Source organism: Mycolicibacterium gilvum, from assembly GCF_900454025.1.
Lineage (GTDB): Bacteria > Actinomycetota > Actinomycetes > Mycobacteriales > Mycobacteriaceae > Mycobacterium > Mycobacterium gilvum.
Window position 1 is genome coordinate 3,327,907 of record NZ_UGQM01000001.1, and the last position, 57,671, is coordinate 3,385,577.

Annotated in this window: 48 protein-coding genes and 4 pseudogenes (2 of these 52 only partly in view); 36 read left to right on the plus strand and 16 right to left on the minus strand. The window is 65.1% G+C overall.

Going from position 1 to position 57,671, the window contains the following annotated elements:
- The 3 genes from DYE23_RS15570 to DYE23_RS15580 form a co-directional block, all read right to left on the minus strand.
- A protein-coding gene (locus DYE23_RS15570) for an LLM class flavin-dependent oxidoreductase (RefSeq protein ID WP_147292288.1) crosses the window boundary here: on the minus strand, positions 1–324 show its start. Its footprint begins 579 nt before the window's first position; 324 of the gene's 903 nt are visible here — the first part of the coding sequence; it begins with the start codon at positions 322–324; its stop codon lies beyond the left edge, outside the window.
- Between the two features lie 185 nt (positions 325–509).
- Complete coding sequence (locus DYE23_RS15575) at positions 510–1,061, minus strand: YaeQ family protein (RefSeq protein ID WP_115327583.1); 552 nt, start codon at positions 1,059–1,061, stop codon at positions 510–512.
- 119 nt (positions 1,062–1,180) lie between these two features.
- Positions 1,181–2,188: an NAD(P)H-dependent amine dehydrogenase family protein gene (locus DYE23_RS15580; protein WP_172527925.1), complete on the minus strand. Its 1,008-nt coding sequence runs from the start codon at positions 2,186–2,188 to the stop codon at positions 1,181–1,183.
- A gap of 123 nt (positions 2,189–2,311) precedes the next feature.
- Here DYE23_RS15580 and DYE23_RS15585 point away from each other — a divergent pair, with 123 nt between their 5' ends.
- Positions 2,312–2,911 (plus strand): TetR/AcrR family transcriptional regulator, encoded by a 600-nt coding sequence (locus tag DYE23_RS15585; RefSeq protein ID WP_235660415.1) that lies wholly within the window; start codon positions 2,312–2,314, stop codon positions 2,909–2,911.
- Between the two features lie 470 nt (positions 2,912–3,381).
- Positions 3,382–3,507 (plus strand): type II toxin-antitoxin system Phd/YefM family antitoxin, encoded by a 126-nt coding sequence (locus DYE23_RS15595; RefSeq protein ID WP_115327585.1) that lies wholly within the window; start codon positions 3,382–3,384, stop codon positions 3,505–3,507.
- Positions 3,508–3,525: 18 nt separating this feature from the next.
- On the opposite strand, the gene DYE23_RS31410 is transcribed toward DYE23_RS15595, so the two are convergent.
- From DYE23_RS31410 to DYE23_RS31420, 3 genes and pseudogenes are all read right to left on the minus strand, one after another.
- The gene (locus DYE23_RS31410) at positions 3,526–4,128 is read right to left on the minus strand and encodes an IS3 family transposase (RefSeq protein ID WP_272940061.1); all 603 of its coding nucleotides are present in this window, start codon (positions 4,126–4,128) and stop codon (positions 3,526–3,528) included.
- Positions 4,129–4,171: 43 nt separating this feature from the next.
- A pseudogene (locus DYE23_RS31415) lies at positions 4,172–4,426 on the minus strand (IS3 family transposase); the annotation flags it as partial.
- Positions 4,423–4,755, minus strand: a complete 333-nt coding sequence (locus DYE23_RS31420; RefSeq protein WP_011559034.1) for a transposase — start codon at positions 4,753–4,755, stop codon at positions 4,423–4,425. The gene DYE23_RS31420 and the pseudogene DYE23_RS31415, both read right to left, overlap by 4 nt.
- Positions 4,756–4,964: 209 nt before the next feature.
- Here DYE23_RS31420 and DYE23_RS15610 point away from each other — a divergent pair, with 209 nt between their 5' ends.
- The 5 genes from DYE23_RS15610 to DYE23_RS31425 all read left to right on the plus strand — a co-directional run bounded on the left by DYE23_RS15610 (position 4,965) and on the right by DYE23_RS31425 (position 10,604).
- Positions 4,965–5,513, plus strand: a complete 549-nt coding sequence (locus DYE23_RS15610; RefSeq protein ID WP_115327586.1) for a type II toxin-antitoxin system VapC family toxin — start codon at positions 4,965–4,967, stop codon at positions 5,511–5,513.
- 402 nt (positions 5,514–5,915) lie between these two features.
- Positions 5,916–6,656 carry a TnsA-like heteromeric transposase endonuclease subunit gene (locus tag DYE23_RS15615; protein WP_011894084.1) on the plus strand — a complete coding sequence of 247 codons (741 nt, stop codon included), beginning with the start codon at positions 5,916–5,918 and terminating at the stop codon, positions 6,654–6,656.
- Between the two features lie 123 nt (positions 6,657–6,779).
- On the plus strand, positions 6,780–8,744 hold the full coding sequence (locus tag DYE23_RS15620) for a TnsB C-terminal domain-containing protein (protein WP_005148662.1): 1,965 nt from the start codon (positions 6,780–6,782) through the stop codon (positions 8,742–8,744).
- Entirely contained in the window at positions 8,732–9,760 is a 1,029-nt protein-coding gene (locus DYE23_RS15625; RefSeq protein ID WP_115327587.1) for a TniB family NTP-binding protein, read from the plus strand. Before DYE23_RS15620 ends, DYE23_RS15625 begins: the two co-directional genes overlap by 13 nt.
- A 298-nt stretch (positions 9,761–10,058) precedes the next feature.
- Positions 10,059–10,604, plus strand: a complete 546-nt coding sequence (locus DYE23_RS31425) for a hypothetical protein (RefSeq protein ID WP_235660416.1) — start codon at positions 10,059–10,061, stop codon at positions 10,602–10,604.
- 157 nt (positions 10,605–10,761) lie between these two features.
- On the opposite strand, the gene DYE23_RS15635 is transcribed toward DYE23_RS31425, so the two are convergent.
- From DYE23_RS15635 to merA, 6 genes are all read right to left on the minus strand, one after another.
- Entirely contained in the window at positions 10,762–12,156 is a 1,395-nt protein-coding gene (locus DYE23_RS15635) for an IS1380 family transposase (protein WP_115326321.1), read from the minus strand.
- Positions 12,157–12,416: 260 nt separating this feature from the next.
- Positions 12,417–13,265, minus strand: coding sequence for a cytochrome c biogenesis CcdA family protein (locus tag DYE23_RS15640; protein ID WP_115327589.1), 849 nt, complete (start codon positions 13,263–13,265; stop codon positions 12,417–12,419).
- Positions 13,262–13,762: a TlpA family protein disulfide reductase gene (locus DYE23_RS15645; RefSeq protein ID WP_225433764.1), complete on the minus strand. Its 501-nt coding sequence runs from the start codon at positions 13,760–13,762 to the stop codon at positions 13,262–13,264. The genes DYE23_RS15640 and DYE23_RS15645 overlap by 4 nt, the downstream gene beginning before the upstream one ends.
- Positions 13,763–13,808: 46 nt before the next feature.
- Positions 13,809–14,099: a mercuric ion transporter MerT gene (gene merT, locus DYE23_RS15650; protein WP_005148657.1), complete on the minus strand. Its 291-nt coding sequence runs from the start codon at positions 14,097–14,099 to the stop codon at positions 13,809–13,811.
- A 32-nt stretch (positions 14,100–14,131) separates the two neighbouring features.
- Positions 14,132–14,773 (minus strand): organomercurial lyase MerB, encoded by a 642-nt coding sequence (gene merB / locus DYE23_RS15655; RefSeq protein ID WP_005148656.1) that lies wholly within the window; start codon positions 14,771–14,773, stop codon positions 14,132–14,134.
- Between the two features lie 26 nt (positions 14,774–14,799).
- On the minus strand, positions 14,800–16,203 hold the full coding sequence (gene merA / locus DYE23_RS15660; protein ID WP_005148655.1) for a mercury(II) reductase: 1,404 nt from the start codon (positions 16,201–16,203) through the stop codon (positions 14,800–14,802).
- Positions 16,204–16,259: 56 nt separating this feature from the next.
- Between merA and DYE23_RS15665 the strand changes: the two genes are divergently transcribed.
- The 8 genes and pseudogenes from DYE23_RS15665 to DYE23_RS31435 all read left to right on the plus strand — a co-directional run bounded on the left by DYE23_RS15665 (position 16,260) and on the right by DYE23_RS31435 (position 23,366).
- Complete coding sequence (locus DYE23_RS15665) at positions 16,260–16,649, plus strand: heavy metal-responsive transcriptional regulator (protein WP_005148625.1); 390 nt, start codon at positions 16,260–16,262, stop codon at positions 16,647–16,649.
- Positions 16,650–16,787: 138 nt separating this feature from the next.
- Positions 16,788–17,429, plus strand: coding sequence for a cadmium resistance transporter (locus tag DYE23_RS15670; protein ID WP_079481877.1), 642 nt, complete (start codon positions 16,788–16,790; stop codon positions 17,427–17,429).
- Positions 17,430–17,829: 400 nt separating this feature from the next.
- Positions 17,830–19,008 (plus strand): tyrosine-type recombinase/integrase, encoded by a 1,179-nt coding sequence (locus DYE23_RS15675; protein ID WP_235660421.1) that lies wholly within the window; start codon positions 17,830–17,832, stop codon positions 19,006–19,008.
- A gap of 120 nt (positions 19,009–19,128) precedes the next feature.
- A protein-coding gene (locus DYE23_RS15680; protein ID WP_109536170.1) for an IS3 family transposase occupies positions 19,129–20,357 on the plus strand; the annotation gives its coding sequence in 2 pieces (ribosomal slippage) (positions 19,129–19,441 and positions 19,441–20,357; 1,230 coding nt in all).
- A gap of 49 nt (positions 20,358–20,406) precedes the next feature.
- A protein-coding gene (locus tag DYE23_RS15685; RefSeq protein WP_115327591.1) for an IS3 family transposase occupies positions 20,407–21,677 on the plus strand; the annotation gives its coding sequence in 2 pieces (ribosomal slippage) (positions 20,407–20,680 and positions 20,680–21,677; 1,272 coding nt in all).
- Positions 21,678–21,708: 31 nt separating this feature from the next.
- A pseudogene (locus tag DYE23_RS15690) lies at positions 21,709–22,500 on the plus strand (TniB family NTP-binding protein); the annotation flags it as partial.
- Between the two features lie 2 nt (positions 22,501–22,502).
- Positions 22,503–22,859, plus strand: a pseudogene (locus DYE23_RS31430) (TniQ family protein); the annotation flags it as partial.
- Between the two features lie 51 nt (positions 22,860–22,910).
- Positions 22,911–23,366, plus strand: coding sequence for a hypothetical protein (locus DYE23_RS31435; RefSeq protein ID WP_232491329.1), 456 nt, complete (start codon positions 22,911–22,913; stop codon positions 23,364–23,366).
- Positions 23,367–23,455: 89 nt separating this feature from the next.
- Here DYE23_RS31435 and DYE23_RS15700 read toward each other — a convergent pair whose 3' ends face one another.
- The 3 genes from DYE23_RS15700 to DYE23_RS15710 are packed head-to-tail and all read right to left on the minus strand — an operon-like array spanning position 23,456 to position 26,428.
- On the minus strand, positions 23,456–24,049 hold the full coding sequence (locus DYE23_RS15700) for a cadmium resistance transporter (RefSeq protein WP_011894055.1): 594 nt from the start codon (positions 24,047–24,049) through the stop codon (positions 23,456–23,458).
- 19 nt (positions 24,050–24,068) lie between these two features.
- A complete protein-coding gene (locus DYE23_RS15705) occupies positions 24,069–26,036 on the minus strand; it encodes a heavy metal translocating P-type ATPase (RefSeq protein ID WP_011891568.1) in 1,968 nt (655 codons plus the stop codon).
- On the minus strand, positions 26,033–26,428 hold the full coding sequence (locus tag DYE23_RS15710) for an ArsR/SmtB family transcription factor (protein WP_063840634.1): 396 nt from the start codon (positions 26,426–26,428) through the stop codon (positions 26,033–26,035). Before DYE23_RS15710 ends, DYE23_RS15705 begins: the two co-directional genes overlap by 4 nt.
- A 347-nt stretch (positions 26,429–26,775) precedes the next feature.
- Here DYE23_RS15710 and DYE23_RS15715 point away from each other — a divergent pair, with 347 nt between their 5' ends.
- From DYE23_RS15715 to DYE23_RS30635, 19 genes are all read left to right on the plus strand, one after another.
- Positions 26,776–27,030, plus strand: coding sequence for a type II toxin-antitoxin system Phd/YefM family antitoxin (locus tag DYE23_RS15715; RefSeq protein ID WP_041800110.1), 255 nt, complete (start codon positions 26,776–26,778; stop codon positions 27,028–27,030).
- Entirely contained in the window at positions 27,027–27,473 is a 447-nt protein-coding gene (locus DYE23_RS15720) for a type II toxin-antitoxin system VapC family toxin (RefSeq protein ID WP_081437668.1), read from the plus strand. Before DYE23_RS15715 ends, DYE23_RS15720 begins: the two co-directional genes overlap by 4 nt.
- Positions 27,470–27,661, plus strand: a complete 192-nt coding sequence (locus DYE23_RS15725) for a type II toxin-antitoxin system RelE family toxin (protein WP_011894078.1) — start codon at positions 27,470–27,472, stop codon at positions 27,659–27,661. Before DYE23_RS15720 ends, DYE23_RS15725 begins: the two co-directional genes overlap by 4 nt.
- Before the next feature lie 301 nt (positions 27,662–27,962).
- Complete coding sequence (locus tag DYE23_RS15730; RefSeq protein WP_172527787.1) at positions 27,963–28,496, plus strand: hypothetical protein; 534 nt, start codon at positions 27,963–27,965, stop codon at positions 28,494–28,496.
- The gene (locus tag DYE23_RS15735) at positions 28,480–28,893 is read left to right on the plus strand and encodes a type II toxin-antitoxin system RelB family anti-toxin (RefSeq protein WP_011894076.1); all 414 of its coding nucleotides are present in this window, start codon (positions 28,480–28,482) and stop codon (positions 28,891–28,893) included. The genes DYE23_RS15730 and DYE23_RS15735 overlap by 17 nt, the downstream gene beginning before the upstream one ends.
- Positions 28,886–29,887 carry a hypothetical protein gene (locus DYE23_RS15740; RefSeq protein WP_011894075.1) on the plus strand — a complete coding sequence of 334 codons (1,002 nt, stop codon included), beginning with the start codon at positions 28,886–28,888 and terminating at the stop codon, positions 29,885–29,887. Before DYE23_RS15735 ends, DYE23_RS15740 begins: the two co-directional genes overlap by 8 nt.
- A gap of 161 nt (positions 29,888–30,048) precedes the next feature.
- On the plus strand, positions 30,049–30,471 hold the full coding sequence (locus tag DYE23_RS15745; protein ID WP_011894074.1) for a hypothetical protein: 423 nt from the start codon (positions 30,049–30,051) through the stop codon (positions 30,469–30,471).
- A gap of 184 nt (positions 30,472–30,655) precedes the next feature.
- Positions 30,656–34,870, plus strand: a complete 4,215-nt coding sequence (gene pglW / locus DYE23_RS15750; protein ID WP_115327593.1) for a BREX system serine/threonine kinase PglW — start codon at positions 30,656–30,658, stop codon at positions 34,868–34,870.
- The gene (gene pglX / locus DYE23_RS15755) at positions 34,870–38,406 is read left to right on the plus strand and encodes a BREX-2 system adenine-specific DNA-methyltransferase PglX (protein ID WP_115327594.1); all 3,537 of its coding nucleotides are present in this window, start codon (positions 34,870–34,872) and stop codon (positions 38,404–38,406) included. The genes pglW and pglX overlap by 1 nt, the downstream gene beginning before the upstream one ends.
- Positions 38,403–42,092: a DUF6079 family protein gene (locus DYE23_RS15760; protein ID WP_115328993.1), complete on the plus strand. Its 3,690-nt coding sequence runs from the start codon at positions 38,403–38,405 to the stop codon at positions 42,090–42,092. The genes pglX and DYE23_RS15760 overlap by 4 nt, the downstream gene beginning before the upstream one ends.
- The gene (pglZ, locus tag DYE23_RS15765) at positions 42,089–44,740 is read left to right on the plus strand and encodes a BREX-2 system phosphatase PglZ (RefSeq protein ID WP_115327595.1); all 2,652 of its coding nucleotides are present in this window, start codon (positions 42,089–42,091) and stop codon (positions 44,738–44,740) included. The genes DYE23_RS15760 and pglZ overlap by 4 nt, the downstream gene beginning before the upstream one ends.
- Complete coding sequence (gene brxD / locus DYE23_RS15770) at positions 44,737–46,011, plus strand: BREX system ATP-binding protein BrxD (protein WP_115327596.1); 1,275 nt, start codon at positions 44,737–44,739, stop codon at positions 46,009–46,011. Before pglZ ends, brxD begins: the two co-directional genes overlap by 4 nt.
- Complete coding sequence (locus DYE23_RS15775) at positions 46,011–48,098, plus strand: DEAD/DEAH box helicase (protein ID WP_115327597.1); 2,088 nt, start codon at positions 46,011–46,013, stop codon at positions 48,096–48,098. The genes brxD and DYE23_RS15775 overlap by 1 nt, the downstream gene beginning before the upstream one ends.
- A 17-nt stretch (positions 48,099–48,115) precedes the next feature.
- Entirely contained in the window at positions 48,116–49,903 is a 1,788-nt protein-coding gene (locus DYE23_RS15780) for a DUF262 domain-containing protein (protein WP_115327598.1), read from the plus strand.
- A gap of 331 nt (positions 49,904–50,234) precedes the next feature.
- Positions 50,235–51,161: a hypothetical protein gene (locus DYE23_RS15785; RefSeq protein ID WP_235660423.1), complete on the plus strand. Its 927-nt coding sequence runs from the start codon at positions 50,235–50,237 to the stop codon at positions 51,159–51,161.
- Between the two features lie 275 nt (positions 51,162–51,436).
- A complete protein-coding gene (locus DYE23_RS15790) occupies positions 51,437–52,543 on the plus strand; it encodes a hypothetical protein (protein WP_115327599.1) in 1,107 nt (368 codons plus the stop codon).
- Complete coding sequence (locus DYE23_RS15795) at positions 52,544–53,446, plus strand: hypothetical protein (protein WP_115327600.1); 903 nt, start codon at positions 52,544–52,546, stop codon at positions 53,444–53,446. It begins immediately after the preceding gene.
- Positions 53,447–53,525: 79 nt separating this feature from the next.
- Positions 53,526–53,945 (plus strand): hypothetical protein, encoded by a 420-nt coding sequence (locus DYE23_RS15800; protein WP_218566984.1) that lies wholly within the window; start codon positions 53,526–53,528, stop codon positions 53,943–53,945.
- Positions 53,942–54,331 (plus strand): DUF6308 family protein, encoded by a 390-nt coding sequence (locus DYE23_RS30635; RefSeq protein ID WP_147292289.1) that lies wholly within the window; start codon positions 53,942–53,944, stop codon positions 54,329–54,331. The genes DYE23_RS15800 and DYE23_RS30635 overlap by 4 nt, the downstream gene beginning before the upstream one ends.
- 638 nt (positions 54,332–54,969) lie before the next feature.
- Here the strand turns inward: DYE23_RS30635 and DYE23_RS15805 are convergent.
- Complete coding sequence (locus tag DYE23_RS15805) at positions 54,970–55,950, minus strand: hypothetical protein (RefSeq protein WP_115327601.1); 981 nt, start codon at positions 55,948–55,950, stop codon at positions 54,970–54,972.
- 96 nt (positions 55,951–56,046) lie between these two features.
- Between DYE23_RS15805 and DYE23_RS31440 the strand changes: the two are divergent.
- Positions 56,047–56,573, plus strand: a pseudogene (locus tag DYE23_RS31440) (transposase); the annotation flags it as partial.
- 54 nt (positions 56,574–56,627) lie between these two features.
- Positions 56,628–57,671 (plus strand): IS3 family transposase gene (locus tag DYE23_RS15820; protein ID WP_115326498.1). Its coding sequence is split into 2 segments (ribosomal slippage): positions 56,628–56,901 and positions 56,901–57,671, totalling 1,272 coding nucleotides; it runs 227 nt beyond the window's last position; the frame shifts between segments, so codons are not numbered across the junction.

Here is a 57,671-nt window from a genome sequence, read left to right on the forward strand (position 1 = left end):
CGCGACGTAGTCCTCATCCCAGGCGCCGATGCCCACTCCGAGCGTCAGGCGCCCTCCGGACAGCACGTCGATGGTTGCCATGTCTTTGGCGAACATGACCGGGTTCCGCATCGGGAGTGTGACGACATCGGTCCACAGGCGCACGCGCTCGGTCACCGCTGCCGCGGCGGCGAGTTGCGGGACCACTGACCAACTGTGTGGATAGAGCAGTCGTTCGTAGGTGACGAGTCCGTCCCACGGCCCTTCGTCGATCTTCCGGTACCAGGCAAGTTCCGTCTCGCGCCCGTGCGGAAAGAGGGTCGGCAGTCCCATACTGATGTGCACCAGGTTCACATCCCTTTCTCGGGTGAACGTAACCCCGCCCTTGATCCCAAGTTCATCAGACGTATTCGCCGAGCCGTGACCGACGGACCACCCAGTGGGAAACGGTGACTCGCGCGGGGGGTAGACGCTGCGGGGCACCTGCTCGTCTGCTGCGGATGCGGCGCTGACGGGCGGTGCTCCGGCGTTCACTCCAGAGTCTCAGGCGTGAACGTGGCGTCACTACCACCCACGGTCATCGTCACCTGACCTTCCATCACCATCACCTGAGCCGACACCCGTCGATCGACGGCCTGGGCCAGTTGCTGCATCGGTGCGTGGGGTATCTGCAGCACAGACAGATTCGGCAGCTTGGCCACTTTGGGCCCCACGGTGCGCCACCATGTGGCCACGCCGGCGGCGAAGGGGAACAGCAGTACCTGGTCGGCCTGGCCGGCCGCTTTGCCCAATGCCCGTTCATCGGGCTGGCCGACGCTGATCCACTCCAGGATCCGGCCCGTGTAGTCCGCGAGCCGCAAGTCCGGTACGCCCGGGGTGGACAGGCCCGCCCCGAACGCCAACTCACCGTCGACTTCGTCGAGCCGGTGGGCGCGCAATCCAAATGCCAGCAATCGCACCACCATCCGCTCGTCGGTCTCGCTCGGATGACGGGCCACGGTCAGCGCGTGGTCGGAGTAGTAACCGTGATCGACATCGGAGATGCCGAGTTCGACTTTGAACACCGTCGCAGAAAGGGCCACGTCGAACCTCTCTGATTCGCCTGATGAACTCCGCGTAGCTTACTGGCAACGTGGCGTTCGATCCGTCAGCGGCCGGCGCAGTCGTCGATGGTTCGCGGAGGCACCGCGTGCTCCACAGCTCAGCCAATCGGTGCGTTGCGGCGCTCACTTTCCCAGGGTTCTGCGGGGGCGCACGGTAGCCCTACGTCCTGCAGCGTCAGGATGCCTGCGGGTGCCGCAGCTACGTTGTGGGCTGCGTTGACCGCCGGCATCGCGGTCATGGTGTCCCATTCGTGGTTGCCCCAGTGTTCCGGGGGAACGAACCGAATACGGGTCTGCACCTCCGGCTCGCCGGCAATGACGACGTGGTAGTGGTCGTCGTCGAACACCCAGCCGCCGTTGAGTTTGTCGGTCAGGTACCACGCCACGCGCGACTCGATGACCGTCTTGCCCTTGACTTTTGCGTTCCATCCGCCACGGATTGCCGCGATGGTGTCCTTCTCCATGCAGAACCACCCGAGATCGACTCTCTCCGAGGCCGTCTGATGCTCGACGACGAACTCCATCTCATCCACGTCGAACCCGAGAGCTAACGCCATACGCTGGACCGACTCGGCGAAAGTGGTGAATCCGAACTCGGCCAGACCGGCGACTTCAGGCGTCACCTCGGGCTGTCCCATCCCCAGCGCCTGCCACGTTTCCGCCGACTCGTAGACGGAGACATCTGCCGATTCGACTATCGACACCTTCTGCACATCTCGGCACACGGCGGTCATCGCCGTCACCATGGTGTTGATCCAGCCGGGGTTGACGCCGGTGATGTACAGCGAGCTGTTCCCTCGTTCACATGCCGCGGCGAGCTTATCTCTTGTCTCGCCTTGGATTCCGCCGACGTTGAGGAACAGGTTCGTGCTGATGACGTCAAGGCCGCTCTCCAGCAACCGAACCGCGTGGTCCAGGTCGGCCATGAACGGCGTGTAGAGGACGGTGTCGGCGTTCAACGCGATGAGCGCGTCGATGTCCGTCGTGGCACGCACACCGGTTTCCGGCCTGCCGCACAGCGGTCCGGCGTCGGCGCCCGCTTTCTCGGCCGAGTAGGCGTAGACCCCGACCAGTTCGAGCCGGGGGTCATCCAGGATCCCTCGCATGCTCAGCTTGCCGACCTTGCCTGTGGTCCATTGGATGACGCGCAGCTTTTTCACCGGAATCCTCACTCGATGTTTCGGCACAGCTTGTGCCGTTAATGGGAATGTACCGCTTAAGCTGACGGGATGGAAGAAGTGAATCGCCGCGGAAGGCCTCGCAGTCAGGCCACCCATGACGCGATCCTCGACGCGGTGTGCGACATCCTGGTTACCGGCGGCTATTCCGAGGTGTCGATGGACCGCGTTGCCACTGCCGCCGGAGTCGGGAAGCACAGCCTGTATCGCCGCTGGGCCTCGAAGGCACCTCTGGTCGCCGAAGCGGTGATGAATGCTTACGGGCAGCAGAGTCCGCTGTTATTGCCAGATACCGGTGACGTCGAAGCCGATCTGAGGGAGTGGCTGCTCGGACAAGCACGATACTTCGGTGTGGAACGTAACGCCGCCCTCAGCCGAGCGCTGGCGGTCGCTTCAGCAGATGACGCCGGCGATAGAGAGGCACTCGACCTTCAACTTGCCGGACCGCACCGTGACGCCCTGCTGCGCAGACTTCACGCGGCCGCAGCGGGCGGCGAAATCAGAGCAGACACCGACGTCGAAGCGGTCACGGAAGCGCTCATCGGCGCCATGTTGTACCGAATTTTCAATCGCGCCAAGACAGTTGATGAAACCATCAAGGTCTTCAACGGCATCCTCGACGCCCTGATGCGCGGTGTGCGGAAAACGTAGAGTCCAGGGGAGCGCATCGACCTGGGGGAGATGACCGATGCTGATCAACGTGGTGACCTATGGCGTTGCCCGCCCGGCACCTCATCGACACCAGCGCGGCGGCACGTGTGCTGCGCGATATGGAGAACGCTGCGTGCGTGGTGAGGTCTTTCGGCCGCATGCGCCGCGGGGGGGCGGCGGCCACGAGCAGTCCAGATCCCGCTACGTCGTAGTCGTCCAGTCAGATCAACCGCCTCTGTCGACCTGGCTGGTTGCGCCAATGTCCGCGTCAAATGATTGGTCCAGAAGATGCAGGCCATCGACCAAGCGCTGCGTAGATCGCTGTCGCCGGATGAAAACAGTTGGGGAGCAGCGTAATAGGGCGCAACTTACCGGTAACGCTGCATATTCTCGCGTGCGCAACGGTGAACGATTGGTTCGCTGCTTTGACGTCTCACCGGCGATACACTGCGTACGTGGATGCCGTCACGGTGCGCGAATTGAGCAACAGTGGAGGAGACGTTCTGCGCCGTGTCGAGCATGGCGAGCGCATCGTCATTACTCGGGACGGGACCCCTGTTGCTGAGCTACGGCCGTTGGGCCTTGCCCCCATGTAGTGGACACGGGATTTGTGGTTATGCGGCTTCGGGCAGCGTAGCCGGTGTCAGGTTCCTTTCGTAGGTCGCGGGGCTGGAATGACGGCAGTAGGAGTGCCGTCGTGTGGTGTTGTAGCGGGCCAGCCACCGAAAGACCTCACGGCGGCAGATCGCCGCGTCCGGCCAGCAGTTACGGTCTTGCAGAATCTCGCGCTTGAGGGCGGCGTTGAACGATTCGGCCAACGCGTTATCGGCACTTGACCCCACCGCACCCATCGACTGGACGACCCCCAGATCGCGGCAGAGATTCGCGAAATCCCGTGAGGTGTACTGACTTCCATGATCTGCATGGAATATTGCACCAGCCAGTGAACCCCGCAGTGCAGCAGCGGCTTTGAGCGCATCGATGACCAGTTCGGTGCGCATGTGATCGGCGATCGCCCACCCGGCGACCCGCCGTGAACAGCAGTCGATCACGGTGGCCAGGTACAGGTTGGCGCCGGTCGCCAATGGCAAGTAGGTGATGTCGCCGACGTAACCGGGTGTTGACCTGCGCGGCGGTGAAATCCCGTTTGAGCAGGTCGGGGACCTTCTGGTTCGCCGGGTCCGCCACGGTCGTCTTGACCCGACGTCGGCGTCGATAACCGGCGATCCCGGCGCCGCGCATCACCCGAGCCACCCGCTTGTGGTTGACCCGCTGCCCCTCGGGCGCACCGTCGTTGAGCTCGGCGGTGATCCGCGGCGCCCCGTAGGTGTTGTCCTCGTCGTGGACGGCGCGGATACGCTCGGCCAGCGCCTCGTCAGCAGCCCGACGGGCCGCTCGTCCGTCAGCACCGGCCAACCACGCGTAGAACGACGAACGCGCAACCTCGACGACTGCGCAGAGCCACTTCACCTCGAAGGCGTGCAGGTGGTCGGCGACAAACTGAAAGCGGCTCACCAGTTCGTCTCCCCGGCGAAATATTTGGCCGCCGACCGCAAGATGTCACGCTCGGTGGACAACCGCGCCTCGGTGGCGCGTAACGCCTTGACCTCACTGCGGAGGCGGGCCAGCTCCTGCTCAGGGCTCTCGGCCCCTGGCACAGGCTCGGCCACTACGACACCGCGGCGGTGCCGAATCGGCACCCCGGCCGACTTGCACCACGCCGAGAGCGTGGCCTCGCTGACACCGAGCTCGGCAGCGATCTGGGCGATCGTCGCGCCCTCGGTGTCCCGGTAGAGCGCGACCGCGTCACGCTTGAACTCATCGGGGTAATTTTTCCTTGCCATCGGGTTGGATCATCTCGCTTCCCCCAGCACATTCCTGGGATTGAGCGTGTCCAACACACGGGGTCAAGTCCCGTTGCCTCGTTCGAGCGCAGGACCTGCGGAACTGATCCGTCGCCGCAAGAATCTTCCGCCGGTAAACCCGGATGCCCTCCGGCGCGATATAGACAATCTCATAGACCCGTCGCTGTGACGCAAACCCAGAGCCGGGGATGCTGGATACCTCGACGGTGATCCTCTTGGGTCAGCTGTCTGACCCAGCCGAGCTTCCCGATCAATCGGTGATCAACGCGATCACGTTGGCTGAGCTGTCCGTAGGTTCGCACGTCGCCAACGACGATGCTGAGCGCGGTGCACGGCAGCAGCACCTGCAGCAGACCGTGGCGAATTTCGACGTCCTACCGTTCGATGGAGATTGCGCCCGGGCATTTGGAGCCGTAGCGGCGGCGCTGCGCACGTCGGGTCGCAAGCCGGCTGCGCGCGCCTACGACGCGCTCATCGCGGCCACCGCAATCGCACATGGAGTGCCGCTGTACACGTGCAACCCTGCCGACTTCACGGGAATCCCGCGACTGGAACTACGGTCAGTTACTCACCCGCATCACCGAAAGGGGCAACGCTCGAAAGCGTTGAGTAGCACCGCATTATGCCGTACACGAGTTGACATAATGTGGCTTATCGGTAAAACGGTGAGCTGCGGAGACGCGGCTCGTGTCATGTCGACCGCCTCACTTGTCCGATCCGGAACTAGTTGGGAGTAATCCGGGAAAACCTGGTAGCTGTCCGATTTCTCGCCCCCCGTTCCAGAACTATCTGACAGCGACACCCGCCCAGGTCCCTGCCCATGCACCTGCGGTTCTTCGGCCGGTGTAACGATGGCGTTGACTCTGTATCCATGACTATCTGACAGCATCGGACCGCACGATCGACAGTCCAGAACTACCTGACAGCGGCGGACACTCCGCGCCTTCGACGTCCCGCGTGAGCCGTCCAATTCGTCACTGTGACGTTATGTAGGTGGTGCAGCGCTCCCTGTTCGCGCAGGCTGGAGCCCCGTGACACCCAATTGTCCGTTCTCATTGATTCTGGGGCATTCTCATTGAATCTGGGGTAAGTGCGTGTCTTTCTCATTGAATCTGGGGCACGAGGCTTAGCGTTTATGTGTGCTGACGTCGGCTGTTTCGGCTGGGCCAGGTGTAGCGAGTGCAGTGGACTTGGAGTTCAACACCCGCGAGGGATGCACGCGGCAATCGCTGGACCGATGTGCTGCAACCCGGTTTGAGTTGGACTGTTCACCAGTGCGGAATTTCCCCTCGTTTCGAGGTCAGCGTAACTTTCCCGGGCTGTGGTGGTTCGCCACAACCGGCGCACATGTAGGTCACGAGTCCTGGGTAGAACGTGACCAGTTGATGGCGTTGGATGCCGATCCGGATGTTGTTGGTGTTCTGTCGCAACCATTTTGGATTCATTGGCGTGACGGCACGCGGCATGCTCCTGACTACTTCGTGCGGCGCCGCGATGGATCTGTCGTCGTAGTCGACGTTCGTGAGGACGACCGGATCTCTGACGCTGATCGGGACGTGTTCGATCGGTCTGCCGCCACGTGCGCGATGGTCGGTTGGGATTACCTGCGTGTCGGTTCCCTCGATCCAGTGCTGCGGGCGAATCTACGTTGGTTGTCGGGTTATCGGCATCCGCGAGTATTGAAGATCGGTTTGGCTGATCAACTGGCGGAGGTCTTCGCTCGGGTCCGTCCGTTGATGGCTGGTGTGCACGCGGTCGGGACTCCTTTGGTGGTGCTGCCCGTACTGTTTCATCTGCTCTGGCACGGCCGTTTAGTTGCCGATCTGCAAGGAGCGGCACTTGGCGACGACACGGCGATTGGCCTCGGGACCGGGTGGTGACCTGACGTGCGAACGGGTGTCGTCCGAGAGGGAGACGAAATCCGTTTATCAGCAGGTGTTTTCACCGTCGTAACCCTGTCGGGCAGATCAGCTCGACTGGTTGACGCTGTCGGCGAGCAGATTGTGGTGCCGCTCTCGCAGCTGATGGTTGATCCGGCATTGGAATTGGTGTCGGGGTCGCGACCGCCACTGTGTTCTGAGGAAATGCTGGCTGGCATTCCCGAGGCAGCCGTCGAGCAAGCACGGTGGTGGGAGCGCCACATCGTGGAGATCCTCAGCGGCCGCCCGCCTGGGACGGCCGCGGGCATTCGTCCCCGCCCAGAGTTCGACACGGCGAAACGATCTCTGCGGCAGCGTGAGCTGGCCAAGTTGGACGAGCTGCGTGCCGCCGGCCACGACGTGAGTCGGAATGCGTTGCAGCGTCGCCGATTTGCCTACGAACGGGACGGGCTCCTGGGAGTGGTTGACGGGCGCCATAATCGGCGGCGCGCGGTATTCGGCCGTGTGGACGACCGTGTCGTCGCCGCGGTGCGGGATGCGATCGAGGGCGAGACCGACCTGTCAACGGGAACGGTGCAGCGTCTGCAACGGCGGGTCGCCAAGACGCTGGTGGCCACCTATGGTGCCGACGACGCGCCCGCGATGCCGTCGCAGCCCACCTTCTACCGGCTGGTCAAGCGCCTCGCGGAAGGACGGCACACGTTCGGGTCAGCACGGACGCGGCGATCGCTGTCCAAGCAGCCCGATGGCCCATTCGGGTCGATCACCGTGGTGCGCCCCGGCGAGATGGTGGAAATCGATTCAACCCTTCTGGATGTACGGGTAGTGCTCGATGACGGCATGGTAGACCGAGTCGAGCTGACTGCGATGGTCGACAACGCTACGCGGTCCATCCCGGCCGCGGTGCTGCGACCGACGACCAAAGCAGTGGACGCGTCACTGCTCTTGGCGCGGGCATTGACGCCCGAACCGATGCGCCCGGGATGGGCCGATGCGCTGCGGATGTCCCGGTCGGTACTTCCGCACCACAGCCTGACCAGTGTCGATCAGCGCCTGGCCGATGCTGCGGCCAGGCCGGTGATCGCTCCCGAGACGATCGTCTGCGATCACGGGAAAGCGTATCTGTCCCAAACATTTCGGCAAGCGTGCTGCACATTGGGGATCAATCTGCAGCCGGCTCATCCCGACTGCCCGACCGATAAGCCGAAGATCGAGCGGACATTGCAGTCGGTGGGCACCCTGTTCGCACAGTACGTGGCCGGTTACGTCGGTTCATCGGTGGAGCGGCGTGGGAAAAACGCCGAGGACGACGCGGTGTGGTCGATGATTGAGCTGCAGGCGCTGCTGGACGAGTGGATCATCGCGGTGTGGCAGAACCGCCCCCACGATGGCCTGCGGGATCCGGTGACGCCGGGGAAAGCGTTGTCTCCCAACGAGAAATACACTGCCCTCGTTGAGGTGGCTGGCTATGTACCGGTCCCACTGGACGCCGACGACTATATCGAATTGCTTCCCGTGCAGTGGCGCACAATCAACAGTTACGGGGTCCGGATCAACCATCGCACCTATGACGCCAAGGCGCTCAACCCATACCGGCGCCAGCATTCCGGGGTCGATGCCCGTAACGGACAGTGGGAAGTGCACTACGACCCGTATGACGTGTCGAGGATTTGGGTGCGCAATCACCACGAAGACGGATGGCTGGCCGCGACGTGGACGCACCTTCGGTCCTCGCCGGTGCCGTTCGGCGAGACACTGTGGCGCCACGCCCGCTCCGTAGCCGACCGCAGAGGGGCCCAGAAGACCCAGGAAGCGGAGATTGCGGCCATCGCGGAGGACTTGCTGGACCGCGCCGCCGCTGGGCCGCAGCAGCAGACGAAAGCCGAGCGCCGAGTGACTGGACGGACCAGCGCCGCGAGCGCCGGCCGGGACTGGCCGGACCCGACGGAATCATCCGAACATCATGGCCCGTCACCGTCGGAACGGGCCGCCGACAACGAGACTTTCGACGATGACGGCGAGATGGCGGAGGTCATACCCCTGCCGGTGTTTGATGCACGCAAGGAGGCCCAAACGTGGCGACTGTGACCGAGATTGCGGCGGTGGGTCAGTTAGAGGATCGCCGCCAGCCGACCACGACGCTGGAGGGCTGGCGGCGTTTTGTTGATGCCGATCCGCCGGAGTTCACGTTGCTCGCCGACGACGAGTGGGCCAGCCTCGGTGAGGACGAGCGGACGGCCTACAACGAGGCCCGGGTTGCGCATCATTCGGAGCTGGTGGTGGTCACCACGTCGGCGATCGAAGCGATCACCCATCAGGGCCGGCTGTTGACATTGCTCAACCAGCGCGAGATCGGGGCCCGGCGCGGGCTGATCATCTCCGGCGGGGCAGCGACGGGGAAAACTACGGCGATCAAGCAACTGGGTCGGTTTCACGAATTGCGCACCCGTGCACGGTTTCCCGGCGATGAGAGCCGGATTCCGGTGGTGTATGTGACGGCCCCGCCGAAAGGGTCGCCCCGCAAGTTGGCGATGGAGTTCGCACGGTTTCTGGGGCTTCCCACGCTCAATCAGCGGATGAACGTGACCGATATTTCCGATGCCGTGTGCCAGGTGCTCATCGATGCCCGTACCGACATCGTGGTGGTCGATGAAATCCACAACCTCAACCTCGACACCCGCGCCGGCGAAGAACTGTCCGACCACCTCAAATACTTCACCGAGCATCTGCCTGCGACATTCGTTTACGCCGGGATCGAAGTGGAACGCTCGGGGCTGTTCACCGGCACGCGGGGACGGCAGTTGGCCGGCCGTTGCGGGGTGATCCACACCAGCGCATTCCCCGACGCCAAGGAGTGGCGACAACTCGTCGCCGCCATGGAAGGTACCTTGCGTCTGCATCGACACGAACCGGGAAGCCTTGTCGCCCAGGCCCGTTACCTGCACCGCCGCACCGGCGGGATGATCGGCAGCCTGGCCCACTTGATCCGGGCTTCAGCAATCCAAGCGATGCTCGACGGCACCGAGCACATCACCCGCGAGGCCATGGACGATATTTTGAGCGACTACGCCGCCCACACGGCCGCGGCCCGCACGGCCAGCTGACGTGGCAACTGTCAGGCCGTGGCCGCGCGGACCACGCCAGCGGCTCCCGCGAACGATCGCACCGTTCCGTTGGGAAGCCGTATCGTCCTACATCGACAGGCTGGCCCGCGCCAACCATATCGGCGTCTCCACACTGCGCGGCCATGTCGCCGAATCATGCGCAGCCCGGCCGCGACCGGACTGGTTGGCCGTCGTCAGCGGCCAACCTGAGCAGGTAATCCGGTCCCGTCTCTGCGGGCTTGCTGGCGACCCCACCGCGCTCAAGCAATATCTCCGCCGCCCTTTGTGTCAAAGATGTATGGCACGCAAGGGAATACACGAACCCGTCTACTGCTACCTGCCTGCACATGTCTCCGTATGCCACCGTCACCGACGCTGGATCGGTTCACCAACGCGCGTTCTTGACGACCAGGTGGATCTTCGTGACCGGCCCACGGTGCTCAGTGCCGGGCGCACGCATCGGCGCTTGGCCCGTCAGTATTCAGAGGTCGACCTTCATGACGCCTTGGGCGACGCCCGCCACATCCTGGTCTTCTGGACTCACGCAGAGCGTCACGTGGCGGCGGGGATTCTGCAGAATGGCCTAGAAGCGCACGTGGTGGCCTACCCCGATGTGATCGCCGTAGCCGCAACATTGCTCACAGCTCGCCCTCGGGTTGAACAGCCCAGGACGCCAACGGAACCCGCCTGGCCGACGCTACTGCTCGACCGCATCAACGAACGCACCGGCGCCCACCATGCCGACGCCACCCCCGTCGAGCAATGGGCGCAGTACCGACGCCTATTCGCCACTGCCGTATTGACGACACGCTCAGACGGCGCAGAACTGGCGTGTCGCGCTTAGCCTCGATCCACCGGTGAGCTGTCGGTGTGAAGTCGATTTCGATTGTGTGCGTTGGGCCCGGGGTGTGCCGTGAGGTGGGTGTGTGTGATGGCCCGATCTCGGTATCGGCTTGTTCCTGTGGGTCTTTCGTCTCGTGCGGGCGGTTGGGGTTGCTCTGTTAGGCCAGCAGTGGCCGGTTTCGGCCAAACAGACTGTGGAACAGGGTGTTCCACGCGGTTTCCCAGGGCCAGTTGCGTGGCAGGTGCAGGGTCAGGCGTCGGGCCGAGGAGGCGATGCGTGCCGGCACGCTGATCAGGGTGCGGCGGATGGTGCCGGTGCGGGCTTTGGCCAGCGCTGGTCCGGTCAGGGTGGCCGCGGCGCGGGTGAGGTTGAACGCCATCGCTGCGCACACCAGCCAGGCGGCGTTGGCGCCGAATCGCCCCGAGGGCAGATGGGCCAGAGCAGAGTCTTTGAGGTCGGCGTGGACCTGCTCGATGAGCGCGTGGCCGCGGTGGGTCTTGTCGGCGGTGACGGTATCGAGGTCGGTGGTGGTGAAGAAGGCATGGAAGCGCCAGGTGTCGAACAGGGTGGTCTGCCCCTCGCCGCTGGCGGGGTTGAGGTCGGGGATGCGCCGCACCACCAGCCTGCCGGGGATCTGCTCGCTGGTTTTGCGGGAGCTGAACGCGGTGAAGTCGATCTCGGCGACCTCGGCGCGCGAGATCCAGCGCTGGGTGTTCTCGTCGTAGATCGCGTCGGTGTACTGGATCGGGATCCAGGCGTCCTCGGGTATGGCGGCGATGGCGGCTTTGACTTTTGGGTCCAGGCGCACGGTGATCGACACGTCGGCACCACCGCGCAGAGCAGCCGCCACGGTTGGGTAGCCGTAGAACGCCGAGTCGGCTCGCAGCAGCGGCCGGGTGGCTGCCGCCGAAGAGCGCAGTCGTGTCACGGTGGCCAGCGTGTCGCCGACGATGCGGGCAGCTCCACGTGCTGATCCGCAGGCGCCTTTGCGTAGGCGTTGGCCGCAGATGATCGGTGCACCATGCTCAGTGGTGAGCGTGGCGATCAGCGCATTTAACCCACGGACCCCGGAGTATCCGTAACCAGATCCCTGTTTGGTGTAGCCGTGCACTTCGATGATGGTGTCATCGAGATCAACACACACCGGACCGTCAACACCGGCCAGCACCGGAGTGCGTTCGTGCAGACCGGCCAGCAACCGCGCCGCCACGGCGTCGAGTTGGCGGACATGACCGAAGCTGAATTCGCGCAGGAACGATCCCAGCGTCGACGGGGCGTACGGGCGGTCGAACACGGTGCCCATCGCGCCGTGGCGCAGCAAGGCCATGTCATCGATGCTGTCAGCACCAGCTACCATGCCCGCGACCAGCGACAAGACTTTCGCCCCGGCGTTGGCGCCCTTGTCGGTCGGCACCGTGATGTGCTCATCAGCCAGGCTGCTCAACCCGCACTGATGAGCCAGAGCGGCCATCGGGACCAGCCCGGCACACGACACCAGATTGGGGTCATCAAAGCGGGCTGACGCCACAGGACGAGTGTGAGATAGTTGCATCTACGAGATGCCCTTCGTTCTGACCGAATGTGATCCTAGACAAATCCCATTCTTTCACCGCGACAGGGCATTTCGTTTTTACAACCCGCCCCAACTCCTATTCGATCGGTGGATCAAGGCTTAGGGGTCGGCAGTCTTGAATGTGCCTTATCAGTAAGGCACTTGTGGTGTGCATCTGACTGTGTCCGACGGTTGTATCTATCGGCTTTCTAATCGTTAGGGACAGTGGTATCTGGCTGGGTGTATCGGCCGGTGAATCATCACCGGCGGCGCTGCTTGCCGGTGATTGGCCGGCGGTGGGTGGTCCAGTACGCGGCCACCGCGCTGACCACCACAGCGAAGGCGGCAATGACGCTGGCCGGGAGGGCGTGGTCCTGCAGCCATCCGGTCGCGGTGGCCGACCAGCCGGTGAGCAGGTTGCCGCCGCTGGCGGTGTGCCCGGTGGCCGCGGGCAGCCAGTACCACGCGAGGTAGGCGCCGGTGGCGATGAGGACAACGGCGGTGACGCGGGTCCCGTGGCGGGCGAGGATACCCAGATGCCGGGTCAGGGCCGTGCTGGCGATGGCGGTGCCGACGCTGACCAGCATCAAGATGGTGGCGGCACCGGCTGTGTATGCGGTGAACACTGCCAGCAGACCGCCCCATCCGCTGGTGGCCTGGGCCTGGGCGATCACCGCGAGCAGTACCCCGAAGGTGCAGGACAGTGACGCCAGGGCGTAGCCGATTCCGGCCGCGAGCACACCACCGGCTGTTGGGGAGTCCGGCCGATGACGCGTCCGGGCAGGCATACGCAGACCGATGGTGCGGCCGGTGAGCATGAAGCCGCCCAAGATGGCCAGGGTGAGCCCGATCGTGATCCCGAGCCAGGGAGCAGCCGTCACCAGGGTCCGGGCACCGGCACTGATCGCGATACCGGCGAGGGTGAGGGTGCCGGTGAACCCGATGGTCAGGACGGCCCCGGTGCGCAGTGCCCGGGCCAGCCGCACGAGCACCGCATCGGTGCCGCCGGTGGCGATGGTGCCGGTGATCCACGCCGGTAGCAGCGCGAACCCGCAGGGGTTGACCGGGGCGAGCATGCCAGCGGTAAACGCGAGCGCGAGCAGGTTCACCGTGCGGCGCTGCTGCCGAGGGCGGCCAGGATCTGATCCTGGGACGGGGCGTGGCCGCGGTAGCTGATCTGCCCGGACGGGTCGATGACGAGGGCGGTGGTCGGCGCGGTCACCTGGTAGCGGCTGGTCAGGGCCCCGTTAGTATCGACGACCGCGGGCAGGCTGGTGCCGCCGATCTGGTCCAGGAAGTGGCGAACATCGGCGGGTTTCTCGGTGGGGACGATGTCGACGGCTAGGAACTTGGCGCTGCCTCCGGCTTTCTCCACGGCCGCCCGAGCAGCGGCCAGGGATTTACCGCCGCCGACGCATTCGCCGCACCCGTAGGAGAAGAACAGGATCGCGGTCGGGGCGGCAGCGGGCAGTTCGACGGTTTTGCCGTCCACCGTGGTCAGTGTCGCCGCCGTCGCCTGGGTTGTGGCGTTGGCGTGTGGCGGTGAGGTCGGATTGCTGGTTGTGGCCGATTGGCCGCACGCGGTCAGCGCGCCCGCTGCCAGCATCACAGCCGTAACGCCCGCCCACCTGTGGGGTGTAAACGAACGCGTTTCAGACATTGTCGATGCTTCCTTTCGTCAGGTCGTCGAGCGTGTGCGTCGCGGGTGAATGGCTGTCGGCGGGACAGCAGTGATCGCCGCGTTGACCGCGGCGGGCGAAGGCGACCACAGCCGCCAGCAGCAGCGCGACGGCTGCCCCGATGACCCATGGATTCTCGAGCAGTCCACACACGGCGGCGAGCGCGCCGCCGGCGATCAGGACTGGCGCGGCGCAACACAGGGCCGTCACCAGCACCGCTGCCGCACCCAGCAGCACGGGATTTCTTCGTGGACGTTGATTCATTGATTTCTCCTCATCAGGTTGGGTGCGGCTGGTCAGCTGCAGCAGCCGGGGTGGGCAGTTGGCGGGGTATGGAGCTGGGTAAGGATTTGTGTGGTCAGGGCTGCGCCGAGTTGGTGGGCCTCAGCGACGCTGACGATCTGACCTTCGGGGTGCTCGGCGAGCCACGGCGCGGCGTCCTGCGCGCAGGTGAAGTAGTGCACCTGGTTGCAGAATGAGGACCGGATCGAGGTGAGGTCGTCGGGGTTGACCAGCGAGACCACCGCGGTCTCGGGCTGCACGCTGGTGACACCGTTTTCGCCGACCGAGACCCTGATCGGGTGCCCGCTGACGGGTGATTCGGATTCGATGCTGGCGGGCCGGTCCAGGATGGTGGGAAAGATGAGGGTGTCCAGGGCGCACCAGGTGTAGAGCTCTTGGCCGGCCACGGTGAATCGGTGGCGGGTCGGGCGCAGGGTCAGGCCCTGGCCGACGATGCGGCCCTGCTCGTCGTATTCGGTGTCGGGTACCGCGGCCAGACGCCGGGTCACCTCGTCAACCGGGAGGCCGACGGCCGCGGCGAGCGCCTCCACGGTGACCGGCTCGCCGGCGGCGAGCAGCCGCAGCAACGGCACCAGCATCGTCGGGTCGAGCCCGGACTCTTCCGGAATGGTCAGGCGGTCAAGGAAATTGGGCATCAGGAACCTTTCGAGTGAGCCATGCGTCAGGATGCGCAGCAGGACAGTCGGGACATATCGGCGCTGAAGGACTGGGCGGCGATTTTGATGCCTTCGGCCATGGTCAGATACGGGGCCCAGGACCCGGCGACCTGGTCGACGGTCATCGCGGCGTCGAGGATGTAGACCGCGGCGGCGGCGATCTCGCCAGCATCCTTGGCGACGGCGGTGATGCCGTGGATGCGGCCGGTGCCGGCGTCGGCGACGAGTTTGATGAAACCGCGGGTGTCTCGGTTGACCACCGCACGCGGCACATGTTTTAGCGGCAGCACCCGGCAGTCGCACCGTGTCCCGGCGGCGAGGAGCTCGGCCTCGGTCGTCCCGGCCGCACCGACCGCGGGGCTGGTGAACGTCACGCGGGGCAGATGGCGGTAGTCGACCCTGCGGCCGGCGTCGGTGAAGATGTTGTCGGCGACCATCGCGCCGTGATGGGCGGCGACGTAGACGAACTCGCGGTGCCCGGTCACGTCGCCGGCCGCCCAGATCCGTGGGTTCGACGACTGCAGCCCGTCGCTCACCACGACCTCGTTGTTCTCGCCGGTTTTGACCTGCACCGCTTCGAGATTCAGGCCGTCGGTGTTCGGACGGCGGCCGGTGGCGACGAGGACTTTCGCGGCACGGAACTGCTGCGTTCCGCCGGTGATGGTCGCGGTGACCGTGACCTGATCGTCGGCCTGCTCGACCTCGCTCACCGTGGCGCGGCGCACCACCCGGATGCCGTCGTCGGCGAACACCTCCAGCAGCGCCATGCCGACTTCCGGCTCTTCCTTCGATGCCAGCGTGGAGCGGACCAGCACCGTCACCGTTGACCCGAGCCGGGCGAACAGTTGCGCCTGCTCCAACGCGACGTAGCCGCCGCCGATCACCAGCAGCGACTCCGGGACCTCGGTGACTTCCATCGCGGTGGTCGAGGTCAGGTAGGCGACGCCCTCGAATGCGGGCGGGATGACTGGGTTCGCGCCGGTGGCGATCAGGTAGTGCTCGGCCTCGATGGTGGCATCGCCGACCTCGATGACGGGCGCGTCCGGGGTTCCGGCGAACCGCGCTTGGCCCTGAATGCGCTGCCAGCCATACGATTCGGCCACGTTGAGGTACTTCTCTGAGCGCAGCGACTCCACCAGATCGTGCGTGCCGGCGATCAGGGCCGCCATGTCCACCGGGCCGGCCGTGGTGGCGATCCCCGGGAACCGGGCAGTGTCGGCTGCGGTATGCCGGGCCTCGGCCGCTGCGATCAGGGCCTTTGACGGCACGCAGCCGGTGTTGACACACGTGCCACCGAAGATGCCGCGCTCGATCATGACGACGGACTTGCCGAGCGCGGTAGCGCGGATCGCCGCGGCCATCGCCGCGCCGCCGGAACCGATGACCGCGAGGTCCAATCCCTGACTCATGCACCCATCCTTGACCTTCAAGTAGGCTTGAAGGTCAAGTGTTCTGAGGAGACATCGTGAGAATCGGGAAGCTCGCCGAGGCGACCGGGGCCACCACCGCGACGCTGCGCTACTACGAAGACGAAGGCCTGCTCCCGCCCGCCGAACGTTCCCCGGCGGGGTATCGCGACTATGCCGCCGACACGATCGCCCGGGTCGGCTTCATCCGACGGGGACAGGCCGCCGGGTTCAGCCTCGCCCAGATTCGGCAGATCCTCGACATCCGTGACAGCGGCCACGCGCCGTGCACGCACGTGCGCGACCTGCTCGACATCCGACTGACCGACCTCGACGAGCAGATCAGCGCACTGGTGGCACTGCGCGAGACCATCGCCCGGCTGCGGCAGGGCGCCGAAAGCGTCGACCCGGAATCATGCAGCGCCGATGACGTATGTCGATACCTCTAGGAGCCACCTCCGTGGCACCGGAGGCATGTATTTCGTCAAGTCCGTTGACCCCGGCAGTCGTCATGAATTTCCGCCCCACTGGAGGTCGTTGGTGCGCGGGAGCGCGGGGCCTGCTGAGCAGTAGGCTCACCCGATGCGGTGGGATTTCACTCGAAGCTGGTCGCATTGGCCGTGCTGAGCCCAGCCACACTCGTTCAGGCGATCGCCACCTTCGCCATCACCAATATCGACGACATCGTGGTCCTCGCGGTGATGTTCGGCCAGGCGCCCGGTCATCGTGGCGCAGCCATCCGAGTGACCGCCGGTCAGTACCTCGGCTTCACCGCCATCTTGGCAGTTTCGGTCGGCGGCGCACTCCTGGGTGCCACGCTGCTTCCTCCAGCCGCACTGCCGTACTTCGGGCTGCTGCCCATCGTGTTGGGGCTGCGGGCGGCATGGCTGGCCTGGCGGGATCGCCGCACCCAACCGGCGCCGACCGATGATCCCGCAACACTGTTGACGCCTGGCACCTGGCAGGTCGCAGTCATCACCTTCGCCAACGGCGGCGACAACATCGGCGTGTACGTTCCGATCTTCGCCGTCTCAACGATCGCCACCATCGGTGTTTACATCATCGTGTTCCTCATCGGTGTGGCCATCTGGTGCGCGGCCGGCCGATATTTCGCCTCCCACCCGATCATCGCCAAAGCACTCTCACGCTGGGGCCACATCGTTCTGCCCGTTGCACTGATCACAATCGGGGCCCTCATCCTCATCAAAGGCGGAGCGTTCGCCCTCTAGCTCGGAGCAACTTCACCACTCAGGGCCAGGAGGCGCTCCTGCATCGGCATGTGTTGGCGTTCAACCACTTTGGTGATGTCCCGGCCCGTATCCGCTATGACAATCTAAAACGGGCGGTGGCCAAGGTGCTCAAAGGCCGCAGCCGGCACCCGAACTACCAACACGAGCGAGCGCACCACAGAATCATGATCGTGTGTCACGAGAGACACGATCACAGTAGTTATACCGAAGACGTACCCGAGCCAACGGAATCGACAGGAGACCATTCCGGCTACCCTGCTGCGCTCGCAGCCGGGCGCGGAAGCAGGGTTGCCCCAGATTCAATGAGAAACGTCGCGATCGAAATTCTCATCCAATCTGGGGCAATGCAGGTCAGACTAGTAAATGTGCCCCAGATTCAATGAGAACGGACACCAATAATATGGATAACGTTGATTATCCATCTTTTGTCCGCCAAGCTGACGGTATGCCGCACAAGACAGATCCTGGCTACTCCGTCGCCGAAGGCGCCGTTGAAGCTGCCTCCGCGCCACCAGCTGTCGACGAGATCCCCGAATGGTTCCAGCAGTTCTTGGACCACCGTCAGGCCAGTAAACCCTCGGTACACACGATGAAGGCCTATCGGCGCGACTTCATCGCCATCGCCAAACTGCTGACAGACGGTGAACCAATCCAACTCAGTCCAGCTGACATAACTCGCGATTCGATGCGCACAGCGTTCGCCGCCTTTGCCGCCGACCACGAGGCTGCATCGATCCGGCGCTGCTGGTCCACATGGAATGTGTTGTGCACCTTTCTCTATACCAACGAACTGTTGGCGGCCAACCCCATGCAGCTCGTTGGCCGACCGAAGTTGAAGAAGCCGTTGCCGAAGGCGCTCCCCCGAACCGCGGTGGAAGCACTGCTCTCTGCTGTCACGCAGGAATCCGACGGTCGCCGAACAGACTGGAACGAGAGGGATCTCGCTCTCATTCTCACTGCACTTCTCGCGGGACTGCGGGCGGAAGAACTCCGCCTGGTCGATGTTGGTGACGTGCGGACGCTCGACGACGGCTCCGCGGTGATCAACGTGAAAGGCAAAGGCGGCAAAGAACGCAACGTCCCCATTGAGGCGGCCCTGCTGGCCGTGATCGGTACGTATATGGAGAGTCGTGCCGGACGGTTCCCTCAGGGCAAGAAGCGTTCATCGACGCCGAAAAGTACGCCAGTATCGGGGTGGCCGGATTCGGTGCCGCTGTTCGTAGGTAGGGACGGTGAACGAATGACGCGTGGCACGCTACAGTCGCGTATCAAGCGCGCGTTCAAACGCGCCGGGCCGGACGCACGCCCCGTACCCGGCGCCCTGGTGCACGGCCTTCGCCATACGTATGCAACTGAGCTCGCTACCTCGAATGTGAGCGTCTATAGCCTCATGAAGCTCCTCGGCCACGAGTCGATGACGACATCGCAGTGCTACGTAACGGCCGCAGGCATCGAAACCCGAAGTGCTGCAGCGCAGAATCAGCTGTATTCGCTAATCACCGAGCCTAATGCCGCCGCTGGTCGAGCATCGAGCGGAGCGGAAGCTCGACGGTCCTGACCTTGAACCACCCCGGGTTTGATGCACACCTTCTTTCGAGGGAAGGTTGGGACTTGACCCCGTGTGTTGGACACGCTCAATCCCAGGAATGTGCTGGGGGAAGCGAGATGATCCAACCCGATGGCAAGGAAAAATTACCCCGATGAGTTCAAGCGTGACGCGGTCGCGCTCTACCGGGACACCGAGGGCGCGACGATCGCCCAGATCGCTGCCGAGCTCGGTGTCAGCGAGGCCACGCTCTCGGCGTGGTGCAAGTCGGCCGGGGTGCCGATTCGGCACCGCCGCGGTGTCGTAGTGGCCGAGCCTGTGCCAGGGGCCGAGAGCCCTGAGCAGGAGCTGGCCCGCCTCCGCAGTGAGGTCAAGGCGTTACGCGCCACCGAGGCGCGGTTGTCCACCGAGCGTGACATCTTGCGGTCGGCGGCCAAATATTTCGCCGGGGAGACGAACTGGTGAGCCGCTTTCAGTTTGTCGCCGACCACCTGCACGCCTTCGAGGTGAAGTGGCTCTGCGCAGTCGTCGAGGTTGCGCGTTCGTCGTTCTACGCGTGGTTGGCCGGTGCTGACGGACGAGCGGCCCGTCGGGCTGCTGACGAGGCGCTGGCCGAGCGTATCCGCGCCGTCCACGACGAGGACAACACCTACGGGGCGCCGCGGATCACCGCCGAGCTCAACGACGGTGCGCCCGAGGGGCAGCGGGTCAACCACAAGCGGGTGGCTCGGGTGATGCGCGGCGCCGGGATCGCCGGTTATCGACGCCGACGTCGGGTCAAGACGACCGTGGCGGACCCGGCGAACCAGAAGGTCCCCGACCTGCTCAAACGGGATTTCACCGCCGCGCAGGTCAACACCCGTTACGTCGGCGACATCACCTACTTGCCATTGGCGACCGGCGCCAACCTGTACCTGGCCACCGTGATCGACTGCTGTTCACGGCGGGTCGCCGGGTGGGCGATCGCCGATCACATGCGCACCGAACTGGTCATCGATGCGCTCAAAGCCGCTGCTGCACTGCGGGGTTCACTGGCTGGTGCAATATTCCATGCAGATCATGGAAGTCAGTACACCTCACGGGATTTCGCGAATCTCTGCCGCGATCTGGGGGTCGTCCAGTCGATGGGTGCGGTGGGGTCAAGTGCCGATAACGCGTTGGCCGAATCGTTCAACGCCGCCCTCAAGCGCGAGATTCTGCAAGACCGTAACTGCTGGCCGGACGCGGCGATCTGCCGCCGTGAGGTCTTTCGGTGGCTGGCCCGCTACAACACCACACGACGGCACTCCTACTGCCGTCATTCCAGCCCCGCGACCTACGAAAGGAACCTGACACCGGCTACGCTGCCCGAAGCCGCATAACCACAAATCCCGTGTCCACTACATGGGGGCAAGGCCCGTTGTTTGCATCATGCCGAACAAGTACGACGACGAGTTCAAGGCCCGCGCGGTACGGCTGGTGGCCGACCATGCCGAGGAGTACGACACCCGCACCGCCTGCATCACCGCGGTAGCCAAGCGGTTGGGGGTGTCCTACGAATCTTTGCGCCGGTGGGTCAACCAGGTCGAGGTGGACACCGGCCAGCGGGATGGAGTGCCCACCGATATCGCGCGGGAGAACAAGGAGCTCAAGCGCAAGAATCGTGAGCTTGAGGAAACCATCGAAATCCTCAAGGCGGCAACAAGTTTCTTCGCGCGGGAGAGCGACCCGCGACACCGTTGATTTGTGCGTTCATCGCCGAGCATCGGGCTCGGTTCGGGGTCGCTCCGATCTGCCGCGTGCTCACCGAGCACGGGTGCCAGATCGCCCCGAGGACCTTCTACGCCTGGCTGACCCGACCCCCATCAGCCCGGGAGCTGTGGGACACCGTGATCACCGAGGTGCTGGCCGGCTTCTACGAGCCCGACGAGCACGGTCGGCGCAAGCCCGAGTCGCTGTATGGCGCCACCAAGATGTGGGCTCACTTGCAACGCCAGGGCATCGCGGTGGCCCGCTGCACCGTGGAGCGTCTCATGCGGACCAACGGCTGGCGTGGAGTTACTCGCCGCAAGAAGGTCCGCACCACCGTCTCGGATCCGGCCGCCGACCGGGCTGCCGATCTGGTGAAGCGCCAGTTCCGGGTGCCGGCCCCCAACGTGCTGCTGGTGGCGGACTTCACCTACGTACGGCTGTCCAACGGGATGTTCGTGTACACCGCATTCGCCATCGACGCCTACGCGGGCCGGATTGTGGGATGGACCTGCTCGGCCAGCAAGGAAGACCGGTTCGTGCGCCGAGCGATCCGCCATGCCGCACACCTCCGAAGCGGCGAGGGTAATCCATTGTTGGGCAATACTATTCACCACAGCGACGCGGGCTCTCAATACACGTCTGTGCGGTTCGGGGAAACCCTGGCTCTGTCCGGGCTTGTGGCCTCGATCGGCACGGTCGGGGATGCCTTCGATAACGCTTTGGCCGAAACGACCATAGGGCTGTACAAGACCGAAGCAGTCCGCGACGACTCACCATTCCGGCGGGGTCCCTTGCACCGTCTGACCGATGTCGAACTGCTCACCGCCGAGTGGGTGCACTGGTACAACACCGACCGGCTCATGCACCGCCTGGGCCGCATCCCACCCATCGAGTACGAGACCGTCTACTACGCTACAAACACAGCCCCATCAGAGGCTGCGCACCAGTAACCGGTGTGCATCAAACCCGGGGCGGTTCAAGATCACCAACGAGGGTCAGCTGCTCACTTTGCTGAATCAACGCGAGATCGGCGCCCGGCGAGGGCTGATCGTCTCCGGTGGCGCAGCCACCGGAAAGACCACGGCCATCAAACAACTCGGCCGGTTCCACGAACTTCGGATCCGCACCCGTTACTCGGACAAAACCCGCATCCCTGTCGTCTACGTGACCGCTCCACCGAAGGGCTCAGCACGCAAGCTCGCAATGGAATTCGCCCGCTTCCTCGGGCTTCCACCGGTACGACGGATGAACGTCACCGATATCGCCGACGCGGTGTGCCAAGTGCTCATCGATGCGCGTACCGACATAGTGGTCGTCGACGAGATCCATAACCTCAATCTCGATACCCGTGCCGGAGAAGAACTTTCCGATCACCTCAAGTACTTCACCGAACACCTGCCCGCGACCTTCGTCTACGCCGGCATTGACGTCGAACGCTCCGGAGTGTTTACCGGTACTCGCGGCCGCCAGCTTGCCGGGCGCTGCGGTGTCATCAACACAGCGGCCTTCCCGTATGGGCAGGAGTGGCGGGCTCTGGTCGCCGCGATGGAGGGAACCCTGCGACTGCACCGACACGAGCCGGGCACGCTCGTGCGCCAGACGAAACACCTGCACCAGCGCACCGGCGGAATGATCGGAAGCCTCGCCCACCTCATCCGCTCGGCAGCCATCCGGGCAATGCTGGACCACACCGAACACATCGACCGCGAGGGCTTGGACAGCGTCCTCATCGACTACGCGGCTCAGGCCTCAGCCCAACGCAGCGCCGGATAGCAGTGATCACCGACTGGCCCCGACTCCCACCACGACCACTTCCGCAGTCAGTCACCGCATTTCGCGATGAGACCGTGTACTCCTTCACCACCCGACTCGCCCACGCCAACAGAATCCCACCCCAAAGCCTGCGCGACTACGCCGCACGCGAGAGCCATTACGTCGACCCTGAGCGCCTCGCCCGCCTCAGCGGCTACCCACGACATGTCCTCTGCGCCCGACTGCGGGGCCTGACCGCTGATGAACGTGATCTCACCCGCCAGCGGGCACGTGCCCGCCCGATTTGCCGGTACTGCACAGCACGGCGAGGGGTGCCCCAGCCGGTCCATTGCTGGTTGCCCGACCACCTCACCGTCTGTCATCGCCACGGCCGCTGGATTGGCCCCTCCGCCCAGCGATGGGACGATCAGATGTCACTGAAACACCATCCAGCTGTTGCCCGATCTGCCAGGGCACATCATGCCCTGGCCAAGCGCAATGCCCCCGACATCGTTGAGCTAGCGATCAACGACGCATCACGTATAGTGCTGCGGCAGCGCCGATTCCGACGGGATGACGGTCTCGGTGATAGCGCGGCCACCGGTATCGCATTACGGGGGCGATGGGCCAGCATCTCAACGGTCAACCTGCACATCGCCACCTACGTCGAAACAGTCCGGATGGCCGCAGTCATCATTGACCAGCGGCCAGCATTGTTGAACCGCACCGGCGATCCCAGTGTCGCCCGCGTAGCTCTCTTGGCAGCCGCGAACGCAGTGTTCGGCGCCGAGGATGAGACGGCGACCACCGCGGCCCTCGACGGCTGGCTGAACAACCAGCAGATCATCCGGAAGTCCCGCGATAAATCAATGATCGTTCATACCTGATGCAAAAGTCTTTATCTTGCAACCATATTCGTAGGAAAACCCATTGCCAGCCGACCGTGAGGCATACGTAGATGGAAATACTAGACGAGCTAGAAAGCTAGGCCGCCGATCAGGATGACAATACCCAGTCCGATCAGAACAATCGGGAACAGGATGTGTTCCCATCGTTCGAGGATCTCCGCGATCGGGCGGCGGGTGGCAACATATCTGGCGATGACCACCAGCACCCCGACGAGAAGAAGGAAGACGACGCAGTAGGCCACGACGGCTGCGTGTCCGACGCTGAGGAAGACCGGGACGTAGACGCCGACGTTGTCGCCGCCGTTGGCGAAGGTCACGCCAGCGACCGCCCAGACGCTGACGGTCTTGCCCGCAACCTTCGCGTCACCATCATCGTCACCGTTTCCGCGCCAGGCTTGCCAAGCCGCCTTCAGTCCCAGGGCGAGGGGGATGAGTCCGAAGAACGGGATGACGTCGGGCGGCAGGAATGCGCCCGCACCTAGGGTCACGAGGACGGCGGCGCCGAGAATTCCAGCGAATCCCAGGTATTGGCCGGCGGTGATCCGGGAGGTGGTCCCGCGTTGTCCTGCGCCGCGGGCGAAGAACAGTGAAAGCACGATGATGTCGTCGATGTTGGTGACGATGAACAGCCCGATCGCGGGCAGAACCGACGACAGGATCATGGGTGTGTGCCATCGGTGGTCACGACGGGGCACCCACTGCGGTCGCGGTGGCTAGGTTGGTTGACCGCTGTGCGGTGAGTGCGGTCAGTGCTGTGGTGCGGCCGGCGCGCACACCGTTGGCGATGACCACGATTTCGGCGAGTTCATGGACGAGCACGACGGCGGCCAACCCGAGCACCCCGAACAAAGCCAGCGGCATCAGCACAATGATCAGTCCGAGGGATAGGCCGACGTTTTGCAGCATGATCCGTCGGGCGCGGCGGGCATGGGTGAATGTTTGTGGCAGGTGGCGTAGGTCTTCACCCATGAGTGCGACGTCGGCGGTTTCGATGGCGACGTCGGTGCCCATGGCGCCCATCGCGATGCCGAGGTCGGCGGTAGCCAGTGCGGGGGCGTCGTTGACGCCATCGCCGACCATCGCGGTGGGGCGCTGGGTGCGGAGCTGTTCGATCAGTCGGGCTTTGTCTTCGGGGCGCAGATCGGCGTGCACGGTGTCGATGCCGACTTCGCGGGCCAGGGCGGCCGCGGTGGCGTGGTTGTCGCCGGTGAGCATCGCCACCTGGTAGCCGTCGCGGCGCAGCTGGGTGATGACTTCGGTTGCCTCGGGCCGCAATTCGTCACGCACGGCGATGGCACCGATCACCTGTCCGTTGTCTTCGACCAGGACGGCGGTGGCTCCGGCCTGCTGCATCCGGGTGACCTCGGCGGTGAGCGGACCTCGGTCGAGCCAGCCGGGGCGGCCCAGCCGGATGCGGTGCCCGTCGCGGTGGCCGGTGAGTCCGGCGCCGGTGACTGCCTCGACGTCGGCGGCGGGGGTGACGGTGCCGGCGGCGGCCAGGATCGCCGCGGCCAGGGGGTGTTCACTGCGGGCCTCTACGGCGGCCGCGAGGTCCAGGACGTGCTCGGGGGTGACGTCGGGGGTGGTGGCCACCTCGATGACGGTGGGCCGGTTGGCGGTGAGGGTACCGGTCTTATCCAGGGCGACCCCACGGATCCTGCCCAGCGCTTCCAGCGCGGCGCCACCTTTGACCAGGGCGCCCAGCTTGCTGGCGGCGCCGATGGCGGCGACGACCGTGACCGGTACCGAAATCGCCAGAGCACAGGGCGAGGCGGCGACCAGCACCACCAGAGCGCGTTCGATCCAGGTGGCGGGGTCACCGAGCAGGCTCCCCGCGACGGCGATCAGGGCGGCGGCGATCATCACGGCGGGGACCAGGGGTTTGGCGATGCGGTCAGCCAAACGTTGGGCGGCGCCCTTGCGGGACTGCTCGGCTTCCACGATGCGCACGATGCGGGCCAGGGAATTGTCCTCGGCGGTGGTGCTGACTTCTACTTCGAGGGCGCCGGCTCCGTTGATCGACCCGGCGAACACCTCATCACCGGGGCCGGCTTCAACGGGCACTGATTCGCCGGTGATGGCCGAGAGGTCCAGGGCGGTGCGGCCCCGGGTGATGATGCCGTCAGTGGCGACTCGTTCTCCGGGTTTGACGACCATGAGGTCACCGATGCGCAATTCTGTTGGCGCGATGGTTGTTTCGGTGCCGTCGCGGCGAACGGTGGCCTCATCGGGCACCAGCGACAGTAGTGCGCGCAGTCCGCGGCGGGTGCGGGCCAGCGAGTATTCCTCCAGGCCTTCGCTGATGGAGAACAGGAACGCCAGCATCGCGGCCTCACCGACCTCGCCGAGCAGCACCGCGCCCACGGCGGCGATGGTCATCAGCGTGCCGACCCCGATCTTGCCCTTGGCCAGCCGCCCCAGGGTGGACGGCACGAAGGTATAGGCGCCGGCCAGCAGCGCCGCTGCCTCCAACGTGAGCACCACCGGGTCGGCGGCGCCGACCAGGTTGGCGATCAACGCCGCCAGCAGCAGTACCCCGGAGAGCGCGGCGAACTGCAATTCTGTGATCTGCCAGAGCCGTTCGGGTTCACGCTCCTGCTCCTCGGCGCTGCGGGGTTCGTCGCTGCCGCAGCCACAGGCATCGCTCATTGCCGCGTCTCCTCGGTGTCGATCGCCGCACCCCGGGCGCCGGTTCCATAGGTGGGACACAACGCCACCGCGTTGCCGGTGGCCGCCAGCAGCGTTTCCGCCGCAGCGAGCACGTCCAGCAGCTCGGGGCGAGACAAGGAATAGAACACCTGACGGCCTTCTGGGCGGCCGGTGACCAGCCCACAGTCCCGCAGGCACGCCACGTGCGCGGAGACGGTGGATTGCGCCAACCCCAGCTCACCGATCAGATCGACAACTCGCGCCTCCCCGTCAGCCAGGCGGCGCACGATCGTCAACCGCGTCGCATCGGAGAGACTGTGGAACAGTGCCACCGCGGCATCGAGGTCGGACGTGTTGCCGGCCAGGCAGGTGTCCCGCTTATTCATCGTCACACAACGATGATAACCATCGAAGCCGATTTAGCGAAAGGGGCGCATTCGTGACAGCCATTCTCGGAGCTGCTCCCGGTCGCGGCGAGCGTCGCAGACGAATTCGGTCGTGCATCAGATCGGCTGATAAAGCTGGTCAAGTGGAATTCTCATCCGATCTGATACACCGCAGTTCAGCTCACTGGTCCTGTGTCAGATCAAATGAGAACGGACAACAACATCCGAGCACTGAATATCCAGGCTGGCTGACGGCCAATCAACTAACCGCCACTAACCGCCACGCGACCGCGATCCTTTGTGGCTATAATTTTGTCGTTATATATCGCCACCGTGGAAGGAGGTGGGTTGCCGTGGAAATTGGTATTCGGGAGCTGCGAGACCAGTTGAGCCGGCACTTGGCGGAGGTTCGGGAAGGGCGGACGGTGACCGTGACGGATCATGGACGTCCGATTGCGCGCATCGTGCCGGTAGAACGGCCGACGAAACTGGAGAGCCTCCGCGAGGAAGGCCGTGTCCAGCGTGCTCGAACCCGCAAGCAGCCCGCACCCGCCCCGCTGGCCACCGGCAGCACGGTGAGCGACTTGGTCGGCGACCAGCGTCGGTGATCGGTTACCTGGACACCTCGGCCTTCGTGCCTCTGCTGATCGACGAGCCGGCCAGCGTCGCGTGCCGACGGTTCTGGGATGACGCCGATGCGATCGTGTCGTCGAGGCTGCTCTACGTTGAGACTGCAGCGGCCCTCGCCCAGGCGGGACGAATAGGGCGCCTCACGGAGGGCGAGCATCTCCAGGCTCGCCGGCGTCTCGGCCAGATGTGGTCCGAGATGGACGTCATCGAGGTGGACGAGCAGATCGTGACCCGTGCCGCTGACCTGGCACACCGTCTGTCTCTGCGTGGCTACGATGCTGTGCACGCCGCATCGGCCGAGCAACTCGATGACGACGATGTTGCAGCCGCGTCCGGAGACCAGCGACTGCTGAGCGCATGGATGGATCTCGGCATGGCAATCTACGACACCAACCAGAAGGCGACACCAGAGCCGGAGTGATCGAGTTCATCACCACCACGTTGCCCACCAATCCGCATCAGCTATCAAGACCGCTCCGCTACGAGCTGACGGGCTGGCATGTGGCGCGCCGCGGCGATTACCGCGTAACGTTCCGGATCCTGGGCGATGACCGCGTGCTGCTCATCGGCCGCATCGAGCACCGTGCCCACGCATATAGGAGCCAGTAGCGCAGCTGCAGAACGGCAACCATTCCCTGGCGCGCGAAGATCGTTCGATAGTGCCCCTTTGGGGTGGTGGACTTTGGATCGGCGTGGGTTCACGCGTGGTGATCAACGAGTCATGATGAATGCTAGGCGATTTGGGGTACACGGCTGCCGCGTCGGATCGAAACGGTGCATCAGAAGTCGCGGCAATGCGGTCCTATGTGGTGACGAACGCATTCCCTCGACCGCCGCAAACATGACAGGGCGTGTCGGTGGCTCGTGTTTCGCTTGCCCAGAATAAGCAGGAGGCTTGCAGAGTAGTTTAGTGTTCGCTAAAGTGGGAGGAGGGCTGGTGCAAAGGCGAGCGATCGTGAGGGGGCAGTTTCATCAGGTCGATTGCGCGGTCCGCGAAGACGGATGTTCACCCGCCGCGCAATTCTTGGACGCTCTGAAGGAGGGTGTGTGGGATCAAGACGAGCGATCCGGACCGCGGGACGAGCAGATCAGTGACTACCACTGGTTTCTCAATGCAATCCGACATTGGGCAAACACAGGCGAGCCGGTCTACCGAGACGCAGTCAAAGCGCTTGAGGATGGCGTGTGGGAGTTCCGTCACGGCGATAAGCGCCTGACATTCTTCGACACCGACGGTAAAGGCGGATACATCGCCAAGCTGGAGATCCGCTCCTACGCCGACGCGGAAGCACCCGACAGCGAATATTGGCACATCCCCTACTTCGACCACCTGATCCGCGTCGGCCACGCATTCACCAAGGTCAGCCAGAAGACGCTCAAGCGAGATCTTCAAGAATCGCAGAAAACCAGAGAGGAGGACCTGGCCCATGACAGACAACGCTGATCCGGTCTTGATTGACGAGGAGCAAGCCACAGACGCCGGCGCCCAAGGGCTCGCCGCGGCCGACCTGGCCGGTCAGGTGATGCGACTCCTTCAGCAGGCACTGGATGCTTCCGAACTAGACCAGAAGGCACTCGCCGAGAAGCTGGGCGTCACGCAAGGCCGCGTCTCCCAGGTGCTCAACGGCGACGGCAACATGAAGATCGCCGCGGTCGCTCGCTACCTTCGCGCACTCGGCTACGAAACGCAGATCACTGCATCACCGGTGGTCTCAGGCCTTCCTGCGCTGCCCCGCCAGTCGCGCCGTCGCGTGGCACGCGAGCAGCAGTCTGCGGTCACCGAGACGCGGTACACGGCGCGCCTGCCGAAGCGGTCCCGACTCAGGGCCACACATGGCTGACGAGATCGAGACGACGGCTCAACTCATCGACCTTGCGGACCTTCGCGACGTCGTGATTCACGAACTCGCCGCGACCCGACTCACTGGCCCCGACCGGTACGGGGTGGATCTCCCGTCAGAGGAGCTCCACGCACCCGACTCCCCCGACGATGACGTCGCGATGAGTTTGCGAGCGAGTCTGGAAGACCGTTGTCTCGGGGTGAGGTGCCGGATCGAAACATGCAACGCCTACGGGGATTTCGTCATCGACGGTGAAGCGATCTTCGACCTACCAGCGCCGGTATCGGCCCGCCATGCAAGCATCGTTGATGAGTTCACCGAACAGGTCGGCGTCACGGCTCTGTTTCCCTATCTGCGGGCGGCAGTCGCTTCGCTTGCGGCCCAACTTTGCGTGCCGGCATCGCCGCTTCCGTTACTTCGCTCGGGCGCCGTGACGCTCACGCATGACGAGGACACAGTCGTCGAGGATGAGATCTCGGAGCACTTTATGCGCGGTACCACGACTATCACCTCCGATGACGGAAGCCAAGAAGACGTGGAGTTCTTCCTCGACCGGCAAACGGGAGCGATCACGCGGTTCGGCGGAGAAGGACAAACACCCGACCTCGACGAACTACTCAACGCATGGGCGGAGCTGCCGCCCCCCGACGAGATTTCGGTGGAATGGATCGTAAGACAGCACGGGGAAGCTGGAATTCGCGAGGCCATGGAGGCTCTGCGCGAGGCCCATGGAGATGCCGCAACCGAGGTGGCCTTGGCCGAGATCGACGAGGCTGTGGCGCACATTGAAGCAGAAGACTCCTTCGTCGCTCTGAACGCGGCTGTCGAGAATCTCGACCTTGCGATTGCCGCGGCAAGGAACACCGATGCGGCCCCCGATGGCGGGACTACCCTAGATAGCAACACCGGATCTGACGTCGCCGCAGCGTTACTCGAGGCGGCCGAACACGTTCGGGACGGCTGGGTACGTGTGAGAAATGCGATCTCGGACTAACCCTGTGCCGCCACGGTCCGAAAGACGCGGGCGCAACACGCTTGTCGAATCATCGAGGAGTACAGCCATATTGCAGAACAGCTTTGGAGCGAGCCGCACCCAACCGTCGTTGCGTGCGACTCTCCGCATAACCACGAATACTCAATCCGAAGGAGGATGCGTTGACCACTTCTGACTCGCTGTCGATCTCGCTCACGGCGGCTTTATCCTCCGCCCGAGTTCCTGCCGCCAATTACGAGTTCATCCGTGAGATGACCGATGCGGTCGGCATCGCCCACTATCGCTTCGTCGACCAACCAGGTAAGCCGTATGTCATCGCTACCCGACGGGACGGTCTCCGCGATCTCCATATCTACTACGGGGCGACGAACGGGTTCTACTCAGAAGACGACATTGTCCGCATCTTCGGCGATGAAGCTGACCGCAGACTCAGCGGCTCGCGCAAGGGAACCTGGTGCGTTATACATCCGGTCCATCAAAGCCGCCCTCCCGGTGCGCCCTCCCGTGACGTGCGGCGCGAAGGGACGCTCTGCGATTGCGGTATGCAGCGCTCGCTCACCGGCGTGTGTGGAAGCTGCGACTAGCGCGTCCCACGATTGTCGGGTGTTGTCCACCGAAGCAAATCGCCACCGCGACGGCGCCGTGACGCATACTGCCTGTTCCACGGGCACGCGGGTCCGATGCACGAAACGCCCGACAACCCGCCCCCGCCGAAGCACACCTAAGTAAGTTGTTCACCAGACACGCGATAAGGGGGGTGACTCACCGGTGAAGGACGGCCGCTGGGTCACGATCGCCGAGTCGCAGTTCGACCACGAAAAGGCCGGGCTCAACGCGATCAAGCAGCTACTGCCGGATGCCGAGCCGTTCCGCGCCTGGGCCAACTTCGAGTTCCGCGACAACCGCGGTCGCTGGCACGAGGTCGACCTGTTGGTGCTGGCCCGCGACACCCTCTACCTGATCGAACTCAAGCACTACCGCGGCATCCTGACCGGCAATGACCACCGGTGGCGGCGCAACAACCGCACCGAAGACTCGCCGCTGCTGCTGGCCCGCCGCAAGGCCCAGTACTTCTCCTCGCTGCTCAAGGACGCCATCCGAGAGCGCGGCGGTGACGAGGCGGTCAGCAGAATCCCGTATGTCCAGGAGCTGGTGTTCCTGCACCACGAGCAGTTCGTCTGCGACCTGCCACCGAACTCGAAGATCAACCTCTACGGCCTCGACGGGCGTGAGGGCATCACCAAGCTGCCCGGCATCTCCAAGGTGCTGCTGGCCCCCGCCAGACACGACCCCATCTCCGAGCGCGACAGCCAGCTGATCGCCGGCCTGATGAAGGCCATCGGCCTGGCGCCGCGCCGCCAGCGTGAGGTCGGCTCGTGGATCATCGACGACCAACCCCTGGCCGACGGTGACGGCTGGCAGGACTGGCCGGCGTTTCACCACGTCAACACCGAGGACCACGTCCGCATCCGGTTCTATACGGCCACACCGGGCGCCACCAAGGCCGACGAGCACGCGCGGCGCCAGGCCGTCACCCACGAATACAACCTGCTGTCCCGGCTGACCTACGACGGGCTGCAGGCGCCCAAGGATCTGGTCGACGAACCCGAACTGGGCATCGGCCTGGTCTTCCCGCAGCCCAAGTCCGACACCCCGCTGGACCTGTGGCTGGCCGACCACACCCTGTCGTTGGACGCCCAGCTCGACCTGATCGCCCGACTGGCCGACATCGTGCACTACGCGCACCGCCACCGGGTGGTGCACCGCAGCCTCAACCCGCGCTCGGTGGCCGTCCGGGAGCGCGGCGAGGCACTGCTCCCCCAGGTCGTTGACTGGGACAGCGCAGGCATCCTGCCGGCCAACCCCGACACCGCCGTCACCCGGCTCTCGGGTGGCTCGCTGACGCTGATGGCCGGCGCCCCCAGCGACACTGCGCGCCTGTTCGCCGCCCCGGAAGGCTCGCGGCCCACGGACCCGGCCCGCATCGACGTCTTCGGACTCGGCGCGCTGGCGTTCTTCATCCTCACCGGCGGCACGGCCCCGGCCACCGAACGCGGCGAGTTGATCGACCGGCTGCGCCGTGACCGGGGCCTGGACCTGGCCGCCGAGATGCCCCAGGTCCGCACCCCGCTGCGGCAGCTGGTACTCGACGCCACCAACCCGAGCCCGGCCGACCGCATCGCCGACATCGGCGAGTTCGTCGCCCGCCTCGATGCCGTCCGCAACGAGGTGCTGCTCAAGACCACGGGCACCGACCCTCTGGAAGCAGGACCGGAAGCCGAGCTCGCCGGCGGCCGTTTCGTCTACCAACGCAAACTGGGCGCGGGCTCCACCGCGGTGGGAATCCTGGTGAAGGACAACCAGGTTGGCGGCGCCTTGCGGGTGCTCAAGGTCGCCAAAGATCCCGACGCCGCCGAACGGCTGCGCGCCGAGGCCCAGGTGCTGGGCCGCTTCGAGAACGACGACCGGATTGTCACCCTGCATGGCGTGGAAAACGTCGGCGGGCGCACCGCACTGATCCTGCGCTACGCCGGGCGTACCACCCTGGCCGAGGAACTCAACAACCGCGGACGGCTCTCCATCGACGTGCTGCAGCGCTGGGGCACCGACCTGCTGACCGCACTGGTCGCCCTGGAACGCAACGGCGTCACCCACCGCGACATCAAACCGTCCAATCTCGGTGTCTATCAGAGCAGTTCACGCGCCGACACGCATCTGGTGATGTTCGACTTCTCGATGGCCGGGGTGTCGCCGGACAATGTCGAGGCCGGCACCCCGCCGTATCTGGATCCGTTCCTGGGCACCGGCACCCGCCGCCGGTACGACACCGCGGCCGAACGCTACGGCGCCGCGGTGGTGCTCTTCGAGATGGCCACCGGCGACACCCCGCACTACGGCCCCGACCCCGGCGCCCACCCGGCCACCGTCGATGACGACGTCACCGTGGTACCGGCCATGTTCGAAGCCGCCCTGGCCCCGGCGATGGTCGCCTTCTTCACCGCCGCGCTGTCCCGCGACCCTGCCCGCCGACCCGACACCGCCGAGGACATGCTGCGGGCCTGGCAACAAGCCTTCACCGCCGCCGACACCGCCGTCACCCCACAGGCGAACGATGCCGACGCTGAAAGAGCCGACGCCGCAACGGCTTTGAGTTCCGCCGGGCTCAGCGCGCGGGCCGTCTCCGCACTGGCCTCAGCGGCGGTGACCACCGTCGGGGAGTTGCTGGCGGTGGACTCCACCACCTTGAACCGGCTGGTGGCCCGCGAGGCCAAGGACACCCGCAAGGAGATCGTCGAGCGCTACCGGGCCTGGACCAAACGCCTGGGCAAGCAACAGCAGCCGTCGAACACCGAACTGCGCAGCCTGGACGACACCGTCGCGTTGCTGCTCGCGACCGTCTCTGAACAGCGGTCGTCGACCACCCGCCGCGACGCTGCCGCCCTGCTGCTCGGCACCACCCCCGGGCTGGACGGCTTCGCCAGCAGCACCGAACTGGCCGAGAAGCTCGGCAAGGCCCCGCAGCGCGGCACCCAGCTGATCAAGGAGCTGCAGGAGGACTGGGCCAACACCCCGGCCACCCGTGAGCTGCTCGACGCGCTCACCGACATCGCCCGCGGGGTGATCGAGGACTTCGGCGGGGTGGCCGCGGTGTCCACGCTGACCGCCGAGATCCGCTCCCGGCTCCCGCAAACCGGCCTCGGCGGGATCGACCCGCGCGCCGAACGCGCGGCGGCCGGACTGCTCCGCGTGGCCCTGGACCGGCTCCACGAGCACGAAACCGCTACGGACGAAAAGACTCTGGTGCGACGCCGGCACGGCCGCCGCCTGGCCCTGTTGGCCACCGACGAGATGCTGCTGAGTGCCGCCGAGGCGGCCGCAAAACGCGCCGACGAGCTGGTGTCGGCCGACCCGAACGCCATCATCCCGGCCGCCCGCGCCGCCGAGGCGCTGCGCGCCGCGTTCCAGACTGGCTACACCGCGGTCGCCGACACCGACACCACCGCCCCGATGCCCAGCGACGGCCGGTTGGTCCGGCTGGCCGCCGCGATCGCCAAACACGCCGCGGTGTCCGGCCGCGGTGAATTACACAACACCGCAATGTCGCCGGCCGCCGCGGTGGCCGAGGCGCTGCGCGGGCTGGCGCAGAACGAGTCGCTGTCGGCCTCGCAGATCCGCAGCCGGGTCACCGCCCGCTTCCCCGAGCTGGACAGGGTGCCGCAACGCCCGCACCTGGACACCATCCTGGCCCAGACCGCGCTGAACCTGACCTGGGACGCCGCCCGCGAGGTGTACTGCTTCCCCGACGCCGAACCGCCCAGCACCACCACCATGCACACCCGCCAGCCCACCGCCCTGCCTGCGACCGGCGAGACGGTGGCAGACATCGATCAGGCAGCCAACTCCGTTGCGCTGCTGCGCCGTTCGATCGACGAAGCCGGATTCGTGGCCATCGGCGTGCAGATCCCGCGGGACCGGCCCGGCGAGCACGAGCGGGTGGCCCAACAACTGGCAAAGACCTACGCCGGCGAACTGGTGGACGTGACCACGGAGTTGATCGCGGGCATGCAGAAGCTGGCCGACGAGCGGGGCATCCCGTGGGATCTGATCCGCAGCGCCGACGCCGCCGAGGCCACCGCCCGCGACGCCCAAGGACTGCGGGCGGTGATCGACCGAGTGGCCCCGGCACTGCGGCAGAAGCTGCAGACCGCCGTGTTCGACGGGCAACAAAGCACGGCGCCGCTGATTCTGACCGAGGTCTCGCCGCTGGCCCGCTACGGGCATCTGGACCTGCTGGCCGCGCTCAGTGACCTGGCCGCACCGCGCCGGCGGCCGGTGTGGGTGGTGCTGCCGCAGCTGCGGGGTCAGGCCGGCGCGCTGGTGGACCGCAAGCCGATCCAACTGGGGTCGCCGGGTGGCCAGTTCGTGTTGTGGCGGGACGCACTGGATGCGGTTCCTGCCGTCGGTGACGGGGAGACGACGTAATGGGTTGGGCTGCAGCGGAACTGGTGACCGCGCTGAGACGTCAAGTCTTGGTCTTGGAGACCGATCTGCGGGCGCGTGTCGACGGCGATGACGAGCACGCCCGGCAGAAGGATGTGCTCGACGCGTGGCGGCGCGACTACGACGCGGCGTTCGCCGCGCAGCGCACCGCGGCCACCTGGCAGGAGTGGCGCAACGACCGGGTGACCCAGGCGGCGGTGGCCTGGGTGCTGCTGACGGTGTTCGCCCGCTACTGCGAGGACAACGCGTTGCTCTCGCCGCGCTGGATCGGCGGCGCCGACGCCGATCACCGCGCTCAGGCGCTCGACGCCCGCCGCGCCTACTTCCAGCAGCATCCCGAGCACACCGACCGGGAGTGGCTCGCCCAGATCATCGCCCACTTCGGCAAGTTCACCGCGACGGCCGGTCTGGTGGACCGGTTCTCGCCGCTGCATCTGGTGGCGCCCTCCGGTGACGCGGCGCGCGTCCTGCTCGAGTTCTGGTGGCAACAAGACGACGACGGCCAACCGCGCTACGGGTTCGCCGGGGTGGACACCCGTTTCTTGGGCGACGCGTACCAGGATCTGTCCGAGCACGCCAAGAAGACCTACGCGCTGTTGCAGACCCCGGAGTTCGTCGAGGAGTTCATCCTCGATCAGACCATGGAACCCGCGCTGGCCGACCGGCCGCTGCAGGGGTTCACCGTCATCGACCCGACCTGTGGCTCAGGGCATTTCCTGCTCGGTGCGTTCGCACGCCTGCATCAACGGTGGCAGCGCGAAGCGCCCGCACTAGGTGCGCGGGAACTGGTGGCCAAGGCGCTCGACGGCATCTACGGAGTGGACATCAACCCGCTCGCGGTGGCGATCGCCCGCTTCCGCCTGCTGGTGGCCGCGCTGCACGCCGCCGGCGACACCAGCATCGAACAGAACATCGGCTACACACCGCATTTGGCCGCCGGTGACAGCCTGCTGTGGGGCGCCAATCAGCAACTACTGCCCGAAGACCTGTTGGCCGGCCCGGCGATCCGCGCCGATGCCACCGAGGACGCAGAGGCGCTGCGCAGCATCCTTCAGCGCGAACACGATGTGGTGGTGGGGAATCCGCCATACATAGGCGTCAAGGACTCTGCGTTGCGCGATACCTACCGCAAGCTATACAGCGCAATCCATGGAAAATACGCGCTGACAGTCCCATTCATGGAGTTGTTCTTCCGCCTTGCACATCGGTCAGCGAGGGAACGCCCGTCAGGCTGGGTTGGTCAGATCACCTCAAACGCCTTCATGAAGCGTGAATACGGGATCAAGCTCGTTGAAGAGTTTCTACCGCGCTGCGACCTCATCGAAATCATCGACACGTCAGGTGCATACATTCCGGGCCACGGCACTCCCACGATCATCGTGATCGGACGTAACCAAACCCCGACAAAGGACACGATCGGTGCGGTCTTGGGGATCCGCGGTGAGCCCGGCCGGCCAGAAGACCCAGCTAAAGGGATTGTCTGGGAATCGATCCGCACCCATGTCGACGACTACGGTCACGAGGACGCATACATCAGCGTTGCACGACTGCCACGAGAGAGCCTACGACTCCACCCCTGGAGCCTCGGCGGAGGCGGAACACAGGAAGCTCTCGCAGTCGTTGACGCGGCCAAGTCGCACACTTTGGGCGAAGTCGCGACAACGGGCATCTCCGCCGTGATCGGCGTCGAAGAGCCTTACGAGGTTGCATCATGGTCAACCGGGAGCACCATCCAGTTTGTCGATGGCGACCTCGTCCGAGACTATCGCGAGGGAGCGTACCCCCGTTACTGGCCGTATGCCTGGCGCGACGGTGCACTCACCGTCGACACCACGCCTCCGACATCCATCTGGCCGTTTCGGACAGCCGTACGGAACTACAAGTGGTTCGGCAAGACAAAGGACGAACGAGGCCAGTTCTGGACGGAATACGGTCATATCCAAAAGGACCTGGCCACAGCTGAATACCTCATCACCTTCGCCTTTGTGGCCACACACAACCACTTCGTCTTGGATCGCGGCGGGAAGGTGTTCAAGCAGTCTGCCCCGGTGATCAAGCTGCCCGCGGGCGCGTCGGTTGAGGACCATCTAGGACTGCTGGGTGTACTGAACTCTTCGGTGGCCTGCTTCTGGCTCAAGCAGAACAGCCACAACAAGGGTCGCCCCGGCGCCGAGCAGGCAGGCGCTGACGAAGCTTGGGAGCATCGGTACGAGTTCACCGGCACGACGCTTCAAGACTTCCCACTACCTGCAGCAATACCCGCCGAGCGCGCCACGAGACTGGACGATCTCGCCCAGGGGCTTCAAAACCAATCCCCCGCCGAACTCGCCAAGCGTGAAACTCCGGCTGCCGCAGCACTCAACGATGCGAGCGCTGAATCGGAGCACCTGCGCGCCTTGATGGTCGCCCACCAAGAGGAACTCGACTGGGAGTACTACCGCATCTACGGCCTCATTGAGGATGACCTCACCTACGCCGGCGACGTCCCCGGCATCCGGCCCGAGGAAAGAGCCTTCGCGATTGTCTTGGCCCGCGAAGCCAAGGACGGATCGACACAAACCAGTTGGTTCCGTCACCACAACCACCAATACACCCCCAACACCGAGATCCCCGACCACTTACCCGCGGACTATCGCGGTCTGCTGCAACGTCGCCTGGATGCCATCGCATCTAACCCGCACATCCGCCTACTGGAGAAGCCGGAGTACAAGCGGCGCTGGGCGTCTGAGCCGTGGGACAAGCAGGTCGAGTCGGCCTTGCGCGGCTGGCTGCTGGATCGGGTGGAGGATCGTGCGCTGTGGTTCGACCGGGACGGTCGGCCGACGCCGCAGTCGGTGGCGCAGTTGGCCGATGTGCTGGATCGCGATTCAGACTTCCGTTCGGTGCTGCGCCTGTGGGCCGGTGACCCGAACGCCACCACCGGTGCCGCGCTGGCGAAACTGCTTGCCGATGAGGCGGTTCCATTCCTGGCCGCCTACCGGTACAAGGATTCCGGCCTGGACAAGCGTGCCGCCTGGGAGGACACCTGGGCGCTGCAGCGCCGCGAGGACGCCGGGGAGAAACTGCCCTCCCCCATCCCGGTGCCGCCGAAGTACAAGCCCGTCGACTTCGTCAAGACCGCCTACTGGTCGCACCGCGGCAAGCTCGACGTCCCCAAGGAACGGTTCATCTCCTACCCCGCCGCCGGGCGCGACACCGACGCCACCGAGCTGCTCGGTTGGGCCGGCTGGGACCACGCCCAACAGGCACTGGCCCTGGCGTCGCTAATCAGCGCGCGCATCGAGGAGGGCTGGGACACCGAGCGCCTGGTGCCGCTGCTGGCCGGCCTCAACGAGCTGGCGCCGTGGGTGCGGCAGTGGCACAACGAGATCGACCCGGAGTACGGCGAATCGGTGGCCGACACCGTCGACGCGGAGCTGACCTCACGCCTGAACGAACATCACCTCACCGTGACCGACCTGACCAGTTGGCGGCCAGTGCAGTCGGTCCGCCGCGGCCGAAGGGCAGCCCGCACATGACCACCTTGCTTCGTGATGTCATCGACATCCCCGAACGCGTCGGCAGCGACGACTACGTGCTGCGCCTGACCGACAGCACCGACGACGACGCGCATATCGCCGCCACCCTGGACGCCTATGTGCTCACCGAGTCGTTGCGCGAGAACTTCGACGCCGCACTGGATCTGGTGGCCGATGCGGTCAAGCAGAACACCTCCCGGGCGGCGTATCTGACCGGGTCGTTCGGCTCCGGTAAGAGCCACTTCATGGCCGTGCTGTACGCGCTGCTGGGCAACCATCCCGCGGTGCGGACACCGAAGTTCCAGGCGCTCACCGGGCACTACGACGGCGCGCTGGCCGGCAAGAAGCTGCTACGGCTCACCTACCACCTGCTCGGCGCCACGTCCCTGGAACAGGCCGTGCTGCGCGGCTACGTCGACCAGATCACCCGGCTGCATCCCGAGGCTCCGCTGCCGGCGGTGCACCTGTCCGACAAACTGCTCACCGACGCCGAGAACCTGCGCGACAAGATGGGTGACGAGCAGTTCCTGGCTGGGCTGGCCGGCGGTAACGGCGGCGGCAGTGGCGATCCGTGGGGCGGGCTGATCGGCGGTGGCTGGGATCTGCCTCGCTACCGGGCCGCGCTGGCCGCCGGCCCGGAGGATCCCGAACGCCGCGAACTGGTGTCGGCGTTGGCGGGCAGCTACTTCGGGTCGTTCGCCGAGACCGCCGACTACGTCGATCTGGATCGCGGGCTGGTGGTGATCTCCGAGCACGCCAAGGCACTCGGCTACGACGGGGTGGTGCTGTTCCTCGACGAACTGGTGCTGTGGTTGGCGTTCTCGGTGCGCGACACCGAATTCTTCGCCCGCGAGTCGCAGAAGATCACCAAACTGGTCGAATCCTCGGGCCGCCAGCGCCCCATCCCGCTGATCTCGTTCATCTCCCGGCAGATGGACCTGCGCAAGTGGTTCGCCGACGCCGGGGCCTCCGGCGCCGAGCAGGACGCCCTCGACCGCGCCTTCCAGTACCAGCAGGGTCGGTTCCGTGAGATCGAACTGGGTGATGACAACCTGGCCGAAGTCGCCCACGCCCGGTTGCTCAAGCCGAAAGACGAAGCTGCCCAGGAGATACTGAACAAGGCGTTCGCCGATCTGACCCGCAGCCCGGAGGTCTGGGAGGTGCTGCGCGACAGCCTCAACGCCGACGACAAGCACCGCGGCGCCTCGGAAGCCGAGTTCCGGCTCACCTACCCGTTCTCCCCGGTGCTGGTGTCCACGCTGCGCAACCTGTCCTCGGTGATGCAGCGCGAACGCACCGCGCTCAAGGTCATGCAGCGCATGTTGGTCGACCGCCGCGACACCCTGACCGTCGAGGACCTGATCCCGGTCGGCGATGCGTTCGACTACATCGTCGAGGGCAGCGAACCCATCGACAGCCACGCCAAGAACATGTTCGACGCCGCCCACGACCTGTACCGCAACCGGCTGCTGCCCACACTCCTGGACAAGCACGAGGTGAGCACCGAACAACTCGACACCGACCCCGACTCGGTGCCGCGCGGGTTCCGCGGCCAGGAACGCATCGCCAAAACCCTCCTGCTGTCGGCGATCGCCCCGAATGTGCCCGCGCTGCGCGACATCACCGCCGGCCGGCTGGCCGCGCTGAACCACGGCTCGATCAAAGCGATGGTCGCCGGCGGCGAGGCCCGGGTGGTGCTGGGCGTGGTGCGCGACTGGGCGCAGAAGGACGCCCCGGAGATCAGCGTCTCCGAGGGCGCCAACCCGGTGATCCGGGTACAGCTCGCCGAGGTCGACTACCAGTCGGTGCTGGATCGCATTCGCGCCGAAGACAATTCGGGTCGCCGCCGCGCACTGCTGCGCCGGCTCATCCACCAGGCGCTCGGCGTGGGCACCGCCCAGGACGATCTGGGCGGGGCGGCCACCCGCACCGTCATCTGGCGCGGTTCCCGCCGCGAGGTCGACATCGTGTTCGGCAACGTTCGCGACGCCGCGTCGCTGCCCGAGCAATCGTTCGACGCCAGGCCCGGCACCTGGCGGGCGGTGGTGGACTACCCATTCGACGAGGCCGGGTTCACCAGCGCCGACGACATCAACCGCATCGACCGGTTGCTGGCCGGCGGCGACCGGCACACCGTGGTGTGGCTGCCGCGGTTCTTCACCGAGTCGGCGATGGAGGACCTGGCGCTGCTGGTGAAGCTGGACTGGCTGTTCACCGGCAGCGGAGATCGCTGGACCGAGAACTCCGATCACCTCTCGGCCACCGACCGCGCCCAGGCTCTGGGCATCCTGAAGAACCTGGAGAGCGGCACCCGCACCGCGTTCGACAACCTGCTCAAGCAGGCCTACGGCATCGAACCGGCCGACCCGAAGCGCATCACCGCGGAATCCCAGCAGTTCGACGTGCTGACCTCGCTCAGCCGCGACTTCCAGCCCCAGCTGCCGCCGGCGGCCAATCTGGAGAACGCGTTCCTGAACATCATCGATCAGGCGTTCAGCGCCACCTACCCCAACCATCCGCAGTTCGATCCCGCCGACAGCGAGGTCACCGCCCGCAATTTCGAAACCGTCCGCGAGTACGTCGAGCAGGCCAGCACCCACCGCGACGGCCGGGTACCCACCAACCCCGGCGCTGACCGCACCGCGGTGCGCCGCATTGCCGGGCCACTGCGTGTGGGCAAAGCCACCGAGGACCACTTTCTGTTCGACCAGACCTCGTTCGACTACTGGGCCACAGAACTGGACCGGGCCGCCCAGGCCGCCGACCCGGTGACCGTCGGCGCGCTGCAAACCCACATCGAGGCGCTGTCCCCGGCGTGGGGGCTGCGGCCGGAGTCCCGTGATCTGGTGGTCAGCGCCTGGGCGCTGTTGCGCAAGCGGGCCTGGTTCGAGGCGGGCAGCGCCATCACCGCTCCACCGCTGGGCCGGATGCGGCCCAATATCGAACTGCGCGCCGAACAACTACCCGAACAGCAGGCCTGGGAGGATGCCCGCGCCAACGCCGCCAAACTGTTCGGCTACACCATGGCCCGCACCTACCTCACCGGAGCCAACGTCGCCGACTTCGCCGGGCAGGTCCGTACACACGCCACCGACGTGGGCACCAAACTGGGTCACCTGGTCGACGAACTACACAAGGCCTACGGCCGGTTGGACGCCGTCGCCGGTGCCGACGACCGCTTGACCGCCGCACGGGCGCTGCACGAAGTGGCCGACACCCTGTCCCGCACTGCGGGAAACGTCGCGGTGATCGACGCCCTAGCAGGTGTCGGGCTGCCGGTGGCATTGGAGACGGCCGGACAGATCGGCGCCGACGCACCCCGCGACAGCGTCACGCTGCGTAACTTCAAGTGGCCGCTGGTGGAGGTGCTCAAGACCGGCGCCCGCACCGGTGGCGATGTCGGTGACCGGGCCAACGCCATCTGGAAGTCGCTGCAGGAGGCGGTGTCGATCCCGGGCCGCTCGCTGTCTGACGACTTGACCGCCGCCGAAACCAGACTGGTGCACTGGGTGGTCGAACGCGAACCGGTCACTCCGCCTCCTCCTCCCCCGCCACCTCCGCCGACAGTGACGGAACGCGACCGGGTGCTGCGCAACACTGACGACCTCGCTGGGCTGCAGAGCGAGATCACGGCGGCGATGGAGGAGTCCGGCAAGAAGGTGCATGTGCGCTGGTGGCTGGAATGAGCCCGCTCACCGCCACCGAGCCCATCATCCGGGCCCGGTTGGACAAGGCCGCCGCCAAACGCTACCGCCGGGGCGTGCTCGGCCTACGCGCCGAACCACGTTGGGCCGGAGACTCTTTCGACCACAAAGGCATCCCGGTGACGGTGGTGCCCTGCCCGTCGGTGCTGGCGATCTGGGAGGCCATCGACACCCGCGACGCCGACGGCTGGACCGTGGTGCTCACCGACGTCGATGACGACGAGCTCGGCGACACCGTGCTGGCACACCTCCTGGACGGCCGACTGATCACCCCCGATCCGTGGGATGCGTTGCGCGGCAACTTCTCGGCCACCACCATCGAACCCGCGCTCTACCGCGGGGTGGCCAACGACCGCGCGGTGGCCAACGGTCTGCTCGCCGTGCTGTCCCCCGACTCCTACACCCCCGCCCCCGGCGGGGTGCTGACCCGTGACCACGCCATGACCACCCTGGCCCGCGACGTGCTCGAGATCGTCAAGGACACCGGTGTCGAAGTGGACTCGCTGGCAATCTTGGAGTGGACCCGTTCAGCGGACACCCCGGCCAACCTGGCCGACCTGCGGGCCCGCGGCGGTGCCGACCTGTTCGACGCGGCGGCCTGCTGGCTGGGCAGCCGCGCAGGTCTGCTGGCTGAGCCGCTGGCAGCCCTGCTGAGCACCGGCCGGATCAACGAATTGGTGCCGCTCGGGGTGGTCGCGGGGCTGTTCTGCCAGGACGACACCACCGACCCGAAAGCGCTCGGGGTGTTCCTGGGCCACTACGGGTTGACCAGCCTGGGTTCCGAAGCCCTGCACGCCTGGTACACCAGTGCCCGCGGCCTGGTCACCACCGCCCTCAAAGACCCGCACACCGTGCTGCAGGCCTCGGCATCGATTGCCAGCGACCTGCGAATCGACACTGCCGCAGCATCATCAGATCTCTTGCCGCAAGGGTTGAACGCCCGCATCACTGCGCTCGCCGACGCACTGACCGAGGCGCTGCCTCAGGCACTGCCCGCCGACCTGGACGCGGCACTGATCACTCCCCCCGTTCACGCCCGGATCGAGGCGCATTGGGCCGAGGTCAACCGGCACTTCCTGGCCGCCGACTCGCAGACCGTCGACGCGTTTTCCGGGGCAGTCCGGCTGTCCCGTTGGCTGGCCTCGCCGGTCAGTGTCGCCACCGGGTTGCCCGACGCCATCACCGCCTACCTCACTCGCGACTCCTGGGTCGACACCGCGCTCACCAGGACGCGCCGCGGCGCTGACCAGCCGACAGCTGCGGCCGCGCTGCGCGCTGTCATCGACACCGTGCTGGCGCGGCGCGCCCGCCATGACCGAGTGTTCGCCCACGCATTGGCCGATGCACCCAAGCCCCGAGTGCCTCTGGTGGAGAACGTACTGCGCGATGTGGTGGTGCCCGTCGCCCGCCAAACCCCCACACTGCTGTTGGTGGTCGACGCGCTGTCGTTGGCCGCGGCCAACGATCTGGTGACCGCCATCCAGCAGGACGGCTGGACGGAGGTGTCCGTCGACGGCCGCCGCGGAAGCGCGTTGGCAGTGCTGCCCACCCTGACTCAGCGCAGCCGCTGCTCGCTGCTGTGCGGCGAACTGCGCGAGGGTGCCGACGACGTCGAACGCAGGGGCTTCCTGGCGCTGATCCGAAACGCCCACCTGGAAGCCACCGGCGGCGGACCGGACCCGATCTTCCACAAGGCGGCCCTCGACGCGATCCCGGCCGGCGCGTCGCTGGCCACCGACGTCACCAATGCGCTGGCCGACACCGACCACCGACGGTTGGTGGCAGTGGTGCTCAACTACGTCGACGACACCCTGCATCACACCGATCCCGGCGGCACCGACTGGACCATCGACACCATCACTCACTTGCGCGCCCTGCTCGGTGCGGCCCGCAGCGCCGGGCGTGCCGTGGTGATCACTTCGGATCACGGGCACCTGATCGACTACGGCACCGGCGCCAAAGCGGACCGGGCCAACACCTACGGCCAACGCGCACACGGTGATCTCGCGAATCTTGACCCCGACCGCGAAGTCGCGGTCGAAGGCCCGCGGGTGCTCACCGACACCCATCGGGTGGTCCTGGCCGTCGACCCAGACATCCGCTACGGCGCACGCAACGCCGGCTACCACGGCGGCGCCGCCCCGGCCGAGGCGATTGTGCCAGTGCTGGCATTCGTGGCGGGCCAACTCCCGGCATGGGCCCAGCAGGTGGCTGCGGTCGAACCGAGTTGGTGGCACGCGGGCACGCTGGCGCCGATTCCGGCACTCACAAAGCAGGGCGGCGCCCCGAGCCTATTCGACGTTGAGGAACCGGCGCGGGTGAACCCATTGCCGGCCAAGGTGATCAGCAGCAGGGTGTACGCAGCGCAGCTCAAACTGGCCGGGCGCATCGTCGTCACCGACACCCAGATCAAGACACTGTTGGCAGAGCTGTTGGCCGCCGGTGCGCGCGAGCTCACCCTGGCCCAGGCTGCGGCCGCGCTGGGGGTGGCGACCGCCGGCGTCAACGGGGCGTTGATGCAGACCAAGCGGGTGCTCGACGTCGAGGGTTACGAGGTGCTGGCCGTCGGCGGCGGCGTGGTGAAGTTGGACGAGGCCGCGCTACGCGAGCAGTTCGGGGTGTCGGCGTGACGGTGTCCGCGCGGAGACGCCGGGAGATCCTCGACGCGTTGCGCCGCGGCACCGTGCCGTCCAACGGCCTGGATCAGTTGGCTGTCGGGCTGGGCCGCTTCGAAGCCGAACTGGACAATGAACTCGATGTCGTCGCCGCCGGTGGTGCGGTGTTCAAGGCCGTTCGGGGCGAATACGGTTCGGGTAAGACATTTTTCGCGCGCTGGCTGGGCGACCGCGCGATGAAGAAGGGTTTCGCCGTCGCCGAGGTGCAGATCAACGAGATCGACACCCCGCTGCACAAGCTGGAGACGGTGTACCGGCGCAGCATCGAATCACTACGTACGGCATCGGTACCCCCGAGCGCACTGCGCCCCATCCTGGATGCCTGGTTGTTCACCATCGACGACGATGCCCGCCAGCAGGGCGTCGAGGTCGACGTACTGTTGGAGCGCCGGCTGGCCGATGTGGCCGCCCGCGCCCCGGTGTTCCCGATGGCGATCCGGGCATACCGCCGCTTCGTCGCCGAGGACGACCATGACGGCGCCGATGCGCTGGTGGCCTGGCTCGGCGGGCAACCGCACGTGGCGGCCGCGGTCAAACGCAAGGCCGGCATCAAGGGCGACCTCGATCATTATCTTGCGCTGGGATTCTTGCGTGGCCTGCTGGCGATCCTGGCCGATGCCGGCCACCCGGGCCTACTGCTGGTGCTCGACGAGGTCGAGACGTTGCAGCGGATCCGCAGCGACGCCCGCGCCAAAGCGCTGAACGCGTTGCGGCAGTTGATCGACGAGGTGCACGACGGCCATTTCCCCGGCCTGTACCTGTTGATCACCGGCACCCCGGCCTTTTACGAAGGACGCCAGGGCATTCCGCTATTGCCGCCGCTGGCCGACCGGCTACACACCGAGTTCGGCAAAGATCCGCGCTTCGACAACCCACGGGCGCCGCAGCTCCGGCTGACGGGTTTCGACCCTGCACGCCTGGTCGAACTCGGCGGCCGGGTGCGCGATCTGTATCTGGCCGGGATCAGTGATCCCGCCCGGGTCGCCAGCGTGGCCGATGACACCTTCCTGGAACAGTTCGCCGCAGCAGTGGCCGGTGAACTCGGCGGCAGGGTGGGCATTGCGCCACGGCTGTTCCTGCGCAAGCTGGTGGATGTGCTGGACAAGATCGAACAGTTCCCCGACTTCGACCCCTACTCTGACTACGAGGTCAAGATCGCCCCCGCCGAGCTGTCCGAAGCCGAACGGGCCGCACTCACCGCGGACGACGTTCCGCTCGATCTGTGATGGACGCCTTCGATCAGCTACATCCCGGGGTGCAATACCACCTAGCCAACACATTGCGGTGGAACGGATTACGGCCCACCCAGGCTGCTGCTGTGGAACCAGTCTTGGCAAGCTCCGATGCTGTGGTGTTGGCACCCACCGCCGGCGGAAAAACCGAGGCCGCGATGTTTCCGCTGCTGTCCCGGATGGCCGCCGAGGACTGGCAGGGCTTGTCGGTGCTATACGTGTGTCCCCTGCGCGCGCTGCTGAACAACCTGCAGCCGCGCATCGACGGGTACTGCCGTTGGCTAGGCCGCTCGGCCGCGGTGTGGCACGGCGACGTCAGTCAGGCGCAACGCCAGAAGATTCTGACTGAACGCCCGGACGTGCTGCTGACCACCCCGGAATCGCTGGAAGCGATGCTGGTGTCCACCAAGGTCGATCCCCGGGGGCTGTTCTCCGGGCTCCAAGCCGTGGTGGTCGACGAGATCCACGCTTTCGCAGGGGATGACCGCGGCTGGCATCTACTTGCGGTGCTGGAGCGGCTGTCGCGGGTCGCGGGGCGGCCTCTGCAGCGGATCGGGTTGTCGGCCACCGTCGGCAACCCCGACGAATTGCTGTCATGGCTGCAAGGCAGCTTCCACTCCCGCACCAGTACGGTCGTGGCGCCCGCGGTGGAAACCCCGGCCGCACCCGACATCACGGTCGACTACGTCGGCTCACTCACCAACGCGGCCACCGTGATTGCATCCCTACACGCGGGCGAGAAACGGTTGGTGTTCGTCGACAGCCGGCGCCAGGCCGAAGAACTCGGTGCTGCGCTGCGCGAGGCCGGTGTCGAGACATTCATCTCGCACTCGTCGCTGTCAGCAGCGGAGCGGCGCCGCTCCGAGGCGGCGTTCGCCGATGCTCGCGACACCGTCATCGTCGCGACCTCGACGCTGGAGCTCGGCATCGACGTCGGCGACCTGGACCGCGTCATCCAGATCAACTCCACCCGCACGGTGGCGTCATTCCTGCAACGACTAGGGCGCACCGGGCGCCGCCCCGATTCCTCGCGCAACTGTCTGTTCCTCTGCCTGGACGACGAGGCTGTGCTGCTGGCCTCCGGGATGCTGCAGCGATGGTCGCAGAGTTGGGTGGAGCCGGTCACCCCTCCCCCGCATCCGCGGCACATCGCGGCTCAGCAGTTGATGGCTCTGTGCCTGCAGCAGCACCGGATCGGCGTCGCGGAGTGGACGCAGTGGTGGGGTGATCTGCCAGTATTCGACGCCTCTGCGCCGGAGATTCTCGAATACCTGGTTACGGAAGGCTATTTCGAAACAGATGGACCGTTCCTGCACATCGGACCGGAGGCCGAGCGCCGTTTCGGTCGGCGGTACTTCTCCGACCTGACCGCGGTATTCACCGCGCCACCAGAATTCATCGTGTTGGCCGGTCGTGTCGAGGTCGGCACCATCGGCACCGACCTGCTGACCGAGAGCGTCGACGGCCCACGGGTTCTGCTGCTGGGTGGGCGGTCATGGAAGGTCACGCACATCGACTGGGACCGGCGGCGTTGCTTCGTCGAGGCCGCCGACGGCGGCGGCAAGGCCAAGTGGTCAGGCGTGCCCGGCGGGTTGTCGTATGAAGTGGCCCGCGGAATGCGGGAGGTGCTGCTCGGTTCCTCCCCGGCCGGTGTGACGTTCACCGCTCGGGCTGCCACGGTGCTGGCCGAACTCCGGGCCGGCTTCGCCGACACCGTGGCCGCCGACCGACTGATCGTCTTCCTGCCGAGCGATTCGGCCGGCCGGTGGTGGACCTGGGCCGGCACCGCGGCAAACCGGACGCTGCAGGCATCCTTGTCTTCCGTGGTCGACCCGCGGCAGCGTATCGACGAGAAGTCAATCAGACTGCTGCCAGGGGTGACCGTGGCCGAGTTCTCGGCGGCCCTGGCTGCCGTGGAGTGGCGTGATCCCGAGGTGGACGCAAATGCGTTGCGGGGGTTGAAGTTCTCGGCGGCGCTGCCTGTCGAGCTGGGAACGCAGACATTGAGCGCACGGATCGGGGATATCGGGATAGCGGAATCCGTGCTGGCAGAAGCCCACACAATCGTCAAGCAACACTGAATAGTTGGGAGTACCTTGTGATCAAGTCCGTGGCGAACGCTCGGGTGTTCCAGCTGCTCAGCCCACAAGACACCGTTGTCTACGCTATCCCCAAGTACCAGAGGGAATACGCATGGACGAAACAAGAGTGGGATGAGCTGTGCGATGACATCCTCGAGGAGGACGGTTCGGACTCCGGCCATTTTCTCGGCACCATCATCTGCATCAACCGAACTTCAAATGCCAACGAGGAAAACCTTCTCGAACTCGTTGATGGTCAACAACGACTGACCACGTTGTCGATACTCATGGCCTCGATCTACAGGTTCTTGACTGACCACAGCGATCAACTGGACGCCGATGGCCGATTCGATCTCGATTCCCTCGGACGACAACTTGTGCTCAAGGATCCCGTCCGGTTGCGGGTACGGCCCCAAATTCAGAACTCGAACTACGACGACTATCTGAACGTCTTGAAGACGAGTGGACTCAATGTGAAGGCGCCAACGGTAAAGTTCCTTGGCAACCGTCGTATTATGAAGTGCTACAATCACTTTAGCGATCGACTTGATCAGCTCGCAGGCCCCAAGTCGTCGGTCAAGCCCGTGCTCGAACTTCTGGGGCGCGTCAAACGGGCAATCCTCGTCAAATTGGAAGTTGAGAGCACCGCGGACGCATTCACCCTCTTCGAGTCGCTGAACAACCGTGGCATTCCGCTCACGCCGATCGATATCATCAAGAACTCGCTGCTGGCCGCAGCCGACAAGAAGCGGAACAGCGGCCTCACTGCTGAAGCAGTTTTCGATCAGTGGAATGCACTGCTGGGCGACCTGGGCGATGACTACAAGACTCAGGAACGATTCTTCCGCCATTACTACAACGCCTTCAAAGCCGAGCTCCCTAACGTTGCCAATGCACCGATCGCCACCAGGTCGAAGCTGATAAGGATCTACGAGAAGCTCATCACGACCGATCTGGAGAATCGACTGGAAGATCTCCTGTTCTGCGGTCAGATCTACAAGCGAATCGTGGGGAACCTTGACAGCGACGAACCGAGGAACTCACTCGACGAAGCGCTAGCCGATCTCAGCCGGGTGCAGGGTGCACCATCCGAAGCGCTGCTCCTCTATCTCATGGCATATCAGGACGATCATGATCTAACCGAGCCGATGCTCAGATCCATCACCGAAACCCTGACGAGTTTCTTCGTCCGTCGCAATCTTACTGGGGACCCTCCTACCAACATGCTTCAGCGACTCTTCATGTCGATGATCGACGAGGTCTCCACCAAGGCCGGGTCCGAGATCGTCGATGCAGTCAAGGCCCGCCTCAAGGAGGAGGCATCAAATGACAAAGCCTTCTACGCCAAGCTCGTAGGCCCACTGTACAACGAGAACGCTGACGTCACGAGGTACATTCTCGTCTCACTCGCCAAGGCAACGATGACCAAAGAGACCTATCGCGACCTGTGGGAGCGAGATGGAAAACATTTCAAGTGGACGATCGAGCACATCCTCCCGCAAGGACTCAACCTCCCGAAAGAGTGGGTGACCATGCTCGGGGGCGTGACACAGGCTTCGGCCATCCAGCAGCAACACGTCCATCGCCTCGGCAATCTCACGATCACCGGCTATAACAGCACACTCAGCAATCGGTCGTTCCACTCCAAGAAGATCCGAAAAGACGCCAAAGGCAACTACGTTGGGTTCAAGAATCGGCTACCACTCAACGACGATGTTGTTCAGGCGACGGAGTGGACAGCCGTCGAGATCGACGAGCGAACGGAGAAGATGGCGAAGCAGGTGCTGAAAATATTCCCACTCTGAGCACCTAACGAAAGGATCCAAGTGGTCGACGAGAACGAGAACGTGGTCCAGGTGTGGAGCTTGGCAACAGAGCACGGGAAGGTGCCCCCGATGCCGGGCGGCGACGCGATGACGCCGGAACGGCTCGCCGAGCTCCGGATGGTTCTGGCCGCGATGGCCGACAATCCGATCGCGACGCTGGAAGCCCATCTCCTGCCTCCCGAGTTCGACCGCAGCCGGGGTATCTCGCTGGGTGCCGCGAGTCCGCTGGCCACCCACCTGTCACTACTCATTCGTAACACGGTCGAGGCACCCTCCGGGGAGACCCTGTATCGGATGGTCGTGCCATCGGATGGTCGTGCCGGGGAAGTTCGCCGCTCAGGTAGGAGGTGGGCTGCTCAAATCGATGGAATCGACATCGGGTTCCGGCTATTACAGTGCGCTGGTGGGGTCTTCGGGGATTGCCGGGCACGCGAAGTACGTTCCGGTCGCTGGTGCGGGGGTAGCCACACTCGCGGCACCCCTGATGTTGGCCGCCGTCGCCGCCGGTATCAGCATGCATGCGGAACGCCAACGTGAGCAGGCAATCGCGAACATCACCAGGCTGCTGAAGAAGCTGCATGAGGATGCACTGAAAAGCGAGCGCGCGAACCTCAATGCGTGTCTGTCCGTCGTCGAGAACGCTCCCGCGATCCTGCTCGACCAAGGTGAGATTGGATTCACGCTGGGGATGGATTCGACCGTGAAGGACATCCTGAATGCGATGGCGCAGGCGAAGGAGCGCGTAGAGCGGTGGCAGGAAGCCCTAGACCATTGGGGTGACCGCCCGGTTGAAATATCCGCGCTGCAAAGAACATTCAGCGGTATCGATCACGAGGGCGGACAATTCCGCACCCACCTCGAACTCGCTGACCTGGCCGTCGCGCTCGGGAAGCAACTCACCGTTTTGCAGGCGGTGGAGCACGCGCAAAAGAATCCGTCGAACGCGTTCGAAAGGTTCGTCGCACGGCTGAAAGCCCAGCAGGAAGATGTCATCAAGTTGGAATCCAACCTCGCCGAGGTACGAAGGAAACTGGGCCGATTACAGCTTGACCGCTCGCATGGTGTCCGAAGCATCTACATGCATATGGACGATGTCGACCACTTGCTGCGCGCATCGCGTCGGCTACGTGAGTTTGGCGAAGGCCTCGAGACCAGTGATCGGCAACCCGATGTCGCCATCGAGATCGCACGGAACGCCGACGGTTCGGTGGTGGTGTTTCCGGCGTTAACCGCGTAAACGGCACTGCCTGCAGATGGCTGCTCGCCTTCCTAAGAAGTCCAGCCTGCGACTGTAGCTGCACTGACGCACATGGAAATCGCACCCGGTGAAGTTCACTGACCTTGTCTACAGTGGGAGCGCAAACTGGGCGCCTTTCCGCCGATCGACCGGGGACCTTCCCGCCGAGGACGAATTCCTCGCGTCCTGGCAATGACTGTGGTCGCGCATAGCACTGACTCATCAGACTGTTTGTCCGTGCGTATCCGTATAGTGCGGCGCGTCGGCATGTAGTGATGGTGGAGGCGACCTTGGGTTACGCAGTCGAGTGGGATGGCCACACGGTCACCCTGCCGCCGGTGGGCGATTCGGTCGAGGACGGGCTTTCGTTCACGACCTGGGATGAGGCGGAGCTGCGGTTCATGCGGTACGCAGCGGACACGTTCAACGCAGGCCCCGACGGTCAGACCGTGACGCTGGCTCCGGTGGTGCTCATCCCGCGCCCGGACAACGAGCACGATCCGGGCGCCGTGTCGATCGCCAGGCCGCGGTCAACGGGAGGCGACATTGACGACCGCCACATGGGTTTCCTCTACCGCCGGCTGCTGTCCAAACTTCCCGACAACGCGATATCACTTCTGGCTGAACTGTCTGGCGGTGAGGTCAAATGCAGCGTCATCATCGAGCGCGACGACGCCGACTACTACGGTCTGGACTTCGACGACCCCGACGACCTCCCTTGCGCATACGGTGAGGCCAAACTTGCACTTCCCCCAGCAGCCGAGCTGGCGTACGCGGTGCACAGTTTCTTGACCGCCCGAGGAACGGACCCCGACGACGAAGGTCGCGAGCGCACGGATCACGTCCTCGAACGGTTGCGAACATTCCCCGCGGACAGTCGCCCCCTGGGACCGCTTTCGGTGACAGTCCGCGAGGGAAAATCTGGACAGCCCAGTTCATTGACCGTGCACTCCGGAGGCACGCCGATTGGATCTGTCGCCCTTGGGTATCTGTTCCTCGACGATGAACGCCTGCGCCCCGCTGTGCTTGATGGGCTGCTCAAGATGGGTGTACCAGCGGCCGCGCCCCAGGAGCCCCGGCGTGAAGCGGTGAGCCAGGAGTGGGAGGCCGGCGCCGTGCCCAACGTGCATGTGGGTTGGCGCCCCGGTGGCATGAAGCTGCGGTGGGCCGAACCGGACGGACCGTCGACGCGAACAACCTTCGCGCAGTACAACCCGACAACCGAGACGCTGTGGGTCGAAGACGAGCGACTGATCGCACCCGCGTGCACGTTCGCAGCACGCCTGGGCATCCCGGTGGACGAGATCGGGCTACCGCCCCTGAGATGGACCCTGCGCGAACGCGTATGGCGCGGTCACCTGCGCGATCTGTCCTACGAATAGATGATCACCGGACCCACCTTCCGGCCGCTGAACCCCGCTGTGGCGAGCCTGGTCCCGGACACCCTGTTCGAGGCAGCGGAGTTGGCGCGATTCGCCCAGCCAGCCCACAAGTCCGGCGAAGAACCGACCGCGCTACTGGAGAGATTGACCACCCATCGCGGCACGCTCTTCCCCGACCACACCTATCTCGACACGATAGGTACGTGCCGGATCTGTGAACGGCCTGCTGGCGAGTTCCGTGCGTCTCTGTGTGCGCAGACACTCGCCTACTGTCACCGCTGCCTGGCCGTTGCGGTTGAGGGTCTGCCGAACATGGCGGGGACTCCCACCCGGGCAACTGCCCGGGCGGAGCTGGCTGTCCGCGCCCTCGCTGACGACGAGTTCGGCGGCGCAGCATTCGTTGAGTCCCAGCTGTCCGCGATCCACGCAGACCCCCAGCATCCGATGTCGCCGACCGACATTGACCGCTGCTTGCTTCTCCGCATCGCCATCACCCGCGGCCAGCTTCCGTGGACACACATCCTCATTAGCACCGGGCTGGCCGACGAGGGTGTGCGGCTGTCGCGCGGCACCGTCCTCAAGGCGGCTGACGGGCACCTGTGCCTGTCACTGCAAGAGAAGGCGGTCGATGATTTCTTTGATCGGCACTGCATCGGTCACACGCGTGAGCCCCGGTATCCCTTCGACCCGGAGCTGAACCCGAACACGCGTCGCCGCGCCGATTGGATCCTGGAGGACGGGACGTTCGTGGAGATGTGGGGAATGCCCAAGGATCCGGCGTACGCCGAGAAGATGCGCGAAAAAATCGAGTTAGCAGAACGTCACAGGTTGTCGCTGATTGGCCTGACCGCAGCAGACATCGGGCGTCTCAATGAGATCTTTGCTCCCTGGACGGCGAAGTAGGTACGAACCAGGCGCGGGCGATGAGAACATTGCGAGCGCCGATATGGGTGTTCGATCGCTCGACTCGATGGAGGTTCGCATGTACGGCCGCAGTGACGACGAGTGGGATCGTACCGTCGATGATGCTATCGAATTCCTCGCCGGGCAGGCCCGGCTTGGCCGCGTCGTGACCTACAGTGATTTGAACTCCGCATTAGCCCGGCGTGGGCATGTTCCATTCGATTTTGAGAATGAAGCCGACCGCGCTGCTGTCGGTGCAGTCCTTGGCGATGCGACCCTACGGACTCTTGGCGATCCGAAGACGATGCTGTCGGCAATCGTGGTCTACATCGACCGCAACAACGCCGGGCCCGGCTTCTACAAGCTCGCCATCGACCTCGGCCTGCTGCCGAACACCGCGACCACCGATGACAAGCTGGCCTTCTGGTCCACGCAGGTGCGCGCCGTACATGAACGCTACGCACGTCCGCGGCGGCAGCGCGGTCCGCGGCCGGCATGACCTGTCCGCAGCCGCTTCGTGTCCGAATTCTGAAGGAGTTGTCGCCTCCCGCGGATTTGCTCACCGCCGAGTTCTTCTGTCCGAAAGGAAAGTTCGCCGCAAATACCTTCGATGAAGGGCCCGACAATCCATCGCGTCGGTTCGCGGCCGGAGACCTACTTGCCGTCACGCTGCTCGACGTCGCCTTGGGGCCGCAGGCGCTGCGCGAACTACTGGACACCCGCAACGCCGAGTTCGGTGAGCTGCTTCGAGACATGCCCACTGACGTGGATTTGTGGGAGGCGAACGACGCCAACCTTGCGACGGTAGTTCAATTTCCAAGCCAGAGAAGCCGGAGAAAAATTTGTCCTTACTGTTATTTGGTGCATGCAGGAGAGTGCCCATGAGCACCAGACCCGGTGTTGCCTGCGCTGTGCACGTTCCGTGTGTAGAACAGGGTGCGGGCTATTCGGCATCAGGTACCGAGCCAATCCGATTGTGAGTAACAAGAATAGGACGCCACGCCTCTGCAATCTCAAGAACCCGGCGCACAATGTCGAAACCTGCCCGCGCTGCCAGCGATTGCTCCGAAGTCCGGAAGCTCGCAAGAACCTTCGCGAAAAGAAGAAGGCGGATCGGCGCACTGAGAAGGAGTATGACGCGAAGCGCAACCCGATTCGGGTCGTGCAAGGCGGGCTAGGATCCGGCAACAAGTAGGAGGGCGCGGCGCGCGGTTACGCTGCCGGAAACATGCCATCTGATCGGGAGCAGACAGTCGATGAAATTTCACGGCACGCAGTGCCTGCCATCCCACCTGAGCAGTTCCGCAGTCCAAGTGCCGGCACTCGGCCTCACCCCGGTTCAGCGCAGGTGGGCATGCAGTCCATCGTGGCGTGCTGGCGCAAATGCTTGCCGTCAGCTCCAGGGTTTACAAGCTCGACGTTGATCAGGTCCCGGCCCCTTTTGCGGAACTCTTCAGCCACGGGAACTCGAACGCCCTGGTACTGCCGGAGGCCCGAGTTTTCGGCTGACCAGACGGAACGGGCTACCACTCCCCGTCAGTGACCATGTCATGGCTGGCCCCACCGATGGTGACCACCGTCTTCGGGTCGACGGGGACGAACGGATCCTCCTCGTTGCCAAGCGTTTTGCCGACACTCTTGACGTTCGCCAGAATCTTCGAGGCTGCGAGATCGCGCGCGTCGGCGTCGTAGTAGTCGAACCACGGCAACCCGGCGTCCACGTAGGCATCCCGGTCCACCGGCGTCGGAGGCGGCACCTCACCGGTGATGGCAGTCCACTGCGCGGCCGAACACAGATGGACGAACACCCGCAGTGCAACGCTCTCGTCGTAATCCGCGAGCGGGCGGTCATCGACATACACGTCCTGGCGCATCCGCCCGCCGGCCCCGAGCCCCATGTCCGCCGAACCCGTCGCAGGAGGACCGCATGCCACGTCCATGTCTTCGCAGCACAGGTCCTGTAGCGCTTGCGCGGCGTGCCACGCCGCGAGCGCCTGCTCGGTCAGAGCGACAGCACGGAGTTGCACGCCACCGTGGGTCTCCTCCCCTGTCACCTGACCTTCGACTGTGGCGCCCGAACCGAGCGGCACGGCTACGAACTGGCGGATGAACCCATCCCCCGAGTTGATGCCGTCCAGCCACGGCTGGTCGGGCAGCGCGACGTAATTCTGCGGGTCACCGACGAGGTGCTCGATCCACGGCAGGCCGCTGACCGCGCACACCTTGCCCACGCCAATCTGCAGCGCTGCGGGCTCGGAAGCGCTGAACGAGAGCCACATCGCCTCGCGCTGGTAGATCGGCAGCATGACCCCGCCACGAGACAGCCACTCGGCTGGTGCGGTGTCCGGGTAATCTGCGACCCGCCGCAAGGGAAACCGGCCCAGACCCGGCGGCAGCGGATGCAATCCCGTCTCGGGGATTCGCAGCGTCCGCTGAAAATCTACAATTACCGGACCCAGCCCCAACTGGTCACTGACAATCTTTACCGGCGTGCTCTGCGTCATAAACTACCTCCATCTAGGCGTACTGCACCATGGATAGCACCATGAACCACCCCGGGTTTGATGCACACCTTCTTTCGAGGGAAGGTCGTTTGCATCATGCCAAGGAAGTACGACGACGAGTTCAAGGCCCGAGCGGTCCGGTTGGTCACCGACCATGCCGAGGAGTACGACACCCGCACGGCCTGCATCACCGCGGTCGCCAAGCGGTTGGGGGTGTCGTATGAATCACTGCGCCGCTGGGTCAACCAGACCGAGGTCGACACCGGCCAACGTGACGGGGTGCCCACCGACGTCGCCCGTGAGAATAGAGAGCTGAAGCGCAAGAACCGCGAGCTTGAGGAAACCATCGAAATCCTCAAGGCGGCAACAAGTTTCTTCGTGCGGGAGAGCGACCCGCGACACCGTTGATTTGTGCGTTCATCGCCGAGCATCGTGCTCGGTTCGGGGTCGCTCCGATCTGCCGCGTGCTCACTGAGCACGGCTGCCAGATCGCCCCGAGAACCTTCTACGCCTGGCTGACCCGCCCCCCATCCGCTCGGGCGCTGTGGGACACCGTCATCACCGAGGTGCTCGCCGGCTTCTACGAGCCAGACGAGCACGGCCGACGCAAACCGGAGTCACTGTGAACCACCCCGGGTTTGATGCGCACCTTCTTTCGAGGGAAGGTTGTTTGCATCATGCCGAACAAGTACGACGACGAGTTCAAGGCCCGCGCGGTACGGCTGGTGGCCGACCATGCCGAGGAGTACGACACCCGCACCGCCTGCATCACCGCGGTAGCCAAGCGGTTGGGGGTGTCCTACGAATCTTTGCGCCGGTGGGTCAACCAGGTCGAGGTGGACACCGGCCAGCGGGATGGAGTGCCCACCGATATCGCGCGGGAGAACAAGGAGCTCAAGCGCAAGAATCGTGAGCTTGAGGAAACCATCGAAATCCTCAAGGCGGCAACAAGTTTCTTCGTGCGGGAGAGCGACCCGCGACACCGTTGATTTGTGCGTTCATCGCCGAGCATCGTGCTCGGTTCGGGGTCGCTCCGATCTGCCGCGTGCTCACTGAGCACGGGTGCCAGATCGCCCCGAGGACCTTCTACGCCTGGCTGACCCGCCCCCCATCCGCTCGGGCGCTGTGGGACACCGTGATCACCGAGGTGCTGGCCGGCTTCTACGAGCCAGACGAGCACGGTCGGCGCAAGCCCGAGTCGCTGTATGGCGCCACCAAGATGTGGGCTCACTTGCAACGCCAGGGCATCGCGGTGGCCCGCTGCACCGTGGAGCGTCTCATGCGGACCAACGGCTGGCGTGGAGTTACTCGCCGCAAGAAGGTCCGCACCACCGTCTCGGATCCGGCCGCCGACCGGGCTGCCGATCTGGTGAAGCGCCAGTTCCGGGTGCCGGCCCCCAACGTGCTGCTGGTGGCGGACTTCACCTACGTACGGCTGTCCAACGGGATGTTCGTGTACACCGCATTCGCCATCGACGCCTACGCGGGCCGGATTGTGGGATGGACCTGCTCGGCCAGCAAGGAAGACCGGTTCGTGCGCCGAGCGATCCGCCATGCCGCACACCTCCGAAGCGGCGAGGGTAATCCATTGTTGGGCAATACTATTCACCACAGCGACGCGGGCTCTCAATACACGTCTGTGCGGTTCGGGGAAACCCTGGCTCTGTCCGGGCTTGTGGCCTCGATCGGCACGGTCGGGGATGCCTTCGATAACGCTTTGG

Coding starts and splice junctions, on each gene's coding strand:
- DYE23_RS15740 (WP_011894075.1), top strand. CDS start 28,886: ATGGCTGACGAGATCGAGACGACGGCTCAACTCATCGACCTTGCGGAC.
- DYE23_RS15700 (WP_011894055.1), bottom strand. CDS start 24,049: ATGATCCTGTCGTCGGTTCTGCCCGCGATCGGGCTGTTCATCGTCACC.
- DYE23_RS31420 (WP_011559034.1), bottom strand. CDS start 4,755: ATGGCAAGGAAAAATTACCCCGATGAGTTCAAGCGTGACGCGGTCGCG.
- DYE23_RS31435 (WP_232491329.1), top strand. CDS start 22,911: ATGTCACTGAAACACCATCCAGCTGTTGCCCGATCTGCCAGGGCACAT.
- merA (WP_005148655.1), bottom strand. CDS start 16,203: ATGAGTCAGGGATTGGACCTCGCGGTCATCGGTTCCGGCGGCGCGGCG.
- DYE23_RS15585 (WP_235660415.1), top strand. CDS start 2,312: ATGGAAGAAGTGAATCGCCGCGGAAGGCCTCGCAGTCAGGCCACCCAT.
- DYE23_RS15785 (WP_235660423.1), top strand. CDS start 50,235: ATGGTCGTGCCGGGGAAGTTCGCCGCTCAGGTAGGAGGTGGGCTGCTC.
- DYE23_RS15580 (WP_172527925.1), bottom strand. CDS start 2,188: ATGCGAGGGATCCTGGATGACCCCCGGCTCGAACTGGTCGGGGTCTAC.
- DYE23_RS15635 (WP_115326321.1), bottom strand. CDS start 12,156: ATGCAACTATCTCACACTCGTCCTGTGGCGTCAGCCCGCTTTGATGAC.
- DYE23_RS15805 (WP_115327601.1), bottom strand. CDS start 55,950: ATGACGCAGAGCACGCCGGTAAAGATTGTCAGTGACCAGTTGGGGCTG.
- DYE23_RS31425 (WP_235660416.1), top strand. CDS start 10,059: ATGGCACGCAAGGGAATACACGAACCCGTCTACTGCTACCTGCCTGCA.
- DYE23_RS15775 (WP_115327597.1), top strand. CDS start 46,011: ATGGACGCCTTCGATCAGCTACATCCCGGGGTGCAATACCACCTAGCC.
- DYE23_RS15645 (WP_225433764.1), bottom strand. CDS start 13,762: ATGCTGGCAGCGGGCGCGCTGACCGCGTGCGGCCAATCGGCCACAACC.
- merT (WP_005148657.1), bottom strand. CDS start 14,099: ATGAATCAACGTCCACGAAGAAATCCCGTGCTGCTGGGTGCGGCAGCG.
- merB (WP_005148656.1), bottom strand. CDS start 14,773: ATGCCCAATTTCCTTGACCGCCTGACCATTCCGGAAGAGTCCGGGCTC.
- DYE23_RS15705 (WP_011891568.1), bottom strand. CDS start 26,036: ATGAGCGATGCCTGTGGCTGCGGCAGCGACGAACCCCGCAGCGCCGAG.
- DYE23_RS15675 (WP_235660421.1), top strand. CDS start 17,830: ATGAGAACGGACACCAATAATATGGATAACGTTGATTATCCATCTTTT.
- DYE23_RS15795 (WP_115327600.1), top strand. CDS start 52,544: ATGATCACCGGACCCACCTTCCGGCCGCTGAACCCCGCTGTGGCGAGC.
- pglX (WP_115327594.1), top strand. CDS start 34,870: ATGGGTTGGGCTGCAGCGGAACTGGTGACCGCGCTGAGACGTCAAGTC.
- DYE23_RS15790 (WP_115327599.1), top strand. CDS start 51,437: ATGGTGGAGGCGACCTTGGGTTACGCAGTCGAGTGGGATGGCCACACG.
- DYE23_RS15760 (WP_115328993.1), top strand. CDS start 38,403: ATGACCACCTTGCTTCGTGATGTCATCGACATCCCCGAACGCGTCGGC.
- DYE23_RS30635 (WP_147292289.1), top strand. CDS start 53,942: ATGACCTGTCCGCAGCCGCTTCGTGTCCGAATTCTGAAGGAGTTGTCG.
- pglZ (WP_115327595.1), top strand. CDS start 42,089: ATGAGCCCGCTCACCGCCACCGAGCCCATCATCCGGGCCCGGTTGGAC.
- DYE23_RS15610 (WP_115327586.1), top strand. CDS start 4,965: ATGCTGGATACCTCGACGGTGATCCTCTTGGGTCAGCTGTCTGACCCA.
- DYE23_RS15800 (WP_218566984.1), top strand. CDS start 53,526: ATGTACGGCCGCAGTGACGACGAGTGGGATCGTACCGTCGATGATGCT.
- DYE23_RS15735 (WP_011894076.1), top strand. CDS start 28,480: ATGACAGACAACGCTGATCCGGTCTTGATTGACGAGGAGCAAGCCACA.